The following is a 56,220-nucleotide window of genomic DNA, read 5'->3' as shown; positions in this document are numbered from 1 at the left end:
GCTGAAGCGGCTGGCCTGGCGCTGGGAGAACCCGGGGGCGGCTTTTGGCACCGTGTATGACCCGCCGGTGCTGGAATTGCATGGGAGTACGGGGGCGGCGTGAAGGGCGCAACGCGAGCCTCCCCCACGAAGCTGGGGGAGGTGGCATTGCGAAGCAATGACGGAGGGGGTGTGGGCGGAAAGAGGCACTGGAAACGATATCCAGATCAATGATTCCCGCGCCTTATCCTGGCCACACCCCCTCCGACCTCACTTCGTTCGGCCACCTCCCCCAGCTTCGTGGGGGAGGCTCGCGTCGCGGCCTTCAGCCTACGCCCCCGCCAGCTGCGCGCCTGCGGCCGCCTCCTCCGCTGTCAGCCTAGTCTCCGGCGTGCCCGAGACGATCAGCTCGAGCACTTCCTTCTCGCTGGTGTTCCTGATGTAGCGATCCCCGACATTCTGGCCGCGCTTCAGCACCATGATGCGGTCGCCCACCTCGAAGATATCGGTCATGCGGTGGGAGATGATGATCTGCGCCACGCCCTGGCGCTTCAATTCGGCCATGGTCTCCAGGAGCCGCTCCGTCGCCATCACCGAGAGGTTGGCGGTGGGCTCGTCCAGCACCACCAGCTTGGGATTGAAGGAAATGGCGCGCGCGATCGCCACCGATTGCTGGCGCCCGCCCGATAGGCTCTCGACCTTCTGGTAGACCGAATTCACGTCCACCTTCAGGCGCTTCAGCACCTCGCTGGCATTGGCGTACATCTTCTCGCGATTGACGAAGAGCCCCATCTTCTTGGGCCAGCGCCCGAGGAAGATGTTCTGGCCGATGTCCATGTTCCCGCACAGCGCGAAGTCCTGGTAGATCATCTCGACGCCGAGCGCCCGGCTGTCATGCGGTCCCTTGAAATGGGTCTCCTGGCCGTTGATCAGCACCTCGCCGCTGTCGCGGATATAAGCGCCGGTCATCACCTTCATCAGCGTGGACTTGCCGGCGGAATTGTCGCCGACCAGGCCGAGGATCTCGCCGGGCATCAGATGCAGGTTGACGTCCTTCAGCGCCTGCACGGCACCGAAGCTCTTGTTGATGTTGCGCATTTCGATCAGGGGCGTGGCGCCGGGGGTCGTCATGAGCGTTTCCCGTCTGTTGATCCAGTTAGAGCAAAATGCATTCGGGCAGGAGCGGATTCACAGATGAACTCGTCGGTATTGAATGCATTTTGCGGTTCCTGGCGATTCGATCTGAAGGTAAAACGCTCTAGTCCGCGGCCGCCGGGTCGGCGACCGGCGGGACCGATGAGGAGGGGCGCTTGCGTCGCAGGGCCTTGAGCCAGACGCCAACTATGCCCTGCTGGCGGATCCAGATGTCGCCCAGCACGGCGATGATCAGGATGAGGCCGATGAAGACGTTGACCCAATGCTGCGGCATCACGAAGGAGGATCCATCCGGCAGGAAGATCTGCAGCGAGAGCAGGCCGCGGATCAGCGTGATCACCGCCGCGCCGGCCAGCGAGCCGATGATGGTGCCGTAGCCGCCGAACACCGAGCCGCCGCCGATGATCACCGAGGCGATGCCGTCGAGTTCGCGGCCCATGCCGGCCGACGGGTTGAAGCTGCGGTAATAGGCGACATAGATCACGCCGGCGAGCGCCGAGCAGAAGGCCGAGAAGGTCAGGCTCAGGAAGCGCACCCGGTTGACGTTGATGCCCGAATATTGCGCCGCCCTGAGGTTGCCGCCGGTGGCGTAGACCATCTCGCCGATGGTGGTCTTGCCGAGGATGATGCCGGCGATGGTGGCGATCACCGCCATGATCACCGTCTGCACGGAAACGGCTCCGGCGAGGTTGTGCAGGAAGCCTGGGCCGGGCTCCATGTGCAGATAGATCAGCAGTTCGATGACCTTGCGGCCGAGCAGCGTGTAGCTTTCCGGAAAGCCTGAGAGCTGGCGCCCCGCCGAGAACCAGGCGCCGATGCCGCGGGCGATGTAGAACATGCCGAGCGTCGCCACGAAGGCCGGCATGCCGAAGCGCACGGTCAGCGCCCCGTTCAGGACGCCGGCCAGCGTGCCCACCACGAGAGCCGCGAGCACCGCGTACAGGGGATCGCTGCCATATTCGTGCATCAGGAAGGCGGCCGTGGAGGCCGAGAGGGCCAGCACCGAGCCGACGGAGAGGTCGATATCGGCGTTGGCGATCACGAAGGTGAGGCCGATGGCGAGCAGGGCGATTTCGGTGAAGGCCAGCGCCAGGTTGAAGGTGTTGTCGAGCGAGCCCCAGAAATCCGGCCGGAGATAGAGGCCCGCCAGCCACAGGGCCAGGGCCAGCATGATGGCGGCGGCGTCGCGGCGGTAGAAGAAGGCGCGCCAACCCTTGACGCCCACGCCACGCGATTGCGATTTGGTGCCCTTGGTCGCCGGCTGGGAGATGGCGATGCCGCCGCTGTCGAAGGAGATCGGCATTGGTCGGCCGGTCAGTCGGGCGATCAGGCGAGCCAGCACGCGCTTTTGCATGACATAGGGCTCGATCAGCACCGCCATCAGCAGCATCAGGCCGAGAAAGGCCGGCACGGCGCCGGGCGGCAGCTGGGCCAGCTGCTGCACCTTCATGTCGATGCCGGCGACCTGAACGACCCGGGTGATCGGGATGCCCTGGCGCAGCACCACGTCGATGAGCTCGACCAGTATGGCGCCGAGGCAGGCGCCGAGCACGCGCCCGCGCCCGCCGGCGATCGAGGCGCCGCCGACGATGGTCGCGGCGATGACGATCAGCTCGGCACCGGCGCCGAAGCTCGAATCCATGCCCTTGTTCTGCGCGCAATTCATCAGCCCGGCCAGCGTGGCTGCCAGCGCCGAGAAGACATAGGCGCGCACGCGCACCCAGCGCGAGGAAATGCCGGCATAGACGGCCGCCTGCTCATTGCCGCCGACGGCATAGGTCTCGTAGCCGATGCGCGTCTTGGCCAGTACGATGGCGGCCAGGATGGCAACGACCAGGAAGATCACGATCTGGTTGTTGAAGGCAAAGCCATGCGCCTCGCCCCAGCTGTTGGTCTCGCCCCAGTGGAAGAACCAGGAATCGCCGCGGGCCTTGGTGTCGTAGGCGATGGTCTTGCCGCCGGTGAAGCCCAGCACGAAGCCGCGCCCGATGAACAGCATGGTCAGCGTGGCGATGAAGGAGGGCACCTGCATCACGGTGACCAGCCAGCCATTCAGGAAGCCGATGAACACGCCGACGGCGATGGCGACGAGAATGGCGGTGGTGACATTGGAATCGAAGAAGGCCTGGGCGTAGGAGATCGAGAAGATGGTGGCGACCAGGCCGAGGGTGGAGCCGACGGAGAGGTCGAGATCCTTGTCGACGATGACGAAGGTCATGCCGCAGGCCATCACGCCGTAGCGGGCGGCATCGCGCAGCACGGACCCGAAAGCGCTGCCCGAAGCAAAGAAAGTGGGGTTGGTGTAGACGCCGACCAGGTAGATCAGCAGCATGAACAGCAGAAGGCCGGCCTCCCAGCCGCCTGCGAGCTGCGCCGAGGGACGGCCTGAGCGGTGGGTCGAGCCGATGGCCTGGTCTGGCGCGGATATGCTCATGGCGGCGGTACTCCGGCACGAAGGGAAGGCTAACGCGGTTGGGCGAGATGAAACAGTCGAATAAGATGCGCGCCGGTCGTGTTCCCCTCGCCCCGCCGATATTGCAAAGCGCAAATCCGGTGGCGCGCCCCCTCTTTCGAAGCGCGCCGCCGTTCAGGCCTCGCGATCAATTCTCGAACCGCTTGCCGACGTTGCCGAGACTGTCCTTGGTCACGAGCTGGGCCCGCGTGTCCAGATTGGCGGCGGCGATGCCGCGGTCGATCTGCAGGTAGAGCTGCATCACGGGCCAGAAGCCCTGCAGGAAGGGCTGTTGCCCGAGCGAACCGGTGAGGGCGCCCGTCTTGATCTGCTCCTGCTGCTTGGGGCCGAGGTCGAAGCCGAAGGCGCAGATCTTGTTGTTGAGCTGCTTCTGGGAGATGGCGTCGCCGAGGCCCGGTGTGACGAAGCCGTTGGCCCCGAAGGCGCCGACGACGTCGCCGCGGCTTTCGATCAGCGAGACGATCGAACCGGTGACATTATCCTTGTCCACGTCGATGCCGATATTCTTGGGCCCGGCGTCGACCTTGAAATTGGCAAGCACGCCGGCTGCGTTCAGCGCCTTCACCGTCGCCTCGAAAGCCGCGGTGACGCGGCGGTTGACTTCCTCGTTGCCGAGCGTCGTCGTCGAGGGGAAGATCACCGATCCACCGGAAACCTTCTTGTCGATCAGGCACTTGGCGAGGGCCGCGCCACCGATGGCGGCGGCCGAGGAATCCTGGCCGGTATGCGAGATGTTCAGGCGGTCATAGAGGTTGGGGTCGTAGGAATTGGTGGTGGCCACCGGCACGCCATTGGCCTCGAGCTTCTTGACGAGATCGTCATAGGCGCCCGACTGCGGCGTCGTCATGATCACGCCGTCGATGGTGGGATCCTGCACCACCTGGTTGAGGATCTCGATCTCGCGCGGGATGTCGTCGACCGGGGCTTCGGAACCCAGCATCACCAGGTTGATGCCGAAGGCGTCGGCCGCCACCTTGGCGCCGACATAGGTCGGGTCGAAGAAGCCGTTGCCGGCGGTGTGGGTGATGATGGCAAAGGTGAGCTTGCCCTTCTTGGAGTGGAAGTTCTTGGTGTTGGGCGATTCCTTGGCCGCATCCTCGAAAGTGTAGCCGCCGACGGCCTTGGAGAGCACGCCGGTTTCGGCGGCATGGCCCGCCTGGAGAGGCGCCCAGAGCAGGGCACCCGAGAGCAGCGCGAGCGCGCATTTTCCGTATTTCATGGTTTCCTCCGTCTGTGTCTTTATGCTTTCCGGCCGGCCGCCACTTATCCCGTGTGCTGACCGCCTCGCGCCGCTCTTTGCCTGCAGCGATGGGCAATCATTTTGTATTGTATGATTGACGCAGATGTCAATGAAACGACTTCCATATGTCTGAACAAATTGAGTCGTGCAGTGGCGATTGATTGGGTTAGGGGCGTGACCCCAGCGCACACAAGTTGTGTGCGCGGCCTCCCCCAGCTTCGTGGGGGAGGCTTTCGCGGCGCGCCTCTCAAATAGCCAGGGTTCTCAATCCAAAGCGCTTTGAGTGCAGATTAAATTCGCCCAGCCGATTGACACCCCGCCGAATTCAGTCGGATGATACCTCAACCGCGTCGATGGTCCCCGAGACCCGAATGCATGCGGAGGGCGGAGCGAATGCCGGGAAAGGGTAACGCGGGCCGCGCGCATCATGCGGACCACGTCTATGCGATCCTCAACGATGGAAGCGCCAGTGCTCATTCGGCGGTGGCGGCCTCGTGGTCGCGCTCGCTCACCCATTACGGCCTCGATCCCGACAATGCGCCTCCGCCGCGAGGCCTGACGCATTCCGAGTTCCGCTCCGCCTACGACCGCATGGAACTGCTGGTGCGCCTGGCGCAGGGCACGCTCGACCGCCTCTTCCAGTCGGTGGGCGATGCCGGCTGCTGCGTGCTGCTCACCGATGGCGCTGGCGTGCCGCTCGACCGGCGCGGCATGGTGGGGGACGATGCCGATTTCCGCGCCGTCGGCCTGTGGACCGGCATGGTGTGGAGCGAAAAGAGCGAGGGCACCAACGGCGTCGGCACCTGCATCGCCGAGGGGCGGGCACTCACCATTCATCGCGACGAGCATTTCCTCACCCGCAACATCGGGCTGAGCTGCACGGTGGCGCCGATCTGGGATGCGCAGGGACGGCTCATGGGCGCCCTCGACGTCTCCACCTGTCGGGCCGATCTGACACCGGCGATCCTGAAGCTGGTGGCCTCGGCCACGCGCGAGGCGGCGCATCGCATCGAGACCCACCATTTCCGCGAGACCTTTCGCGACGCCCGCATCCTGATCGGGCCGGACATTGGCAGCGGCCCCGCGGGGCTGCTCGCTGTCGACCGCGAAGACCTCGTCATCGGCGCCAGCCGCGCAGCCCGCCTCGCCTACGGCCTGACGGACGAGCGCCTGCGTAACCCCTTCCCCGCGGGCGATCTGCTCGACGGCGAGGGCGCCCGGCCGCAGGAGGCGCTGGCCAGCGCGGAGCGGGCGGCTGTGCGCCAGGCGCTGTCGCGGGCGAAGGGCAATGTGTCGGCGGCCGCAAGGTCGCTCGGCATCAGTCGCGCAACGATGCACAGGAAGCTGGATAGGTTGGGCGTGGGGCGGGAAACATAAGGAAAAGGGCGCGCCGCGAAGCCTCCCCCACGAAGCTGGGGGAGGTGGGCCGGCGAAGCCGGCTCGGAGGGGGTGTGGTCAGGACAGGGCACGCGAAGCGGAAATTTAGTCTCGTTTCCCGCGCCTATCCTGACCACACCCCCTCCGTCATTGCTTCGCAATGCCACCTCCCCCAGCTTCGTGGGGGAGGCTTATGTCGCGCCCTTTTTTCCAAACAACCTGTCTCAGCCCTGAGACACTTCCCCGCACCGATCGCCCCGCCCCACCCTGACAGCCCGCCCCTTCCGTCCCATCCTCCCCACGGACGACGCCGCATCATGGCGCGCATCAAGGAGGAGACTTCGCATGAACAAGCCTGAAACCGTCCGCTCGCCCGGAACGCTGTTCAAGAAGCGTTACGGCAATTTCATCGGCGGCCAATGGATCGAGCCCGTCGGCGGCCAGTATTTCGAGAATACCTCGCCCATCAATGGCCGCGTGCTTTGCGAGATCGCGCGCTCGGACGCCAAGGACGTCGAGCTCGCGCTCGACGCTGCCCACAAGGCCAAGGACGCCTGGGGCCGCACCAGCGCCGCCGAGCGCTCGCTGCTCCTCCTGCGCATCGCCCAGGTGATCGAGGACAACCTGCCCACCCTCGCCCTCGCCGAAACCTGGGACAATGGCAAGCCGATCCGCGAAAGCACGGCCGCCGACTTGCCGCTCGGCGTCGATCATTTCCGCTATTTCGCTGGCGTCCTCCGCGCCCAGGAAGGCGGCATCTCCGAGATCGACCACGACACCATCGCCTATCATTTCCATGAGCCGCTCGGCGTGGTCGGCCAGATCATTCCCTGGAACTTCCCGCTGCTGATGGCGATCTGGAAGCTCGCGCCTGCGCTCGCCGCCGGCAATTGCGTCGTCATCAAACCGGCCGAGCAGACTCCGGCCTCCATCCTCGTTCTCGCCGAACTGATCGCCGACATCCTGCCGCCCGGCGTGCTCAACATCGTCAACGGCTTCGGCCTGGAAGCCGGCAAGCCGCTCGCCTCCTCCAACCGCATCGCCAAGATCGCCTTCACCGGCGAGACCACGACAGGCCGGCTGATCATGCAATATGCCAGCCAGAACCTCATCCCCGTCACGCTGGAGCTCGGCGGCAAGTCGCCCAACATCTTCTTCAAGGATGTCGCCAGCGAGGATGACGATTTCCTCGACAAGGCCATCGAAGGCTTCGTCATGTTCGCGCTCAACCAGGGCGAGGTCTGCACCTGCCCCAGCCGCGCCCTCATCCACGAGAGCATCTATGACCGCTTCATGGAGAAGGCGCTGAAGCGCGTACACGCCATCACGCAGGGCGACCCGCTCGATCCCGCCACCATGATCGGCGCGCAGGCCTCTTCCGAGCAGCTCGAAAAGATTCTCAGCTATTTCGACATCGGCCGCCAGGAAGGCGCCGAAGTGCTGACGGGCGGCGAGCGCAACAACCTGCCCGGAGACCTCGCCGGCGGCTACTACGTCAAGCCGACCGTGTTCAAGGGCAACAACAAGATGCGCATCTTCCAGGAGGAGATCTTCGGGCCCGTCGTCTCGGTGACCACCTTCAAGGACGACGAGGAGGCACTCTCCATCGCCAATGACACGCTCTATGGCCTCGGCGCCGGCATCTGGACCCGCGACGGCACAAGAGCCTACCGCTTCGGCCGCGCCATCCAGGCCGGGCGCGTTTGGACCAACTGCTACCACGCCTATCCGGCCCATGCGGCCTTCGGCGGCTACAAGCAGTCCGGCATCGGCCGCGAGAACCACAAGAAGATGCTCGACCACTACCAGCAGACCAAGAACCTGCTGGTCAGCTACTCGCCCAAGAGGCTCGGCTTCTTCTGAGGGGGACGCTGTCCCGGTGTGCCGGTCTTCGGACCGGCACCTACCCCTTACCAAGAAGAGCTTGATCAGGAATCACGATGGGCAGTCCATATCCGTCATTGCGAGCGGAGCGAAGCAATCCAGGGACGGTAGACACCCCTTTGGCCCCTGGATTGCTTCGCTCCGCTCGCAATGACGACGTTTCCCATGCCTCTTACTGAAGACCCGTGCACTGTAATCCACCAGGAGAGCTCCATGGACGACACCATCCCGGAACGCGTGATGGCGACGCCGGCGGCGCTGGCGCTGATCGAGACGCTGCAGGCCAAATATGGCCCGGTGCTTTTCCACCAGTCGGGCGGCTGCTGCGACGGCTCCTCCCCGATGTGCTACCCGCGGAACGATTTCATCGTCGGCGACCGGGACGTGATGCTCGGCATCATCGGCAAGGCGCCAGTCTATATCGGCCAGTCGCAATTCGCCGGCTGGGCCCACACGCAGCTGATCATCGACGTGGTGCCCGGCCGGGGCGGCATGTTCTCGCTCGACAACGGCACGGAGAAGCGCTTCATCACCCGCTCCCGTGCCTTCTCGGGCGAGGAGATGTGCGTGTTGAAGCCCGCCGTGCTGGGAGCCGACATGGGGCATTGACGAGGCGCGCACCAGTCCCGAAGGCCTTCAGGTGCGGCGGTCTCCGTCCGGCCAGCCTCCGTTCGGGAAAGCATCGCATAGAAACTGGATGAAGCTCGTGACCTTGCTGCTGGCGAGCCGGCGGGAGGCATGAAGGATCCAGGCCTCGACGCCCCTGTGCGACACTCTTCCCCAGGAAACCAGGACCCCGGCCGCAAGATCGTCTGCGATCATCGAGAGGGGCAGCAATCCCGCCCCTGCGCCTGCTCGAACCGCATCGCGCACCATGAGGATCGACGACAGGCGAAGAACGGGGTCGGGAATCAGGGTGAGACCTTCCAGTTCATCGGCCATCTGCCATACGCTTCCTTCCGCCATGGTTGTCAAAACGGCGGCTGGAACACGCGTGGCGGTTCCGACTGCCGCGACCAGCGCGGGCCGAGCCAGGGTTGGCGAGCCGACCACGAGCATCTGGTCGCGCAGGAAGCATCGTCCCACCAGATCGCTGCTAGGGCGGGGATTGATGCGGATCACCAGGTCATAGCCGTCCTCGACGAGATCGACGAACCTGTCCTCGGCGGTGATCTCGAGCCGAACATCCGGAAAAGCGTGCCGGTAGTCCGCGGCAAGGCGGCCCAGAGCGACATGGGAGAACAGAAGCGGCGCGCTGATACGCAGTAGACCGCTCGGCCGTGCAATCCCCGCTCCGACTTCCCTTCCGATCTCCGTGATTTCACTCAGCGGCCCAGCGGTGCGCCGGAACAAGGCAGCCCCTTCTTCCGTGAGACGCAGGGAATGCGAGCCCCGTTCCAGCAGGCGGACGCCGAGGCTCTCCTCCAGTTCCATCACCTGCCGCGACAGGGTCGCCTTCGAGCGCCCGCTGGCTCGGCTGGCTTTGCCGAAGCCGCCATGGAGGGCCACGAGATTGAAATTGCTGAGGGCCTCGAGGTTCATGTCGATCCAATTTTGAGACAGTTTATCTCAGATTTAGCGCCTGTGTTTCCAAATCGCAACGATCTATGTCTTGCTCAACGACGAGCCGAACCGTCGCTTTGAGGAGAATGATCATGCAAGACAATCGCGCGCACCGGATTCACGCGTATGGCGGCCCGGAGGTTATGTCTTTCGATACGGTACCCGTCCCGGCGCCTGGAGCCGGTCAGGTTCTTGTCCAGGTGCAAGCGGCTGGCGTGAACGGACTTGACTGGAAAGTCCGGGAAGGCTTCGTTCGCGACGCCTTCCCGCTCGCCCTGCCGGCAACGCTGGGCATCGAACTCGCCGGCATCGTTACGGCAACGGGTGCTGGCGCCACCTGCTTCAAGCTTGGGGATCGGGTCATGGGACCGCTGGCCGGTCTTGGAGCCTACGCTGATTTTGTCGCCGTGGACGAAGGGAAGCTTTGCCTGACGCCCGCTGAACTATCGGACGTTCAGGCGGCCGCTTTGCCGGTCGCGGCCCTGACCGCCTGGCAGGCTCTGCGGGCCGAGGGCGACTTGCGGCCCGGCCAGGCCGTTCTGATCCACGGTGCATCGGGCGGCGTCGGCAGTTTTGCCGTGCAATTTGCCAAGGCAGCGGGTGCAACCGTCTTGGCCACGGCCTCAGGCTCCAGCCGCGACTATCTTATCGACCTCGGAGCCGATAGGGTCTTCGACCGGCATGCGGAACGCTTCGAGGATCACACTGGGGATATCGATCTCGTTCTCGACCTCGTCGGCGGGGACGCGGTGGACCGCTCCTGGTCTGTGCTTTCCGATGGAGGTGCCATCGTCTCGACGGCGGCCTTCGATATTGCAGGGCGTATTTCCTCCGGGCGCAAGGGACAGTTTTTCATGATGAAGCCTGATGCCATACAGTTGAGCGCCATTGCCGGCATGGTCGCATCGGGTCGGCTGCAATCCGCCATCGCCGAGGTGGTCGATCATGCAGGCCTGGCGGCGGCGCTGGAGCGCAACCGGACAGGGCACGCGCCAGGCAAGATCGCCCTCGATCTCACCCTTTGAATGGAGCTCAGGATGACCGAAAGTCCAGACACGAGCGCGCATGAAGGCGTGGCAATCCCGGCGGACGATCTCAGGCGGTCTCTCACCATCGCCAATCCGGTAGCGCCCGAGCTGTCTCACATCTCGGTTGCCGGCGACACCTACACGATCCTGGTGAGTGGCGCGCAGACGGGCAGCCGCTATTGCCTCATCGACATGCATGTGCCGCCCGGTGGCGGGCCGCCGCCCCACCGGCATGATTTCGAGGAACTATTCACGCTGCTGGAGGGCGAGCTCTCGTTCACATTCCGGGGCGAGACCGTCACCATTGCCGCAGGATCGAGCGTCAACATACCGGCGAACGCCCCGCATTCCTTCAGAAACATCTCGGACAAGGCGGCCCGCATGCTCTGCATGTGCACGCCGTCGGGGCTGGACGAGTTCTTCATGGCGATCGGCGATCCGGTTGATAGCCGCACCGCGCCTCCGCCACCGCTCAGCCCGGCGGACATCGCCGAACGGCAGGCGAAAGCGGGAGCGCTGGCTGGCCGATACCGCACGGAACTCCTGACGCATTGAGGGTAGGGGGCACGATTTGATGGGTCGAAGGCCCGACTGGCCGGAAGCTTTGCGTGCTCGGATTGGCTTAATGCGGCGGGCCGTGTAGATCCTGCAGGCATCGGCGTCAGTGTGTTATCGAGCCGGTGGCGGAATTGCGTGAGAAAAAGCGGGCATGGATCATTTCGACCTCGGCACTTACAGCCGTCCCATCTCCACCCGGTCGGCGGAAGGCCAGCGCTGGTTCGATATCGGGCTCAACTGGTGCTACGGCTTCAACCATGACGAGGGCATCAAGTGCTTCGAGAAGGCGCTGGTATCAGACCCGGATTGCGCCATGGCGCATTGGGGCATCGCCTATGCCAGCGGGCCCTTCTACAACCTGACCTGGAAGGAGCATGGCGAAGCCGAGCTGAACCGGGCGACCAGGCGCTGCTTCGATCACGTCCAGCTTGCCCGCGCCAAGGCCGCCGGGGCCAGCGAGGTGGAGAGGCAATTGATCGAGGCGCTGGCGTGCCGGTTTCAGGGGCCGTACGGGGCTTCTGCGCCTGAACTCCAGCAATGGGACGATGACTACGCCGCCGCGATGCGGCGCGTCTACGCGGCCTTCCCCGACGATGCCGATGTGATGGCTCTCCTGGTGGAAGCCCTGATGATGCGCACGGTGCGGCGTCTGTGGGATCTCAAGACGGGCGAGCCGGCGCCGAATTCGGATGTGCTGGAGGCGCTGGAGGTGTGCGAACGCGCGATTGCCCTCGCCGATGCGGCCGGCACGGTGCAGCATCCGGCGATCCTGCATCTGCACATCCATCTCCTGGAGATGTCGACCATGCCGGAACGCGGCATGCGCTCGGCCGACCGGCTCGGCACGATGTGCCCGGATGCCGGGCACATGAACCATATGCCCGGGCATATCTATGTGCTGTGCGGCGAGTACGAGAAAGCCAAGTTTGCCAGCGAAAAGGCGGTGCGCGCCAACGACAAATATCTTAGCTATGCCGATGACCCGACCTATTACCTGCTCGGCTGCTGCCACGACCTCCATCTCATGATGTTCACCTGCATGTTCCTGGGTCAGCAGGAGCCGGCCCTGTGGGCTGCCGACAAGGTGCGCAGCCTGGTGACGCGGGATGTCGTTGCCCTTCCAGACCGGCCCAAATTCACGCAGACCGTGGAGGGCTACCATGCCATGAAATCGCATGTGCTGGTGCGCTTCGGCCGCTGGCACGACATCATCGACGAACCGATGATCGGCGCGCCCGAGCTTTACGTCGTCACGACCGCCATGCAGCATTACGCGAAAGGCGTCGCCTATGCGACCTTGCGCGACTTCGCCAACGCAGAGCGCCAGCACGAGCAGTTTCAGCGGCACGTCACCGGCATCCCGCCTGAAAGGCGCTTCCTCAGCAACCCGACGCAGGCCTCCCTGGCCGTCGGCGCTGCGCTGCTCGCTGGTGAACTCGCTTTTCACAAGGGCCATCACGAGGAAGCCTATGTGCATTTGCGGCGGGCAGTCGAGCTTGACGACAACCTGTCCTACACCGAGCCCTGGGCCTGGATGCACCCGCCCCGCCATGCGCTGGCCGCGCTGCTTTTGGACCAGGGCCATCATGCCGAGGCCGAGCAGGTCTATCGCGACGATCTCGGCTTGAGCCCGGCGGTGCAGCGCTGCGCGCGGCATCCCGACAATGTCTGGGCCTTGCACGGGCTGGTGGAATGCCTGCAGCAGCGCGGGGAGAGCGAAGAGCTACCGGCGCTGCAGGCCAAGCTCGCCGCAGCATTGGCGAAGGCGGATGTGCCGATCACCTCGTCATGCCTGTGCAGGACGAGGGCGCAACCGGCTCAATGCTGCTGTCATTGATTGGAGGCCTGTGCGGTTCGCGTGAGGCGCGTAATCCTTCCCCGCAGTCGGGGATGGCTTCCCGTGCCTCTTCCTGCTGCGCCGAGGCGTCTCACGCCATGTCGCTCTCAGCCCCGCCCGACCAGCGGCATCTTCGTCGCCATCACCGTCATGAACTGCACATTGGCTTCCAGCGGCAGGCCGGCCATGTAGAGCACGGCGTCGGCGACATGCTTCACGTCGAAGGTGGGCTCGGGCTTGATCGAGCCGTCGGCCTGGGGCACGCCACCCGGCATCCTCGAGGCCATCGGGGTCAGCGTGTTGCCGATGTCGATCTGTCCGCAGGCGATGTCATATTTGCGCCCGTCCAGCGAGGACGATTTGGTCAGGCCGGTCACGGCGTGCTTGGAGGCGGTGTAGGGCGCTGAATTGGGGCGCGGGGCGGTCGCCGAGATCGAGCCGTTGTTGATGATGCGCCCGCCGCGCGGCGTCTGGCCCTTCATTACGCGGAAGGCTTCCTTGATGCACAGGAACACGCCGGTGATATTGGTGTCGACAACGGCCTTCCACTGCTCGAAGGGCAGGTCCTCGATCGGCAGGCCCTGCGCGTTGGTGCCTGCATTGTTAAAGACGAGATCGACGCGGCCGAGTTGCGCCACGGTGGCGTCGAACAGGGCGGCCACGGAGGCGGGATCCGTGACGTCGGAAGGAATGGCGCGGCCGGCCGAGGCCTTCGGGCTCTCGGCAATGGCCGCTTCGAGCACCTCCTTGCGCCGCCCGGTGAACACCACCGACCAGCCATTCTCCAGAAGCGCCAGGGCGACTGCCTTGCCGATTCCCGTCGCCGCGCCCGTGACGATGGCGACCTTACCTTGACCCGACATGCGCTTCTCCCTGATTCCCAACGCTTTCAAGCAATGAAGCATTTTGCCGATAGGTCAGACAAGATGCGAAGGGGCTGGACGCCGCAAAAAGGGGCGCGGGAAGCCTCCCCCACGAAGTTGGGGGAGGTGGGCCGGCGCAGCCGGCTCGGAGGGGGTGTGGGCGGAACGAGGCGTAGGAACCATAGATGAGGGGGCTATTTCATGCGCCCTATCCTGGCCACACCCCCTCCGTCATTGCTCCGCAATGCCACCTCCCCCAGCTTCGTGGGGGAGGCTTGCGTCGCGCCCTTACACCGCCCCACCCAGGCAGGAGACGATCGTCTCGATCACCCGCTTGGTCTCCTCCGGATCGCGCACGCGGATCGAGTCGACGCCGGCTTCCTTGGCCGCATAGTCGTTGCCGCCCGGGAAGAGCGCGTCGCCGGCGAAGATCATCTCGTCGATGGCAATGCCGAGGCGGTCGCGCAGCTTATGGATGCCATAGGCCTTGTCGATGCCCTGGCGGGTGACGTCGATCGAGGTGGCGCCGCCCATGCGCACCGAGAAGTCGGGCAGGGACTTGTCGAGATAGCCCTTGAGGATGGTGCGCTTCTTGAAGTCGGGATCCCAGGCATGCTTGGCGTCGAGGGGGGCCTCCTGGCCAAGGGCCGACATGGTGATCTGGCTGCCGCGATCCTCGATGCGCTGGCCCCAGATGCGCTCCGGCTTGAAGCCCGATTCTTCAAAGGCCGCGTCGAGTGCCGCGATGATGCGCTGCCGGTCCTCGGGTGAGAGATCCTCGCGGTAGACGGGTTTCCACTGGCCCGTGTCGTAGCTGAAAAATTTGGTGCCGCAGGTCGGCAGCAGATACAGGCGGTCGAACTGGTCGCCCTGCGCGAGGTTCGAGAGGAACTGCTTCTCGAATTGCGGCCAGTCGCCGCCCGAGATCACGGCCACCTGAGCGACAGCGAGCAGCTTGCCGAGCAAGGTGGACATCTCCGCATCGATGGCGGACTTGCTCAGCGCCAGCGTGCCGTCGAGATCGAAAATGACGAGTTTCTTCATGAGGGCTCCCGATATTCCGAGCCTGTTTTACCGATTGCAGCGCGATTGTCAGGTACCAAATTTGCGCGGCGGGTCATGAAATGGATTCAGGAGGCGAGCACCGCGATCCTGGAAATCCTTGATGTTACGGGTAACGATCGTGAAATCATGGACCTTGGCGGTCGCTACCAGCGCAAGGTCCCAGCGATCCTTGGCCGAGCCGGCCAGCAATCTCGTCCATTCAGCGACGATGGCGGCGTCGATCGGCACGACGCGGCTCGCATAGCTCTTCTCCAGTGCTTCTATGCCGGTGAGAATGCGCGAAGCACGATCCGGATCCCGACGCCTGAGGCTTTCGGCACCGCGACGCTGCTCGTAGAGCGTGGCGGCGCTCAAGCGCAGGTCCGCGTCGGGGACGGTCGAGATCCAGCGACGGACATTGGCATGGCCCTGGCTGTGGGAGTTCACGCAGGACATTCGCGTCCAACAAATAGGCCGTCACGGGATCTCGCGCGGCATGGTGTCGACGGGGGTGTCGCTCTCATCGAACGCGCCAATCTCGGCAAGATCGACCAGCATGCGCTTCAGGCTGCGGGCAGGATAAGGCCGTCCCCGTTTTGGATAGGCCTTGGCATATTCGACCGCAGCCTCGACCTGCTCCTCCTTCAAGGCCGGATAATCCTCGACTATTTCGGCGATGGATTGCCCGCGCGCCAGTGCCGCGATGAGGTGAGCCGGAATATCCGTTCCGGTAACGACCGCTTCGACCTGGCCTTGGGGGTGCTCCACCCATTTGCGGATGTTATCCAGCCGCTGCAGGCGCTGTTCGAGATCCCTGTCGATCGGACCAAGATCCAGGACAAGTTTTCCAAGGGTGATGCGATGCGTATCCATCGGGATCCTGCGGATCGCTTCATAGAGGCGGCGCCGGCCTGCCGGGGTCAGGTCCTTCTCAAGCTCGTCGGAGAGGCGCAGGAAGCGCAGTTCTGCCGGGCCGAACAGCCGCTGAACAGCCTTGCCGACCTTGCGCTGCCGCGCCCGGATGATACCGGAGTCCACGGCCTTGTTGATGGTTACGGTCGAGCGATCGAGCACGTAGCCCGCCTCTCGAAGCGTCAGTGTCTGCGCGAGCGTCATAACAGCAATCCTAATTCATCCCAATATAGGGATGAATTGATTCTCCCGCAATGACTTCCATGATGATAACTCCCTTAGTGATCCATCCCCGTGATCACCCGCTCCACCTCTTCCACGCTCGTCTTCTTCGGATCGATGTCATCGGCCACCACGCGGCCGCGGCGCATCACCACGATGCGGTCGACGACCTGGAAGACGTGGTGGATGTTGTGGGCGATGAAGATGCAGGAATGGCCGGAATTGCGGGCGTTGCGCACGAAGTTCAGCACGCCCTGCGTCTCGGCCACGCCGAGATTGTTGGTGGGCTCGTCCAGGATGATGAGGTCGCTGTCGAAATGCATGGCTCTGGCGATCGCCACCGCCTGGCGCTCGCCGCCCGAAAGGGAACTGATCGGCGTCGTCGGCGCGATGTTCTTGGTGATGCCGACCTGCCGGAGCAGGGTGCGGGCCACCTCGTCCATCTTGTCCTTGTCCATGCGATTGAGGAAGCGTGGGCCTCGGAGCGGCTCGCGGCCGAGGAAGAGGTTGCGCGCGATCGAGAGCTGCGGCACCAGGGCCGAGTCCTGGTAGATCGTCTCGATGCCGTTAGCGATGGCGTCGACGGTGGAGCGTATATTCACCTTCTGGCCGCGAATGAAGATGTCGCCGGAGGTGGCAGGCACCGCGCCCGAGAGGATCTTGATCAAGGTCGATTTGCCGGCGCCGTTGTCGCCAAGCAGGCCGACGATCTCGCTCGTGGCCACTGTCAGCGTCACGTCCTCGATGGCGCGAATGCGACCATAGGACTTGGCGATGTTCTGCATGCGGATGAGTTCGTCGGCGGAGTTTGTGGTCATGGGCTTATGTCCCCTCCTGATGCCGGCGGTCCAGCCATGAATGCAGGGCCATCATGCCAAGGATGATGGCGCCGATGAAGATGTTGTAGGCGAGGCCCGGCACGCCGATCAGCACGATGCCGTTGCGCATCACGCGCAGGATGAAGATGCCGAGCACGGTGCCGATGATGGTGCCGCGCCCGCCCGTCAGCGCCGTGCCGCCGATCACCACCATGGCGATCACCTCGAGCTCATAGCCGGTGCCGGAATTGGGATTGGCCGAAGAGGTGCGGATCGAGGAGATGATGCCGGCCAGCGTCGCCAGCACGGCGCACAGCATGAACAGATAGATCTTGGTTCTGTTGACATTGACGCCGCGCGCCCGCGCCGCATTGGGGTTGCCTCCGGAGGCCTGGATCCAGTTGCCGGCCTTGGTCTGGGTCAGGACATAGCCGAGCACGATCGCCACGGCGGCGAACCAGAGCAGGGACATGTAGACCCTGAAACTTCCGACATAGAAGGTGCCGACCAGGATATTGGCCAGCGGCAGGTCGCCGGCGTTCCAGGTGCGCTGGGGGAAGCCGTTGGTGACGAAGAGGGCGGTGCCGCGCACCACCAGCAGCATGCCCAGGGTCACGAGGAAGGAGGGGATCTTTAACTGGGTGACGAACAGCCCGTTGACGAGGCCGATCAGGGCTGCAACCGCCAGGGCGATCACGAAGGCGACGCCAAACGAGGTGGCGCCGCTGTTGTACAATGTCCACATCAGCACCGGCGAGAAGCCGAACAGCGAGCCGACGGACAGATCGAATTCACCCGAGGTCATCAGCAGAGTCATGGCCAGGGCAATCAGGCCGAGCTCGACGGTAAAAGCCAGGATGTTGCTGATATTGTCGGCCGACAGGAAGTCGTGATTGATGGAAGTGAAAACGATAAGTTCGAGAATGAGGAGCACGAAGGGCCCGAATTCGGGGCGAGCTATCGCTCGCTGGAGCAATGAACGCTGTTCCACGTGATATCCTAGGCCAAGGGACGAGACAAAAGACACAATATCAATGAAAAGGGCGCTCCCCTTTGCGAGGAGCGCCCCTCAGGAGATTATTTCTTGCCGCTGAGGATGTCGTCATAGATCTGGGCGGCATCCTTCTCGTAGAGCGCGCCGGTGATGACGTTGAAACCGGGGCGGATGCCGCTCGCGGCCATGGACGCCATGGAGAGGGCGATGTAGCTCGTCGCCTGCGGATCCTGCCATTGGGCGGCGTTCACGTAGCCCTTGAGAACTTCCTGGGTAGTATCGAGCGAATTGCCCCAGCCGACTACCGGAATCTCGCCCGGCTTGACGCCGACCTGGTCGAACACCCGCTTGATGCTGCCATCGGCCAGGTCGCCCAGGCAGATGATGGCCTTGATCTTTGCCTTGTTGGCGGTGAGGTAGTCCGCCATGCGGCTGATCACTTCAGCCTGGTCGAGCGTGGTTTCGGTGATTTCCCAGGTGATGTTCAGCGGCTTGAAGACGCTGGAAATGCCCTGTTCTTCCTGCACGCCATAGGTGGCGCCCGGCACTTCCACCGGCATCCAGACGAAGTCCCCCGATTTCACCAGCTTTTTGTCGACGAGATATTGGGCCCAGGCGGCGCCGAACTTCACATTGTCGCCGCCGACATAGGCGTCGAAGCCGGCCGCCGGATCGGGCGTGTTGAAGTTGATCACCGGGATCTTCTTGGCGTGGGCTTCCGCGACGATCTTGCCCAGGCTCCCGGGATCCGGGCTGGTGGTGACGATGCCGTCAGCCCCGGCTGCGATGGCGGCACGCACGGCCTCCTGCTGCGAGGCGACGTCGTTGGAGTGGAAGGAGGTGTTGACGGTGTTGCCCGTGTCGGCCGCCCATTGCTTGGCGCCGGCGAGGAAGTAGGTCCAGACCGGGTCGGCCGGTCCGCCATGCGAGATCCAATAATAGGTCTTGGGCGCGGCCTGCGCTACCGAGAGCGTCGCCGCCAGCGCCATCACGGCGCCAGTGAATAGCAGGACGAGTTTCCTGATCATGGGATTGCCTTGCTCGTGTTCCGATCACCATGTGACCAACGAGGCGGACTATCGCAATCCTCAGACAAGTTTTCAATTGGTACTTTCGAGTGAAAGGAGTACCAGACTCGTAACCTCCAAATATTGTGACTGTCTTATTGGTCGCTGGTATCTAGTGCAGTGCACAATTAAGTTTTGCGTTGCATTATGATTAGGTCAGTCGCATTGTCCCATGTTGACCTATTCTTGATCATATTGATCATTTGGATAGCAAAAAGCCCTTTCCGGTGGCCGGAAAGGGCTTTCATTGTCGGATCGAGCGTCGTCTGTCGCCTTCGATAATGTCTTACACGCCCAGCTTGCGCTTGCGGCTGCCCAGGGTGCGCAAGCGGAGCGCATTGAGCTTGATGAAGCCGGCGGCGTCGCGGTGGTCGTAGGCGACGGCGCCTTCCTCAAAGGTGACGAGGTCCTGGCTGTAGAGCGAATAGGGGCTCTCGCGGCCGATCACATGCACGCCGCCCTTGTAGAGCTTGAGGCGCACCGAACCCGTCACCGCTTCCTGGCTCTTGTCGATCAGGGCCTGCAGCATCTCGCGCTCGGGCGAGAACCAGAAGCCGTTATAGATGAGCTCGGCATATTTGGGCATCAGCTCATCCTTGAGATGAGCCGCGCCGCGGTCGAGCGTGATGCTCTCGATGGCACGATGGGCCGGCAGCAGGATGGTGCCGCCTGGCGTCTCATACATGCCACGCGACTTCATGCCGACATAACGGTTCTCGACGAGATCGAGGCGGCCGACGCCGTTGATGCGGCCGAGCTCGTTGAGCTTGGCCAGCAGGGTGGCCGGGCTCATCTTCACGCCGTCGATCGCGACGGCATCTCCCTTCTCGAAATCGATGGTGATGACGGTGGGGGTATCTGGCGCCTTCTCGGGGTCGACGGTGCGCGAATAGACATAATCGGGCACTTCGACCGCCGGATCCTCCAGCACCTTGCCCTCGGAGGAGCAGTGCAGCAAATTGGCGTCGACGGAGAAGGGCGCCTCGCCGCGCTTGTCCTTGGCGATCGGGATCTGGTTCTCCTCGGCGAACTTGATCAGGGCCTCGCGCGAGCGCAGGTCCCATTCGCGCCAGGGGGCTATGATGGTGACGTCTGGTTTCAGGGCATAATAGCCGAGCTCGAAGCGCACCTGGTCGTTGCCCTTGCCGGTGGCGCCATGGCAGACGGCGTCGGCGCCGGTCTTCTCGGCGATCTCGATCTGCTTCTTGGCGATCAGCGGGCGAGCGATCGAGGTGCCAAGCAGGTAGACGCCTTCATATTGGGCATTGGCGCGGAACATCGGGAAGACGTAGTCGCGCACGAATTCCTCGCGCAGGTCCTCGATGAAGATATTTTCCGGCTTGATGCCGAGCAGCAGCGCCTTCTGGCGGGCCGGCTCCAGCTCCTCGCCCTGGCCGAGATCGGCCGTGAAGGTGACGACTTCGCACTTGTAGGTGGTCTGCAGCCATTTCAGGATGATCGAGGTGTCGAGGCCGCCGGAATAGGCAAGCACCACCTTCTTGACAGATTTGGACATCGAGGGGCCTTAGCGTAGGGGAAAATCGCGCGCGACTATAGCCAGAAGGCGCGGCAAGACAAGGGTTGGCGGGGGAAATATGCCTCGCAGAACAAGGCGTGGGGGAGCCTCCCCGTGCCTCGTTCTGACAATTCCAAGGCGTCAGCGCCCGTAAACACCGGCGTGGTCGTCGGCCCGCTCCCAGCCGATCACTGTGACGCTGCCGAGCGTCGGCGAGAAGGCCGGCTTGCCGAGGGCGAGATGGGCGGAGCGCACCAGCCAGTGCGGCTGGTGCCGCAGCCAGGGCAGTTGCGCGTGCAGGCGGAAGGCGAGCAGCCTGATGTCCTGTTCCAGCACGCCTTCGCAGCCATAGCGCCAGCGCTGGCTGTGGAACAGCGTCGTCAGCGCGCAAGCGACGAACTGCGTCAGCAGGGCCGCGAAGACGATGTCGGAGAGGAAATGTCCGCCAAAGGCGAGGCGCAGATAGGCGACGATCAGTGTGAGGATGACGCCCAGCACCAAGGCCGCCCCCGCATAGGCGGACGGTATCAGAGTGACCACGCCGACGGCGGCGGTGGCGGCGGCAACTTCGCCGGAAGCGAACGAGCAATTGAGCTGGCAGGCGCCCGAGGTATCCCACCAGGGCTTGAACGAGCTGGCGCCGCCGAATTCGCTCACCTGGATCGGACGAGGGCGGTGCCAATGGTCCTTGAGCCCCACATTGATGAGGAGGCCGGGCCCGAGCGTGAAGGTGAGGAGGATGGCAGCGAGATTTCGGGCGTCGAAGCCGTTGCGCCAGCGCGGATTGGCAAGAGGCCCGAGCAGGGCGGCGAGGCAGGCGAGGAAGACGATCAACGGCAGCCACTGGCCGGTCTGGCGCAGTGCTATGGCCAGCGTGTTCGCCTTGAGCGGGAAGCCGGTGGCGCCGAAGCGCTGGGAGATGTCGAGGTCGAGCGAGGGGAAGAGGCCGAAGAGCAGGCCGGTGCCAACCAGGAGGCCGGCGATCGGCAAGAGACAACGCGAACTCTTCATTCCGGTACCTTCCAACCTGCGTGGCGTACCGGAGAGTGGACCGGCGCTGGCGTTCAAGTGTCTGCGCTATATGGCGGCGGTGTTACGGTTTTGTGCCGTTTTGATGTGAATCACAGGTCGCGTGCCGCTCAGAGCTTCCTGAGCGACACCTGCTCAATCCCATGGCTGTTGCCCTTGCGCAGGATCAGGTCGGCGCGCGGGCGGGTGGGCAGGATGTTCTCGATCAGATTGGGCTGGTTGATGCGGCCCCACAGGCCGAGCGCCGTTTCAAGGGCTTCCGCCTCGGTGAGGTCGGCATATTTGCGGAAGAAGGACAGGGGGTTGCGGAAGGCCGTTTCGCGCAGCGTCATGAAGCGCTCGACATACCAGCGCCTGAGCAGCGCCTCCTCGGCGTCGAGATAGATGGCGAAGTCGAAGAAGTCGGAGACGAAGGGGATGGCCTTGCCGTCGCGCGGCAGGCGGGCGGGTTGCAGCACGTTGAGGCCCTCGACGATGAGAATGTCGGGCAGGTCCACCGTGACGATCTCGCCGGGCACCACGTCATAGACGAGATGGGAGTAGACAGGCGCGGTCACCTTGGCCTGGCCGGCCTTGATGTCGGCGAGGAAACGCAGGAGGCGCTGGGTGTCGTAGCTCTCCGGAAAGCCCTTGCGCTCCATCAGCCCGTTCTCGCGCAGGAAGGCATTGGGGAAAAGGAAGCCGTCGGTGGTGATGAGGTCGACCTTGGGCGTGTTCGGCCAGCGCGTCAGCAATTGCCGGAGCACGCGGGCGGTGGTCGATTTGCCGACCGCCACCGAGCCGGCGACGCCGATGAGATAGGGCACCTTGCTCTCATGCGTGCCGAGGAAGTTCCGGGTGGCGCGGTGCAGGCCCTGCGTCGCTGCGACATAGAGCGAGAGCAGGCGCGACAGCGGCAGGTAGATTTCCTCGACCTCTACCAGCGAGACCGGGTCGTTGAGGGCGCGCAGGCGGTCGAGCTCGGCGCCGGTAAGTGTCATCGGCGTGTCGGCGCGCAGCTTGGCCCATTCGCCGCGCGAGAAGACGGAATAGGGGGACACGGTCGACTTCACGAGCTGATCCATTGTGAATGCTTGTCCCTGACTGAACGCCACCGTCACTTGCTCACCGCTGTCATCTGGGCCTTGCCGCCTTTTCGGCAAGGCCTGAAAGCCCGGTGCGCCGTTCGAGCTCCAGCATGACCTCGTCGAGGGTGACGTCGCGTGAACGAAGCCCCACCAGCAGGTGGTAGAGCACGTCGGCGGCCTCGGCGACGATAGGTTCCTTCTCACCCTCGGCGAGGGCGATCACCAGCTCCACCGCCTCCTCGCCGAACTTCTTGGCGGCGCGGGACGGCCCGCCCGCCAGAAGCCTGGCGGTCCACGATTGTTCGGGCGGGGCCTTGGCCCGCTCGGCGACGCGCGCTTCGAGATCGGCCAGGGAAAAGCTCATGCCGCCAGTCCCGGTTCGAGGCCGTCGAGCCGCATCGGCAGGCCGGCATGGGCCATGTAGGTCTTGGCCTCGCGGATGGAGAAGGTGCCGAAATGGAAGATCGAGGCCGCCAGCACGGCGCTGGCATGGCCGTCACGCACACCCTCGACCAGATGTTCGAGCGTACCGACGCCCCCAGAGGCGATCACGGGCACGCTGACATGGTCGGCGATGGTGCGGGTGAGGGCGAGGTCGAAGCCGGCCTTGGTGCCGTCGCGGTCCATCGAGGTGAGCAGCAATTCACCGGCGCCCAGCACCACGACCTCGCGGGCGAACTGAACGGCATCGATGCCGGTCTCCTTGCGCCCGCCATGGGTGAAGATCTCCCAGCGGTCGTCCATCCCTGGGGGCGAGACCTTCTTGGCATCGATGGCGACGACGATGCATTGCTGGCCGAACTTCTCGGCAGCGCGGGCGACGAATTGCCGGTCGGCCACGGCGGCGGAATTGATCGAGACCTTGTCGGCTCCGGCGAGCAACAACTGGCGGATGTCGTCGACCGTGCGCACGCCCCCACCCACCGTCAGCGGCATGAAGCAGGCCTCGGCCGTGCGCTGCACGACATCGAGCAGGATGCCGCGCTTTTCATGGGTGGCGGCGATGTCGAGGAAGCAGAGCTCATCGGCGCCGGCCGCGTCATAGGCGCGGGCGCTTTCGACGGGATCGCCGGCATCACGCAGGTCGACAAAATTCACGCCCTTGACGACACGGCCGTCCTTGACGTCGAGACAGGGAATTACACGCGCTTTGAGCATGACTTGAACCGAACGCGGGGCCGCCGGAGGCTGTTGCGCCGCACCATGACAGAATTGTTGCGGAAAATCACGAGGGGATGTCATCCCGGACGCGATGCGGCACGTAGTGACGCGCCGCAGATCCGGGACCTTAAGATGAGAGGAGCGCCCTATTCTGACAGCGGTCCCGTGTCTGCACCGCACCGCTTCGCGATGCGATGCGCACGGGATGACATCCCGTCCCCATCACGCCGCCCTTTTCAGCAGCGCCAGCGCCTCATGCGGATCGAGGCGGTGGTCGTAGAGGGCACGCCCGGCGATGGCGCCTTCGAGCAGGGCGGCGTCGGGCTGGGTCATGCGCTCGATGTCGGCGATGGAGGCAAGGCCGCCGGAGGCGATCACCGGGATCGAAATGGCCCGGGCCAGCGCCAGCGTGCCCTCCCAGTCGATGCCCTTGAGCATGCCATCGCGGGCGATGTTGGTATAGATGATCGCGGCGACACCGGCGTCCTCGAAGCGTTTGGCGATCTCCTCGGCCGTGACGGTGGAGACCTCGGCCCAGCCCTCGACGGCGACGAGGCCGTCACGGGCGTCGAGGCCGACGGCGATCTTGCCGGGGAATGCCTTGGCCGCCGCCTTCACGAAGGCGGGATCGCGCACCGCCGCGGTGCCGATGATCACCCGCGCAATGCCCTTGTCGAGCCAGCCGGAGACCGTGGCCATGTCGCGAATGCCGCCACCGAGCTGGGTGCGCATGGCGGAGGCGGCAAGGATGCGCTCGACGGCGGCCGAATTCATCGGCTTGCCGGCAAAGGCCCCGTCGAGATCGACGACATGGAGATCGGTGAAGCCCATATCCTCGAAGGCGATGGCCTGCTCGGCCGGGTCGTCGTTGAAGACGGTGGCCTGCGCCATGTCGCCCTGGATCAGGCGCACGCAGCGCCCCTCCTTCAGATCGATTGCGGGAAAGAGAATCACGGGCGCCACCGGAGAAAATTGGCGATCAAAGCGAGGCCAAGCGCCTGGCTCTTCTCGGGATGAAACTGGGTACCCACCATATTGGCGCGGCCGACCATGGCGGTGACCGGGCCGCCATAATCGGCTTGGGCGATCACGCTGCCGGGATCGCGAGCCGCGAGGTGGTAGGAATGGACGAAATAGGCATGCAGGCCCGAAGGGCCAGTTGGGATACCCCGCAACAGCAGGTGGTCACGCGAGAGGGCCAGCGTGTTCCAGCCCATATGCGGCACCTTGAAGGCGGCATCCTCGGGTTCGATCGCCTTGACGTCGCCCGCAATCCAGCCGAGCCCCTCGGTCACCTCGAATTCGAGGCCGCGCTCGGCCATCAACTGCATGCCGACGCAGATGCCGAGGAAAGGGCGGCCCTTGCCGATCACCGCCTCGTTGAGGGCGTCGATCATGCCGGTAACCGAGGAGAGGCCGCGCTTGCAGTCGGCATAGGCGCCCACACCGGGCAGGACGATGTGATCGGCCCTGGCGACCAGCGCCGGATCGTCGGTGACGTGGATCGTCGCGGCGAGGCCGGCGTCGGCAGCGGCGCGCTCGAAGGCCTTCTGGGCCGAGTGGAGATTACCCGACCCGTAGTCGATGATAGCAGCGATCACGGCCGGCTTCCCTGTGCGTCCGGGAAAACGCCGAGCACGCCGTTGTGCCCCTCATGCGGCCGCGTCGGACCGGGATGCTGGGGCCTTGCCGGCGGCACCGGCTTGGGCGGCTCGACGAGGGTGCGCTCGGCGAAATGGCGCTGCTCGGCTTCCACGAGGCTGTGGCCGACGGCCAGCCCCAGGAAACGCCAGCCCTTGCGGCGCAGGGTCCAGGCCCTCAGCGCATTGGCCTCCAGCGAGACGCAGAGGCTGAACAGCAGCGAGACGAGGCTGGCCAAGCGCTCGTCGAAATGGAGCGCCCGCGCGATCAGCAGCAGCGCGATTTCCGCCACCAGCCAGAACAGGAAGACCAGCCACATCCGCCGCCACAGCAACCAGAACGGGCCGAGCAGGAGGGCGCCGATGCTGAAGCCGTCCTTGATGAAGAGCGCCTTGCCGGCGGCCTCCATTGTGTCGGGGAGGGTCTCCGGCGGCTCGAAAACATACCAACTGGCCACGGCCCTAGCCTCCCAACTTACCCTTGGTGGTGGGCAGTTCGCCCGCCATGCGCGGATCGATCGCGATAGCGCCGCGCAGCGCACGGGCCAGCGCCTTGAAGCAGCTTTCGGCGATATGGTGGGCATTGGCGCCGTAGAGATTCTCGATATGCAGGGTGATGCCGGCATTCATGGCGAAGGCCTGGAACCACTCGCGCACCAGCTCGGTGTCGAAAGTGCCGATCTTCTCGCGCGGGAACTCGACCTTGAACACCAGGAAGGGGCGGCCGGAGATATCGATGGCGCAGCGTGACAGCGTCTCGTCCATTGGCAGATAAGCATCGGCATAGCGCGTCACGCCCTTTAGATCACCGAGCGCCTTGCGGATGGCCTGGCCGAGCGCGATGCCGGTGTCTTCAACGGCATGATGGTCGTCGATGTGCAGATCGCCCTTGGTGCGCACGGTGATGTCGATCAGCGAATGGCGCGCCAACTGGTCCAGCATATGGTCGAAGAAGCCGACACCGGTGGCGACATCGTGCTTGCCCGTGCCGTCGAGGGCGACGGAAACGGAGACGGAGGTTTCGTTGGTGACGCGCTCGATCGACGCGCTGCGCATGGCTGACCTCAACAGGCGAGTGAAGGGGGCCTTATAGCGAGGCGGACGGGCTGGGGAAAGGTGATTGTGCACCGCCGCAAGGCTGCGAACTCAGGTTAAGAAGGTCTTGTCCGGGTGCACGGGCATCTTGCCGTTCTTTCCTTTCCTAAAGGCTTGGCGGGTCAAGAACGGGCAAGATGCCCTGCACCCGGGAAAAGCCCGCGCCGTAGAATTGTGCTCCACGGTACAGCGCGTTCATGGCATGATCGCTATCAGGGGTGGCAGAGGGGCCGGTGTGCCCGCCGAGGAGAACAGGTATGGGCTGGCTTGCAGGGCAACGGGTGTCCAGACGGGCAGTGGTGACGTTGAGTTTGCTGGCGTTGCTGCCATGGGGGCTGCAGAAGGCCGAGGCCGCCTCCAAGGCCAAGCCGGCGCCGATCGCGCCGATTGCCACCGCTGCGCAGGCCTCGGCGCGCCTCGGCTTCGACTTGCTCAGCCAGCTCGGCAAGGGCAAGGGGAACGACCCCAATCCGGTGGTTTCGCCGGCCAGCCTGACCGCCGCCCTCGCCGTGCTCGATCTCGGCGCCAGCCCGAAATTCCATGCCGCCTTGGTCAAGACCCTGCGTCTCGACACCGTTGGCGATAGCGGTGATCTCAAGTCGCTGCGTGCCTCCCTCGTGCCGTTGATCGACGGCAGCAAGGCCGATGGCCCGCTCACCGGCATCAGCGCGGTCTATTTCGATCCGCGCGGCGGCCCGAAGCCGGCGGCTCTGGATGAGCTCAAGCAGGCAGGCGTGCAGGCCGATGTTCGCGATCTCAGCGATGCCAAGACGATTGATGACATCAATGCGCTGGTGAAGGATCGCACCAAGGGTCTCATTCCGACGCTGATCGACGAGCCGCTGCGCAAGGGCGGGCTCGTCGTGCTTAACGCCCTGCACTTCAAGGACGACTGGCGCACGGCCTTCGATCCCGCCCAGACCACCCAGATGGATTTCCATCGCATCAAGGGCGGTGATGCCAAGGTGGCGATGATGCAGAGCGGCTCGGGCCACTGGCTTGCCCGCCAGGACGATCGCTTCATCGCCGTCGCCTTGCCCTACCAGACCAAGGGCTACGACCTCCTGCTCCTCACCACCAAGGACAAGCCGGCGGCGCTTGCCGACTTCGCGCCCGCTGCCTCCTGGCTGACGGGCGAGGGTTTTGCCGAGAGCGAGGGCACGGTGTCGCTGCCCCGCCTGTCGATCAAGGCAGGCGCGGACCTGCGCGGCAGCCTCGACAAGCTCGGCCTCGATCCGGCCGTGCGCGCACCCGATGCGCTCAGCGGCTTCCTGACCACGCCGCAGAAGATCGACAAGATCATCCAGAAAGTGGTCATCACGGTCGACGAGAAAGGCACGGAGGCCGCCGCCGCCACAGCGGTCACGTCGCGCAGCCTGGCGATGCCAGCCACCTTCAGCTTCGTCGCCGACAAGCCTTTCCTGTTCGCCCTCAGGGACGAGACCAGCGGGCAGGTACTGATGGCCGGCTATATCGGGGATGCCGCCAAGGCGCAGTAGGCGCGTCACCAAACAGGGCGCGGGCAGCCTCCCCCACGAAGCTGGGGGAGGCTTTCGCGTCGCGCTATTCACCTTCCCCAGCGTGCATCTATGCCGTATGAAACCCGTCCCCTCCCGATGCGGTTTCCCGGATGCTGCGCCCCAATACCTTCGCCCTGACGGCGCTGCTGGCCTTGATGACGGCACTCGGCCCGCTCTCCACCGACATGTACCTGCCCTCGCTGCCGGCCATCGGCCTCTCCCTCGGGGCCGATATGGCGCGGGTTCAGCTCACCCTTTCAGCCTTCCTGCTCGGCTTTGCCATGGGGCAGATCTTCTACGGCCCGTTCTCCGACAAATATGGCCGCAAGCCGCTGCTGCTCGGAGGGCTGTGCCTGTTCATCGTCGCCAGCCTGCTGTGCATGATCGCACCCAGCATCGAACTGCTGATCACGGCCCGCTTCCTGCAGGCGCTCGGTGCGGCCGGGCCCATCGTGCTCGCGCGCGCGGTCGTACGCGACCTCTATGAGGGACCGAAGGCGGCGCGGGAACTGGCTCTGATGGGCACGATCATGGGCTTGGTGCCTGCCGCGGCCCCGGTCCTAGGCGGCTATGTGCAGCGCTTCCTCGGCTGGCCCGCCCATTTCGCCATTGCGGCGGCCTGCGGCATTTTCGGCGGCATCGTGATTTCGCAGAAGCTCCCGGAGACCGCAAAGACGCGCAATCCAGCACCGATCTCGCTTTGGAGCATCTTCAAGGGCTTTGCCGCCCTGACCGACAACCGCGGCTTCCTCGCTTATCTCGCCATGATGGCCCTAGCCTATGGGGGCCTGTTTGCCTACATCTCCGGCTCGAGCTTCGTACTGCAGGGCATCTACCATCTCAGCGAGGTTGCTTTCGGCCTCGCCTTCGCCATCGGCGTGGTCGGCTATATCGCCGGCACGCTCACCGCTCAGCGCCTGGTGCCGCGCGTCGGCATCGACAGGACCATCGCGGCGGGCGTCGTCTGTCTTGCCGCCGGCGGCCTGGTCATGCTGGCCTGCGTTCTCCTCGGCAGTGGCCATCCGGCCGAGATCGTGGTGCCGATGATGCTCTATCTCTTCGGGGTCGGTCTGGTGATGCCGCAGGCGATGGCCGGGGCGCTGATGCCCTTCCCGAACAGAGCGGGCAGCGCCTCCTCCTTCTGCGGCTTCACCCAGATGCTGGGTGGCGCTCTGATCGGCGCCGCCGTCGGCCATTTCCTCGGCACCAGCGCCCTGCCTTTGCCCATCGCCGTCGCCGCGACGGGCCTATGCGCGCTCATGGTCTTTCTTTTTTCCGGCCCGGCGCGCCGGGCGTCTGTTCCAGCCCGCTCCTGACCGCTATCTACGCTCAGTTCTTCCCCTCCCAGCATTCAAGGAAATTGCCCGATGAAGCTCAATGTTGCCGTGCAGATGGATCCGATCGAGCGCATCAATATCAGGGGCGATTCCACCTTTGCCCTCATGCTGGAGGCGCAGGCGCGCGGCTTCTCCCTGTCCGTCTATACGCCCGATACGCTGTCGCAGAAGGACGGCGCCATCTCCGCCTTGGTGAAGCCAGTGAGCGTGCAGGACGTCGAGGGCGATCATGTCAAGTCGGGCGAGGCTGCGCGCACCGATCTCACCAGCTTCGACGTGGTGCTCCTGCGCCAGGACCCGCCCTTCGACATGGCCTATGTCACCACCACCCATATGCTGGAGCGCATCCACCCCAGGACGCTGGTGGTGAACGACCCCTTCCATGTGCGCAACGCGCCGGAGAAGATCCTCGTCACCGAATTCCCGGACCTGATGCCGGCAACCCTGATCACCCGCGACAGGGCCGAGATCGAGGCCTTCCGCGCCGAGCATGGCGACATCGTCATGAAGCCGCTTTACGGCAACGGCGGCGTGGCGGTGTTCAAGGTCTCCCGGGAGGATCCCAATTTCGGCTCGCTCTTCGATCTCTTCGCCTCGCTCTCGCGCGAGCCCTGGGTGGTGCAGCATTTCCTGCCGAAGGTGATGGAGGGCGACAAGCGCATCATCCTGGTCGACGGCGTGGCCGCCGGCGCCGTCAACCGCGTGCCCCAGCCCGGCGACATTCGCTCCAACATGGTGCGGGGCGGTGCGGCCAGGCCAACGGATCTGTCGAAGCGCGAGCTCGAGATCTGTGAGCGAATCGGTCCCACCTTGCGTGAAAAGGGCCTGCTCTTCACCGGAATCGACGTGATTGACGGTCATCTTACCGAAATCAACGTTACATCTCCGACAGGCCTTCGCATCATCAAGCGGCTCGGCGGTCCCGACCTTGCGGCGCAGATCTGGGATGCGATCGAATCCAAACGCCCATGAGCAATTTTGCAACGCCGGAGAGCAACTTTACGTAAGGAAAGTTGCAGATAGCGGTAGCGCAGGCCCGGATTTCATGTCCTTATATTCATTGCTTGTTTCGATCTTCGAACAACTGCGTCTGATGGATTGTGATTTGGGAGGATTGTAAGCCGATGGCTGACCTGGCAACCTATGTGGCCGATATCAAGAAATACACGTCCAGCGTAAACGAAGCTGCCGCCGCCGGCATTGTGAAACATCTGGGTATTGCCCTGCGCAACCGCGATTCCTCGCTCGTCGCCGGTTCGGATGCGGCCGAGCTCGCCCGTGTGCGCGACAATTTCCTCAAGAAGAAGCTCGCTCTTACCGACGCCGACAGCAAGCTTGACGCAGCTGTTTCAGCCGTCGTCGAGAAGATGAAGGCAGACCATTCCAAGTCCCGCGTTACTGTCTACTATCTGCTTGCCGAGCATTACAAGAAGCTCGATCTTTTCGTGAAGCCCGCTTGATGGTGAAGGCCGCCGGGGTCTCCTGAGTGCGGCACCATGATACTTTATTGCTTACAAAAACCCTGCGGTGATGCCGTGGGGTTTTTTGTCTTCAATTTTTGGTACAAAAATTACAAACGCCACCAATTCGTCAGATTCCCATTGCCGATCGCGCATAAAAAGGCTTCCATGAGCCGAACAGGGCGCAACCGCCCGTTTGGCGCCGGCTGACGCCTCGAAGCGGACAGCACGCCGCATATGAAGTGGGGAACAGATGTCAAAACTGCTGAAGACTGGCCTTCTCGCCGCTGGCTTTGCCGCGCTTTTAGGCTCGACGGCCATGGCCGCTCCCAAGACGCTCGTTTATTGCTCGGAAGGCAGCCCGGAGAATTTTACCCCGGCGCTGAATACCACCGGCACCTCCTTTGACGCGGCGCGCCCCGTCTACAATCAGCTGGTGGAATTCGAGCCCGGCACCACCAAGCTACGTCCCGGCCTCGCCGAGAAATGGGATGTCTCCGCGGACGGCACGGAAATCACCTTCCATCTGCGCAAGGGCGTGAAGTGGCAATCCTGGAAGGGCTTCAAGCCGACGCGCGACTTCAATGCCGACGACGTGCTGTTCTCGTTCAACCGCCAGTGGAAGGACGACAACCCCTATCACAAGGTTTCCGGCGGCTCCTACGACTACTTCAGCGACATGGGCATGCCCGATTTCCTGAAGTCGATCGACAAGGTCGACGACTATACGGTGAAGTTCACGCTGAGCAAGCCGAACGCGCCGATGCTGGCCAATCTCGGCATGGATTTCGCGACCATCCAGTCGGCTGAATATGCCGATTATCTCCTGAAGGCCGGCACACCCGAGAAATTCGACCAGGAGCCGGTTGGTACGGGCCCCTTCCAGTTCGTGGCCTATCAGAAGGACGCGGTCATCCGCTACAAGGCCTTCCCGGATTATTGGGGCGGCAAGGTCAAGCTTGATAATCTGGTCTTCGCGATCACGCCCGATGCCTCCACGCGCTATGCCAAGCTGCAGAAGAACGAATGCCAGGTCGGCAACTATCTGAACCCGTCCGACATCAAGGCGATCAAGGACGACAAGGACCTGGATCTTCTGACGCTGGAAGGCATGAACGACATGTACTGGTCGTTCAACAATGCCAAGCCTCCCTTCGACAAGAAGGACGTTCGCCTGGCAGTGGCCATGGCCATCAACCAGAAGGCGCTCGTCGATGGCGTCTATGAAGGCAGCGGAACGCCGGCCACCACGCTGATCCCCAGCTTCATGCTCGGCTACAACGACAAGATTCAAGCCTATCCCTACGATCCGGAAAAGGCCAAGAAGATGCTGGCGGACGCCGGTGTGAAGACGCCGATCGATGTGGACCTGTGGTATATGCCGGTCTCCCGCCCCTACAACCCCAATGGCAAGCGCATGGGCGAGTTGATGCAGGCGGACCTGGCCAAGGTCGGCATCAATGCCAAGCTCGTCACCTATGAGTGGGGCGATTACCGCAAGCGTCTCCAGAATGGCGAGGCGACCCTGCCGCAGATGGGCTGGACCGGCGACAATGGCGATCCGGACAACTTCTTCTTCCTGTTCGCTTGCGACAGTTCCGGCAAACCCGTGAGCCAGAACTATCCGCGCTGGTGCAACAAGGACTATAACGACCTCCTCGAGAAGGGCCGCGCCAGCTTCGACAACGCCGAGCGCGTCAAGATCTATCAGCAGATGCAGCAGATCACCCATGACGAGGTGCCCTACCTGAACGTCGCGCATTCCTTGGTCTTCAATGTCACGCGCAGCAATGTCGTAGGCTACAAGGTGTCGCCGCTCGGCCGCGCCGAGTTCCACGAGACCGACCTGAAGTAATCCTCCGCTCAAGGCTGCCGGGCTTTTGCAAGCTCGGCAGCCTTTTTGTATTTTTTGTTCTGATCCGCGAGCGCCCATGCTGACCTTCCTGCTCAAGCGCGTCGCTATGACCATTCCCACCTTCATCGCATTGATCGCCCTGGCGTTCTTTGCCATCCGGATGGTCCCCGGCGATCCAGTCGAAGTCCGCGTCGGCGAACGAGGCATTTCACCCGAACGCCTGGCGGAGTTTCGGCACCAGCTTGGCCTCGACCAGCCTGTCATCGTCCAGTTCGGCCATTACATCTGGCAATTGCTGCACGGCAATTTCGGCACGTCGATCGTGACGCAGAGGCCGGTACTGAGCGAGTTCTTCACCCTTTTCCCGGCGACCTTCGAATTGTCGGTCGCGGCAATGATCTTTGCCGTGGGCATCGGTATTCCGCTTGGCATTCTGGCAGCGCTGCAGCGCGGCAAGGTCCCCGATTACCTTGCCACGACCCTCGCGGTGTTCGGCAATTCCATGCCGATCTTCTGGTGGGGCATCCTGCTCATCCTGGTCGTCTCGCTCAAGCTGAACCTGACGCCGGTCGGCGGGCGCATCGATGACATCAGCTACTTCTTCGATCCCGACAGCAGCACCAATTTCATGCTCTGGGACAGTTTCTGGTCTGGCCAGGACGGGGCCTTCCAGTCGGCTCTGTCGCATCTCATCCTGCCCGCCATCGTGCTCGGCACCATCCCGCTCGCGGTGATCACCCGCATCACGCGCTCCGCCATGCTGGAAGTGCTCAATGAGGACTATGTGCGCACGGCGCGCGCCAAAGGCCTGTCGCCCGCCCGGGTCATCGGCCTGCACGCGCTGCGCAATGCCATGATCCCCATCATCACGGTGATCGGTCTGATGATCGGCTCGCTGTTCGCCGGCGCGGTGCAGACCGAGACCGTGTTCTCCTGGCCCGGCGTCGGCAAGTGGCTGATCGATTCCTTCTCCCGCCGCGACTATCCGGCGCTGCAGGGCGGCATTCTGATCATCGCGATCATGGTCACCTTCATCAATCTGGGCGTCGACCTGCTCTATGGCGTCATCAATCCGAGGATTCGCCATGGCCGCTGATACGCAAGTCACGGCGGTGGTCGTCACCGGCCAGCCTCTCTCCGGTCCTGGCGAGATCTGGCACGCCCTCAAGCAGAACAAGGGCGCCGTGGCCGGCCTTGTGGTCCTCGTCCTGATCGTGCTGGTCGCCATCTTCGCCGATGTCCTGGCGCCCTACGCCCCCTACAATGCAGCCGGCTGGCCCGATGCCGGCCATCCCGGCCATATCGGCCAACCGCCCGCCTGGGTGGAGGGCGGCAGCTGGGACTTCATCCTCGGCACCGACAAGACCGGCGGCCGCGACGTGCTCTCACGCCTGATCTATGGCGCCCGCTACTCGCTCGGCATCGGCCTCACGGTGATGATGGTCTCGATGGTGATCGGTTCCGTGCTGGGGCTGCTTGCGGCCTATCTCGGCGGGTGGTTCGATTTCGCCCTGATGCGGCTGATGGACATGATCATGTCCATCCCCGACCTCGTGCTGTCCATGGTGGTCGTCGCCATCCTCGAGCCGGGGCTGGGCCCGACCGTGGCCGCCATCACCATCGTCTTCCTGCCCCGTTATGTCCGCATCGTCAGGGCCGCCGCGCTGGCGGAATTGTCGAAGGACTATGTCATGGCGGCCAAGGTCGTCGGCGTCAGGCCGCTGCGGCTGCTGTTCCGCACCGTCCTGCCCAATTGCATGGCGCCGCTGATCGTGCAGGCCACGCTCGGCGTGTCCGACGCCATCCTGCAAGCGGCGGCCCTGGGCTTCCTCGGCATGGGCGCGCAGCCGCCGACTCCGGAATGGGGCGCCATGCTCTCCGATGTGCGCCAGGAGATCCAGAGCGCGCCCTGGCTCGCCATCTCGCCCGGTGTCTGCATCCTCGTCACCGTGGTGGCGATCAATCTGTTCGGCGACGGGCTGCGTGATGCCCTCGATCCCAAGCTGAAGAGGTCCTGACATGGCTTTGCTGGAGATCAGCAACCTCGTGGTCGAGTTCTCGACCTCTTCGGGCCCTTTCCGGGCCGTCGATGGCATCTCGCTCACCGTGGATACGCGCCAGGTCCTGGCCATCGTCGGCGAATCCGGGTCCGGCAAATCGGTTGCGATGATGGCGGTGATGGGGCTCCTGCCTTTCAACGCCAAGGTCACCGCCGACAAGATGCTGTTCGAGGGCCGCAACATCCTGGCCCTCACGCCTGCCCAGCGGCGCGAGATCGTCGGCAAGGATATTGCCATGATCTTCCAGGAGCCGGTTGCCAGCCTCAACCCCTGCTTCACCGTCGGCTTCCAGATCGAGGAAGTGCTGCGCGTCCATATGGGCATGAACAGGCGCCAGCGGCGCGCACGGGCGGTGGAACTGCTGCAACTGGTCGGCATCGCCGAGCCGGAACGGCGGCTTTCGGCCTTCCCGCATCAGATGTCCGGCGGCCAGTGCCAGCGCGTGATGATCGCCATTGGCGTTGCCTGCAATCCCAAGCTCCTGATCGCGGACGAGCCGACCACCGCGCTCGACGTCACCATCCAGAAGCAGATCCTCGACCTGCTCATGCGCCTGCAGCAAGAGCATGGCATGGCGCTGATCATGATCACCCACAATATGGGCGTGGTAGCCGAGACCGCGGACCGGGTGATCGTGCAGTACAAGGGCCGGAAGATGGAAGAGGCCGATGTGCTCAGCCTCTTCGAGTCGCCCAGGAGCAACTACACCAAGGCGCTGCTCTCGGCCCTGCCCGACAACGCTACCGGCGACCGCCTGCCGACCATAGCAAGCTATCTTGGCCCCGACGGTACCTTTACGGAGGCCGTGTAATGGCCGATATTGTCGTCCGCGCCGAGAATATCGTGCGCGACTATCACGTGGCCGCCACCCTGACGCGCAAGGCGCAGACCGTGCATGCCGTCAAGGGCGTGAGCTTTACGGTGGAGAAGGGCAAGACGCTCGCCATCGTCGGCGAAAGCGGCTGCGGCAAGTCCACGCTCGCCCGTATCCTCACCTTGATCGACCGGCAGACAGCGGGCGAATTGTTCATCGATGATGCGTCGATCGACATCCGCCGCGACGGCGTGTCCAGCGCCATGCGGCGCAAGGTGCAGATGGTGTTCCAGAACCCCTATGGCTCGCTCAATCCCCGCCAGAAGATTGGCGAGGTCCTGATGGAGCCGCTGCTGGTCAACACCAAAATGCCGGCGGCCGAACGGCGCGAGCGGGCCATGGCCATGCTGGTCAAGGTCGGCCTCGAAGAAAGGCATTTCAGCCGCTATCCGCACATGTTCTCCGGCGGGCAGCGCCAGCGTATCGCCATCGCACGCGCCCTGATGCTCAATCCGAGCCTGCTGGTGCTGGACGAACCGGTCTCGGCTCTCGATCTCTCCGTGCAGGCGCAGGTGCTCAATCTGCTGGCCGATCTGCAGGATGAGCTGAACCTCACCTATGTCTTCATCAGCCACGACCTGTCGGTGGTGCGCTACATCGCCGATGATGTGATGGTGATGTATTTCGGCGAGGCGGTCGAATATGGCACGCGCGACAGGCTCTTCGCCGACCCGCAGCACGACTATACCAAGAAGCTCTTCGCCGCGACCCCGCGCGCCGACGTCGACAGCATCAAGGCACGCCTGGCACGCAAGCGGGCGTAGCTTCCGGGTGCACGGGCATCCTGCCCGTTCTTCCTTTGTGGTGGAGCGCATCGTTTCCAGCAACGGGCAGGACACCCCCTTGAAACGGCCGCCGGATTATTTCGCCGGATTGAAGATGAAGTCTTCGCCGGGCAGGGAGCCATAGGTGAAGGGCTCCTGTTGGCCGTTGGTGGCCTTGACCACGTCGTCGCGCACCAGGCGGAACAGCTTGCCAATCTCGACATTCGGCCTGAGCAGGTCGTTGCTGAGCGCCGTGACGAAGGGCGAGTTGCCGCCATCGCCGTCCTGCGCCACCTGTCCTGCCTTTGCGGCATAGACCACCAGGGTGCCGCTGTCCGGTTCCACGCGGCTGAGGCCACGCGAGACGGAGCGTGTGGCGGTCTTGCGCGCCATGTTGGCGGCAAAGGGATTGTCGCGGCAGGCATCGAGAATGACGAGGCGCATCTCCTTGGCCCCTTCGATCGCTGCCATGACGCGATCGAGCGGGACGGTTTCGAAGGCCACGTCGCGGTCGGAGGCGAGCTTGGCGTCGACCGGGATGAGGTAGTTGGTATTCGAAACCTCCATGCCGTGGCCGGCATAGTAGATCACCGCCCAGTCGGCCCCATCCGCCTTGTCGGCGAAATCATGCAGCGCCGTGTTGAATTGCTGGTTGGTGACGTCGTCGACCAGCGTGACATCGGAAAAGCCGATCTTGCGCAGGGTTTCGGCGATTTTGGCCGCATCGTTCTTCGGGTTGGGCAACGCGCCGAACTTCGCGTAGTCGCCATTTCCGATGACCAGGGCCACGCGCTTGCCGAGGGCGACCGGCGCCGGTACGGAAGTTTGAGTCTGGGCGGCGGCAGGAGGCGGGAGATTCGCCAGGGGCGTGCCTGCGCCAGCCATCTGCCTGGCGGCCAGGGCCTGGTTGGCCTTTTCAAGACCCGCCATGGCAAGTGTGTCGCCTGGCGCAAGCTTCAGCATCGCCTGGTAGTCGGCGAGGGCGAGATCGGGCAGGCCGGCGGCAAGATAGGTGTCGCCACGCTCGCGCAGGATAAAGCTGGTCCGCCCGAGACTGATCGCCTGCGAATAATCGGCGATCGCGCGCGTGTAGTCCTTCTTGCCGGCGTAGGCGATCGCCCTTGCGTGGTAGCCGCTGGTATCCGTCGGATTGAGCGCGATATATTTGTCGGCATCCGCGAGCGCGCCGTCGGAATCGCCGGCATATGCGCGGGCGAGCGCACGATAACCAAGATCCACAGTCTGTTTGCCGCCGCTGGCTTCGATCTTGGCCGTTGCCATGGCCTCTGCCTTCCGGAAGTCGTCAGGCGCCTCGCTGCCTCGCCCCAGCGCGGTGAGAGCGACGCCGTGATTGATATAGTCAGCGGCAACGATGGACGATCCCCCTTTGGACAGGACGAAATCGAGATCGGCCAGGGCGTCGGCGGCGCGCGCCAGCCGCATCGCCGCCGCGCCACGATAGGCATGCAGATCGGCATTGTTGGGGTCGGCGCGCAATGCCATCGTGTAGTCGGCAAGGGCCTGCTCATTGTTGCCCTTGTAGAAAAACGCATTGGCGCGATAGCCGATGACCTTGGCGTCATCCGGCTTCAACTCGATGGCCTTGCTGTAATCGCCGATGGCCTGATCGTATTTCTGCTTGGCGTAATAGGCATTGCCGCGCTGGGTGTAATAATCGGCGTGATCCGGAGCCAGGCTGATAGCCTGGTCGAAGTCGGCAATCGCGAGATCGATCTGGCTGGTTTCGATGTAGCCCACCGCGCGGTTGAACAGGACCGTGGGACGGTTCGACGGCAGAAGTGCGTCCCCTGCCGCCAGGGCGTTCGAACAGGCCTTGACGACGTCGGCGCCGTTCTGTGCCGTTGCACAGGTATCCAGGAAGGCATTGATCTCGGCAATCGTGGGCGACGACGCGCGTCCGGGAGACGCCTGCGAACTCGTCGTCGCCGTGCCGCTCATGGCCCCGCCCTTCGGCTGGAGCGAGAGCGCCATGGCGACGGCCATGTTGATGAAGGAGGGGCGTTGCTTGGGGTTCCAACTCGCGAAGAAGCCAACGATCGACGTGCCTTTCTGGATGAAGCTGGCATAGAGCGTCTCGGTGGGCGTGCCGCCAAGAACGACGAAACGCGCCGGACCGCCGTCATCGCCATTGCTGAGCATCACGGCCGTTTTCGTCCCCTTGCCGCTTGTCTTCTTCATGAGGTCGAAGATGCTCTCGAAGGCGCTCTTGTCCCCGGTCCGGCTGACGAACTGGACGACGACATCCCGCTTGGCGGACGAATATTCCAGCCCGCTCGCGCCCTTCTTGCTCTTCGTCAGGATCTGGCCCGGATAGAGGAGCGCGATCTCATCGGTCCCGAGATTCTGCAAATTCGCGGCAGCGCGAAGAGACCCGAAGCGGCTGTGCAATTCCTGGATCAGGGCGGCGCTTATCATGCCGGTGTCCGGCTGCCCATTGCGGCGTTCGTAGCCGCGGATTGCCTCGAAGGTGGTCTGGTCGAAAGTCCCCAGGGCAGGAGGCTTGCCTGTGTCGGAAAAGAAGCCGCCCCATGCCAGATCGGCCTGGAGATCGGCGATCTGCTGTTGACTGAAATGCGTCGCCGCAGTCTGGGCCGATGGCAGGGAGGCGGATGTCTGCGCCATTGCAGGCAGCGACAAAGCAAGGACCACGCCGAAAGAGGCGACGATTATCCTCAGCCTGGGCATTTCACGGTCTCCTAAAGTTCACTGTGCAGATCGGCCGCACCCAAGTTCTAGATACCGTGCGGTATGGCTTGCCATCGAACTTCCTACCATTTGCCAAATTCGATTGGAATTGAAAGGTACAAGAATTCCGGCACCCGATGCACCAGGACAATAATTCCTCAAGGGCAGGCTCGGCGTCTTCCGGATCGACTGCTTTCAATCGCGGCTTCGATGCTGGGGTGTGATCCGGCGCAACCGAAGGTGATTATTCGGGCCTCAGGGCTTCCGCGGGTCGCAAGTCAAAACGGCCGACGCCTTGGTGGGATCGCCGCCCTGGCTGGGGGGCGTTGCACCATTGGCGCGCAGGAAGGCTGTGACGAAGAGGCCCTTGAGGGCGCTGGGACTGCCGTCGGCTGCTGGCAGGCCCGCGAGGGCTCCATCTTTGTCGATCAGGGCGCCTGCGGTGCCGGCAGCGAGCGTCACCCGGCGGGTATCGCCATTGGCGCCGGCGAGGGCGCTGACCGTGGTGGCGACCGGCGCGGCGCCCGAGAGCAGCGAGACGGCCTCGTTCTCGCCGAGCGCCGGCAGCCGCCAGGCGAGCGGCTGCGCCCCGGCCGGCAGGGCGCCGCGCACCAGGGCGATGTCGTTGTTGGGATCCCCGCCGATCACCTTGGCCTTGCCGCCGCCCTGCAGGGTGACGGTCTCACAGCCGGCGATCACGCCGGCATAGGTGAGGATGTCGCCCTCGCTTGAGACAAAGGTGCCGATGCCGGTCTTCGGTGTCGTGGGCGCGCTGGCCGCCAGCGGCACCGGCGGTCCGACCGGCTTGGGCGGTTCGGGCGGTTCGGGCGGTGGCGCCGGCTTGGGCGTAGCGGACTGACCGCCCGCATCGGCCAGCTTCAGCGACGAAGCCATGGCGATGGCGACGCGGTCGAAGCGGGGCGAGAGGGCCGGATCCCAGCCCAGCACGAAGCCACGCGATTCCGCGTCCGTCCTGATGAAGCGGATATAGAAGGTCATGCCTTCATTGGTGCCGCTGACAACGAAGAAATCCGGCCGTAGCAGGGAATAGGTCACCTTGCGCTTGGGATTTTCAGTCTTCAAACGGGCGAACAGGGCCTCGAAGCTCTCCTTGGCCGTGGGCAGGTTGAGAATGTCGACGGTGGCCTGGTTCTTGGCGGCCTTGGGCGTGCTGAAATGCGGGCCGTTGCGGCCTTCGCTGCGCTCTGTGGTCACCTTGGCCGGATAGCCGATGGTGATGCCGTGCTCGGTGAGGGTGTCGAAGCCGAAAGCCGTGGTGAACTTCGCCGCATGCTGGGCGAGCACATCGCGCTGCTGCGGCGTGAAGATGCCGGTATCCTTGACGCCGATGCGTTTCTGGAAGGCGCGGATGGCGTCATAGCTGCGCTTGCCCATCTCGCCGGAGGGCAGGGTGTTGAGGTCGCCGGTCCAGATCAGGTCCTGCTGGATGGACGCGAAGGCGTCGGCACCCATCGCCACCGCCGCGGCCTTGGCGGCATCGAAGGCGGGATCGCTGGCGGGCTTGGGATTGTCGGTATCGGGTGCGGCTGGCGCTGTCTGGGCTAAGGCGGGCAGGGATAACAGCGCGACGCCGATCAACATCGAGGCCCCGATCGTCCGACTTGCCAGCATTTCCGCCCCCTTCGCGTGGAACCGCCTCGCCCACCACTCTTGTATAGCGATGTTGTGTGGCGGCAAGCGTTCTTCAGGAAACACGGCTGTTCAGGCTGCGCAACGCGGATGGCCACCTCATGCCGGATCTATTTGCCTCGCCGCCTCGACTGCACTGCCGAGCAAGTGAACCAGGAGGTGTTTGCGCGCCGTCTCGGCGATCTCCACCCTTTGCATCGAGAGCCAGACGGGGAAATCCGTCAGCGCCTGAACGAGCTGGAGGGCGGGTTCGGGCAGACTCTCCAATGCGAACGCCTCGCGAATGAGATCGGCCACGCCGGCTTCCACCGCCCGCAGAAAGCCATCGAGTTCGGCGATATGCGGCCGATCGGCGCTCGCGCGCTCCAGGCGAAGTGCGCCGCGCCGATAGAACCGGTCCAATTCTTCGACCAGACGCTCCAGCCGTTCCTGCCGTGTTGTCAGTCCCTCGAACAGGGCAATGGCCTGCCCGGGCACGGGTGGCTTCATCTCCTCCCAGACATGGGCACCACAGGCCGAAACCAGGGCCCCAAGGTTCGGAAAATGCCTGTGAACGGTCGCAGCCCCGACCCCGGCGGATTTGGCGATATCGGCGAAGGAGGTGGCCGCCACGCCTTGTTCGTCATGCAGCAGCATGGTCGCCCGGACGATGCGCTCGCGCGTCGCGTCCTGCGCGTTTGCCCGCTGCCTCATCTGATAGCTGCGTCGCGTCATCCGGAATCTCAATTGACGAAATCCAAATTTCATGAAATATAAATTTCGTCAAATACATTTTGCGATGAGTGGACCGGCGAGAGCCCGTTGAATTCCGTGCTACCCTGTTTGTTTTGACGCCGTTCCTACCCAAAAAGCCTGTCACCTATCCAAGAGATGCTCTTGAGACCCGAGCGGGAGATAGTCCTATGCATGGTACAGCCGAGGCGAACCAGACCACCCATGGCGACGGGGAGGTCCTCTTTCTGGGTCTGCCGACCTGGATCAAGGCCGACCGCCAGCGCACCGGCGGCAGGCTGAGCCTGATCGAGCAGATCATCCCGGCCGGCTTCGAGTCGCCCTGGCATATTCATCATTCCGAGGACGAATCCTTCTATGTGATCGAGGGGGCCATGTCGGTCATTGTCGGCGACAACAGGGTCTCGCTGGGCCAGGGGGGCTACGCCTTCGGCCCGCGCGGCATCGCGCATGGCTTTCGCATCGAGGGCGATGCGCCGGCTCGCATTCTCCTGATCACGACGGGCGGCGACTTCGCTGACTTCATCGCCGAGACCAGCGTGCCGCGCAACGCGCCGCCCTCGCCCCCCGACATGGAGAAGCTGATGGCAGCGGCGGCCCGCCATCACCTCGAAATTCTCGGGCCCCTGCCGCGGTGAAGCGTCTCGCGATCTGACAGGATCGCCAGGAATCGCAAAGACGCGTCGGCACAAGGAGTGAGGGTGAAGCAGGTTTGCGCTTGAACGTGCGTTGCTCCGGACGTCCTCAGCTCTCGTCACGTCCCGGCGCCGCCAGCTTCTCGCGCAAGCGCGTCCAGCGCTTGCGACCCATGGCATCCTCGGCCGCCATGCGCAGCGCGCGGCGTTCGGCCACCACCACGACCAGGCGCTTGCCGCGCGTGATGGCGGTGTAGAGCAGGTTGCGCGCCAGCATGGGATAGTGGGCGTTGGAGATCACCACCACCACGGCCGGATATTCCGAGCCCTGCGCCTTGTGGATGGTCGTGGCATAGGCCGGCACCAGGCTGTCGAGCTGGGCGGTGGTGTAGTTCACGTCGCGTCCGTCGAAGCTCACGGTGAGCTGGCCGGCCTTGGGGTCGGTGCGGGTGATGAAGCCGATATCGCCGTTGAAGATTTCGCGGTCGTAGTCGTTGTCGATCTGCATGACCTTGTCGCGTGGGGCAAAGGTGCCGGATTCGCGCACGATGGCGCCCTCGCGGCCAGGGTTGAGCACCTCGCGCAGGGCCTGTGTCAGCGTCTGCGAGCCGAGCGGCCCCTTGTTCATCGGCGTCAGCACATGGATGTCGCGCACCGGGTCGAGGCCGAAGCGGCGCGGCAGGCGGGTGGTGACGATGTCGATGACCTTGTTGGCGCCATCGTCGGGCGAGGCCATGTCGACGACGAAGAAATCGCCCTCCTCCGGGCTCTTCGCCCCCTCCGGCACCTCGCCGTGATTGACGGCGTGGGCGGCGGCGATGATGCGGCTCGTCTCAGCCTGGCGGAACACTTCCGTCAACCGCACCACCGGGATGACATCGGAGGCGATGATGTCGGCCAGCACCTGGCCGGGGCCGACGGAGGGCAGCTGGTCGGCGTCCCCCACCAGGACGAGGGCGGCGCGCGGGGAGAGGGCGTCGAGCAGCGCCGTCATCAGCTCGATGTCGATCATGCTCGCCTCGTCGGCGATGACGAGATCGGCATCGAGCGGGTAGGCCTTTTGGCGGCGGAAAGTGCCGGAGACGGGATCGATTTCAAGCAGGCGGTGTATGGTGCGGGCGTCCTGGCCGGTGCTCTCCGACATGCGCTTGGCGGCGCGGCCGGTGGGGGCGCAGAGCGAGATCGTCACATCGCGGCGGTCGAGCGCCTTGATGATGGTATCGATGATGGTGGTCTTGCCGACACCGGGGCCGCCGGTGATAACGAGGAGCTTGGAGGCGAGCGCCGTCTCCACCGCCAGGGCCTGCGCCGGGGCGAGGCGCTTGTGGGTGCGCGCCTCCGTGGCGATCACCGCCTGGTGAAGGCCCTCCTGACGCCAGGGCGGGGTGCCGCCAGCCATCTTCTTCAGCCGCGCGGCCACCGCCTCTTCCGCCTTCCAGAGCGTAGGCAGGAAAAAGGAGGGCGCGCCATCGATGGTGTCGCCGATGATGAGCTTGTCTTCCAGCAGTTTGGTGGCGGCGGCGTTGAGGAGATATTCCTCGACTTCCAGCACGCGCGCCGCCCGCTCGAACAGGGCCTCGCGCGGCACGCCGCAATGGCCGTTGGCGGCCGCTTCGCCGAGCGCCCAGAGCAGGCCGGCGGTCAGGCGCGAGATGTCCTCGCGGTCATGGCCAAGGCTCAGGGCGAACTGGTCGGCGGTGCGGAAATCGAAGCCCTTCACCTCGCGCGACAGGCGGTAGGGATCGGCCTTGATCAGCTCGACGGCATTGGCGCCGAGCGTCTTCTGCACCGTGGCGGCGCGGGTGGGGCCGAGGCCATGCTCGGTGAGGAAGACCAACACGTCGCGAAAGCCCTGCTGTGCGCTCCAGCCCTCGCGGATCAGCTTGATGCGCTGCAGCGTCAGGCCGGGCACTTCGCCGAGGCGCTCGGGCTCGCTGTCGAGCACCTTGAGCGTATCCTTGCCGAAAGTGGCCACCAGCTTCTTGGCGGTTTCCTGGCCTATGCCGCGCACGAAGCCGGAGGCAAGGTAGCGCTCGATGCCGGAGGCCGAACCGGGCGGCGTGGTGGTGACGGTCTCGGCCTTGAACTGCAGGCCGCGCTCGGGATCGCTGCTCCAGCGCCCGCTCGCTTCCAGCTTCTCGCCCGGCGCGATGGCGGCGGTGCGCGCCAGCACCGTGGCAAGATCCCGCCGCCCCTTCACCTTGACCTTGAGGACGGCAAAGCCGTTTTCCTTGTTGTGATAGGTGACGCGGTCGACGATGCCGGAGATGGTCAGGTCATCCGGCACATCCTCGGGAGAAACCGGCGTCGAATCGCGTTTGAAGGAAGGGCTGCGCATGGCCGCACCATGGGCAGGCACGCGGTGCTTGTCGAGATGGTTTCACAATGTGGAAGCGGCCTGTCGCGATGTCGTTCGATGTCGCAATACAGGATTTGAGCGACATTGCGACAGCGGCGGTTTTCTATCGTTCGGCTCGAGCCGCCCTCTTGCGAGGCTCGAAGCTGATGCGAAGGCGCATGCCAGTGGCCTTGGCGAAGCGCTGGAGCGTGCGCGTCGAGGGCTTCGACCGGCCGCTTTCGAGACGTGCGATGGCCTCCTGGGATGTGCCCATGGCCTGAGCCACCTCTTCCTGGGTCATGTGCGCGGCGTCCCGGGCCTTGATCAACGCCGTGGCGAGCGTGAACTCTTCTTCCAGGGACTCGTACTCGGCCCGAAAAGCGGGGTCCTTGTCCCACTCCTGAAAGGCTTCCTGGACGGGAATGTTGCGGCGGCTCATTGAACCTCCCTCGCCCTTCTCAGGGCGGTTTCGATCTCGCGGCGGGGCGTCTTCTGGGTCTTCTTGGCAAAGACATGAACGATGACCATGCGCTGTCCCCTGGCCGTGACATAGGCAGCGCGGGCTATCCCATCCTTGCCCTTCATGCGCATTTCCCAGATGGGACCTTCAAGGTGCTTGATATAAGGTTCCCGCACCCGTTCGAGTCCAACCGTGCCGATCAGCTCGATGATTCGGCGAAAGCTGGCGCGGATATCGACGGGCATTGCCGAGAGCGCTGCCTGCACATCCTCATCCAGGAATTCCACCACCCAAGGCATAAATGCTTATAACATTTTTGATATAAATATCCAGTCGATATCGAGCGATACGAGCCGAGACGTTACGCGCTCCGCTCCGGAAATCTGTCCGCATCGCGCAGGGGCTTGAACAGCTGCGACCACGCCAGCGCCACCAGGATGGTGCCTACGCCGCCGAGCACCACGGCCGGCACGGTGCCGAACAGGCTCGCGGTCATACCGGATTCGAATTCGCCGAGCTGGTTTGAGGTGCCGATGAACATGGAATTGACGGCGCTGACCCGGCCGCGCATGGCGTCGGGCGTGCCGAGCTGCACCAGGGTCGAACGCACGACGACGCTGACCACGTCGGCCGATCCCATTATGATCAGCGCGGCCATCGAGAGCGGGAACCAGGTCGACAGCCCGAAGATCACCGTACCCGCGCCGAAGACCATCACGGCGCCGAACATCTTGTGGCCGACTCGGCTCTTCATCGGCCAGCGCGTCAGCACGAGCGACATCAGGAGCGCGCCGATCGCCGGCGAGGCGCGCAGGGCACCGAGGCCGAGCGAATTGGTGTGCAGGATGTCGCGAGCATAGACCGGCAGCAGGGCGGTGGCGCCACCGAGCAGCACCGCGACCATGTCGAGCGAGATGGCGCCGAGGATGATCGGCCGGCTCTTGATGAAGCCGAAGCCGGAGAACAGCGAGCGCAAGGTCGCCGGCTCCCGCTTGGCGGGCGGCACCACGATCTGCAACAGGGAGATCAGCGTGCCAGCGATGAGGTAGAACACCGCGACGAAGAGATACGCGTGCCCCGCGCCGGCGATATAGAGCACGCCCCCGAGAGCGGGGCCGATAATGGTGGCGGTCTGGATGGCTGAGGCAGAGAGGGCGAGCGCCTTGGGCAGGATGGCGGGGCTCACCACCATCGGCAGCAGGGCAGCCGTGGTTGGCGCCTCGAAGGTGCGGCAGGCGCCGATCAGGGCGGCCGCGGCGAAGATCACATGCGGGCTGATCACGCCATACCAGGAGGCGAGGGCTAGCCCCAGGGCCGTGAGGCCCTCGACGAACTGGCAGGTGCGCACGATGACGCGCCGGTCGAAGCGGTCGGCGACATGGCCGGCCAGGATAGTCAGAAGAAGCATCGGCAGGAACTGGCACAAGCCCACCAGGCCGAGATTGAAGGTGGAACTGGTGAGCGCATACATCTGCCAGCCGATGACGACCGCAACGATCTGGAAGCAACTCGTCGACAGGACGCGGGCCGACCAGAACAGCACGAAACCGGTCTGGCGGATGAGGGAGGGTTCGTCCTCGACGAGGGAAGACATGCAATGGCTTTCGGGCAAAGGGATTGCGGGTGAATAGGGGGCAAAGAAAGCAGCAATTTGTCCTGGACCGGGGGGCTGACGCAAGGCGATGCAGCCGATCACGCCAAAGAAAAAGGGCCCGGCGAATGCCAGGCCCTTGCCTCTTGCAATCCTGATCCCCCGCGGATCAGAACTTGTAGCTGACACCGAGGTTCAGGTCGGTGCCATCGAACTTGACCTTGTGGCGGGTGCCGCCCAGGGAGACGTTCTTCGAGCCGAGGTCGATGTAGCGGGCCTCGCCGCGGACGATCCAGTTCTGGTCGACGGCGTATTCGACACCAGCGCCAGCTGTCCAGCCAACGCGGGTGTCGGAATTGGAGCCGACGCCGGTGACGCTGACCTTCTCGTCACCATAGGCAACGCCGCCGGTGACGTAGGGCAGGATGTTGTCGAAGGCATAGCCGACGCGGGCGCGGGTAGAACCATCCCACTCATTCTTGAACTTGGCGTGGAAAGCCGCCCCCGTGGTGTCCGTGATGGTCTCGGACTTGTTGAAGCTCGAGTAGTCGATGTCGGTTTCGAGGCCGACGACAAAGCCGCCATCGAACTGGGCGTTGTAGCCAGCGTGCACGCCGCCGATGAAGCCCGTGCTGTTGAAGTCGGCGGCGTCGAGCTTGCCCTGTCCAATCAGGGCGCCAGCGTGGAGGCCGGCGTAGAAACCGGTCCAGTTATAGACGGGGGCGGCAACCGGAGCAGCCGGCTCGACCGTCTGGGGGGCGAGGTCGGCAGCGAAAGCCGGAACCGAAGTGAGCAGGACAGCCGCGAGAGCCAGGCGCAGTTTCATAATAAGGGTTCCCAAAGAGGAGGGTTACGATGTCGCTATATAGACAGAGATGGTGGTTCGAGTCTGTAGCTTTCTTGCAACATTACATAAGAATCGAGCGTTGATTCCACCTATTTTTGCTCCCGCCATCGATGCGAGTGAAGCAACATTCATGGTAAATATCTTATTAATTTCCAAATTACTAATTTAATACTTAGTATATTATTCTTAATAACACGTTAACAGGTAATTATGTGGCAACATTCGCCCTGGTAGCCAATAAGTAGATTTTCGATAACTGGTTTGACCGGCATACAGTAGGCAAGGGCCGAGTGCCGAAAGGCGGCCTCACATTTTGCGAAGCGGCCAGTGAAATGCCTGCTCCGGTGTCGTGTCGCCGCGAGTCGGGGGTCTCCCGCGCAGGGATACTTGGGCAGGGATACTTGGGTAGGGATACTTGGCGACCGCCGCCTGATTTTTCGAAGGCCCGTCACATCGAGGCGGCGGTAGATGCCACGGGACAATGGAGCATGAGATCTCGTCGCCCGAACAACCCATCAGCGTGAGGTCTTCCGGCAGCGCACAACGAAAAAGCCCGGCTTTCGCCGGGCTCTTCCCACGCAAATGATCCAGATACGCGGATCAGAACTTGTAGCTGACGCCGAGGTTCAGGTCGGCGCCGTCGAACTTGACCTTGTGGCGGGTGCCAGCCAGGCTGATGTTCTTCGAACCGAGGTCGATGTAGCGGGCCTCGCCACGGACGATCCAGTTCTGGTCGATGGCGTATTCGACGCCAGCGCCAGCCGTCCAGCCAACGCGGGTGTCGGTATTGGAGCCGGCGCCAGCGACGCTGACCTTCTCGTCACCGTAAGCAACACCACCGGTGATGTAGGGCAGGATGTTGTCGAAGGCATAACCGACGCGAGCGCGGGTCGAACCGTCCCACTCATTCTTGAACTTGGCGCGGGCCGTGACAGCGCCATTCGTCACCGTCTCGGACTTGTTGAAGCTCGAGTAGTCGAAGTCGGTTTCGAGGCCGACGACCCAGCCGCCGTCGAACTGGGCATTGTAGCCGGCGTGCACGCCGCCGATGAAGCCCGTGCCGTTGAACTTGGCGTGGTCAAGCTTGCCCTGTCCAATCAGAGCGCCAGCGTGGAGACCAGCATAGAAGCCGGTCCAGTTATACACAGGAACGACGGCCGGGGCGGCCGGCTCGACCGGCTGCGGTGCCAGGTCGGCAGCGAAAGCCGAGGTCGAGGTGAGCAGCAGAGCCGCGAGGGCCAAACGCATTTTCATAGAACTAAACTCCAAAACCGGAAAATCACAGTGGCTGTATATAACCCGAAAGCGTTGACAGAGTCTGTAGCGTTTCCGCCACACCAGCCCTCTGTCTGGTGACGGTCTCGCGCAGATTCCAAGGCGAAATTAAGACAGGGTTTGTGACAGTTCGTAGTTAATGGCCGATTAATATCGACTTTAATTCCCATAAAGACTTATATGAAATTCAATATTTAAAGAAAGATTGTAAATTTCCTAAATCTATACGTTAAATACGAATCGCGTCGTGCGAGTTTTGTTATTAGTTTCCCTAACAATGAACGCCTCAGCGAGGGAGTTTTATGCTTCCAGAGGGGAAAATGCTGCTCTGCAACATGAGACTCAGCCAGTAGAATCGCCCAGCAATTGTGCAAAGAACCTGCCCCAATCGTGCCACATTAGGGGGTGGAATGTGACTCTAGATTGCTTTGCTGCAATGTGGCAACTGCCCTGCGTTTAGTGCATGGCTATCCACTAAACCGCCTCGGGCGCCAGGGCCGGGCCCTTTCCATGGCCGATGTGAAGGCTCGCGCCGGCGATCAGCCGCCCCCTCAGCCATGATTTGGCGCTGGCGACGGCCCTATCGAGGGGATGGCCGAGCGCGAGGCCCGCCGCCAGGGCCGCGGATAGTGCGCAGCCGGTCCCGTGCAGATTGGTGGTCTCCACCCAGGGAGCGGCGAAGCGCGTAGTGCCTTGCGCCGTCGCCAGCATGTCGACGGCTTCGTCAAGCAAGCCATGGCCGCCCTTGAGCAGCACCGCCCGGGGGCCGAAAGCGAGAAGCGCCGAGGCCTGGCTGCGCATGGCCTTTTCGTCGACGGCCTCCTCCAGCGCCAGCAGCGCCGCCGCTTCCGGCAGGTTCGGCGTCAGGCAGGTCACGATGGGCAGGAGATGCTCGCGCAAGGCTTCGAGGGTGCCGCCGCGGCCGAGCGTACGGCCGGTGCTGGCCGAAAGCACGGGATCGAGCACGACAGGCAGGCGCGTGCCGGCCAGGGTTCCGGCGATGATGCGGACATGGTCGGGGCCGGGCACCATGCCGATCTTGACGGCCTTCACCTCGAAATCAGCGAGCACGGCCTCGATCTGCGCCGCCAGCATGGCGGGCGGCACCTCATGGATGGCCGAGATGCCGAGGGTATTCTGCGCTGTGATCGCCGTGATGGCGCTGGTGCCATGCACGCCAAAGGCGCGAAAGGCGGCGAGATCGGCCTGGATGCCGGCTCCCCCGCCCGAGTCCGAGCCGGCGATGGTGAGAACCGTCGGTGTCATGTCGCCAGATGCCGCGTCGCCGCCAGCCAGTCGCGGATACGGGCGGGCGGATCGGGATGCCTGGTGACGTCGCTCACCATGGCGACGACATCGGCGCCGGCATCGAGGCAGCCTTGTGCCCGCTCCAGCGAAATGCCGCCGATGGCGACGAGGGGGCGACTCCCGATCAGCCGCTTCCATTCGCCGATGCGCGCGAGCCCCTGCGGCGCAAAGGGCATCGCCTTGAGCGTGGTCGGATAGATCGGGCCCAGGGCGACATAGTCGGGATCGAGGCTGAGCGCCCGCCCAAGCTCGGCATGATCATGCGTGCTGATGCCGAGCCGCAACCCCGCGGCGCGTATGGCCGGCACATCCGCGCCGTCGAGATCGCCCTGGCCGAGATGCAGGAAGCTTGCACCGGCGTCGATCGCGGCTCGCCAGTAGTCGTTGACCACGAGTTCCGCGCCGGCGGCCCGGCACAGCGCCAGCGCGGCCTTGATGTCGGGCAGCACGGCCTCGTCGCTGCGCTCCTTGATGCGCAGCTGGATGAGCCTGGCGCCTTCCTTCACCAGGAGGGCGACCCAGTCGACGCTGCCGACCACCGGGTAGAAGGGGTCGAGTCTCATCATGCGAACACCGCCTGGCCGAGTACGGGGGTGGAGGGCGCCGCCATGTCGCGCGGCGTCATGGGATCGGCGAGGAAGGCGAGGCGCCCGGCCTCGATGGCGAGAGCGAAGGCGCGCGCCATGCCTGCGGGATTGCCCGCCTTCGCCACGGCCGTGTTGAGCAGGATGGCGTCATAGCCGAGTTCCATTGCCTGCGCCGCATGCGAGGGCGTGCCGATGCCGGCGTCGACCACCAGGGGGATGCCGGGGAAATGCGCACGCAAGGCCCTCAGGCCGTAGACATTGTTCAGCCCGCGGCCCGAGCCGATCGGCGCGCCCCAGGGCATCAGCACCCGGCAGCCGGCCTCGACCAGCCGGTCGGCGACCACGAGATCCTCGGTCGTATAGGGAAAGACCTCGAAACCGTCCTTGGCGAGGATGCGCGTAGCCTCGACCAGGCCGAAGATATCGGGCTGCAGCGTATCGGCTTCGCCGATGACTTCGAGCTTGATCCAGTTGGTGCCGAACACCTCCCGCGCCATCTCGGCGGTGGTGACGGCCTCCTGCACCGTATGGCAGCCGGCGGTGTTGGGCAGCACGCGGACGCCGAGGTCGCGGATCAGGTGCCAGAAGGTCTGGCCGCTGCGCTGCGAGCCCGCTTCCCGCCGCAGCGACACGGTGACGATACCGGCCCCGGAGGCGCGCACGGCCTCGGTGAGGATAGCGGGCGAGGGATATTGCGCCGTGCCGAGAAGGAGGCGGGAGGAGAGGGGGATGCCGTAGAAGGTGAGGGGATCGGTCATAAAGTGGCTCCTTTTGGGAGAGGGCGTGGGTTCCCGGGTGCGCGGACGTCTCGTCCGCATCTTGGAACCGTGGCGCTGGAAGGAGAGGAAGAGGCGGACGAGACGTCCGCGCACCCGGGAAGCTCACCCCCCCTGCATCGGCGCCAAGATCTCCACCGCGTCGCCGTCCTTGAGTGCCGTCTTCCCGCGGTCCGCGGCGCGCACGAAGCGCCCGTTTAAGGCCGTGGCCACCACGGCCTCGCCGAGTTCCAGCGTTTCGAGCAGCCGCGCCAGCGTTTCGGCGGCGGCTTCCTGCGTCTCACCATTGATGGTCAAGGTCATAGCGTACCTCCTTGCGCGGCAGGACCAGATCGGCCGCTTCCCGGGCCAGGGCAGGCGAGAGCAGGAAGCCATGGCGGAAGAGGCCGTTGAGGGAGAGCACCCGGCCCTGGCGCGTCAGGCGCGGCAGATTGTCGGGGAAGGCCGGGCGCAGATCGGCGTCGAGTTCGACGATTTCGGCCTCACCGAAGGCAGGATGCAGGGTGAAGGCGGCGTTGAGCAGTTCCATGGCCGATCGCACCGTCGGCGGCCCGCGATGCTCGCTCTCGATCATGGTGGCGCCGATCATGAAATGAGCATTGGCGCGCGGCACGATATAGAGCGGGAAGCGCGGATGCAGGAAGCGCACCGGCCGCGACAGCGTCACGCCGGGCGCCCTGACGATCACCATCTCGCCGCGCACGCCGCGCAGGCCGGGCAGGGTCTCACGGGCCGCAAAGCCGCGGCAGTCGAGCACGGTATCGGCGTCCAGCGCCTGCGGATCGGCCTCGACGCCGAAGCGAAAGACGACGCCAAGATCCTCCAACTCGCCGGCCAAAGCCTCCAGGGCGCGGCGCGGGTCGAGGTGGGCCTCGCGCGGGAAGAACAGGCCTCGCCGGAAGCGCCCGGCGAGGTCGGGTTCGAGCCCGGCAATGCCGAGAGCGTCGACCGCAACATGGGCCTGCGTGCGGCGGGCAAAGCGGTCGATCTCGCTCTCGTCGCGCGGCGGGGCCACCACCAGCGTACCGCGCTGGACCGTGTCCGGGAAATGGCGTGGCCACCAGTCGAGCGCGAACTGACCGCGCTCCATCACGGCGGGCTCGGCGCTCTCTCGCTCGCACCAGGGCGCCAGCATGCCGCCGGCGAGCCAGGAGCAGGCTCGTGCGCCGAGAATGGGCGCGCGTTCCAGCACCTCGACCTCGGCGCCGCGCATGGCGCATTCCAGCGCCGCGACGAGGCCGGCGACACCGGCCCCGACCACGGCGATGCGCTCGCGCTTACCCGGCCGGAACATAGAGCGCTCCGCCCTGTTCGAGGAATTCGCGCGACTTGGCCGCCATGCCTTCGGCTGCCGTCTTCTCCATGGCCAGCACCTCCTCGCGGAGGTCTTGCGTGATCTTCATCGAGCAGAATTTCGGCCCGCACATCGAGCAGAAATGCGCGACCTTGTGCACGTCCTTCGGCAGGGTCTCGTCATGGAAGGCGCGCGCCGTATCGGGATCCAGCGAGAGGTTGAACTGGTCCTCCCAGCGGAAATCGAAACGCGCCTGGGAGAGCGCATCGTCGCGGATGCGGGCGGCCGGATGACCCTTGGCGAGGTCGGCGGCATGGGCGGCGATGCGATAGGTGATGACGCCGGTCTTCACATCGTCGCGGTTGGGCAGGCCGAGATGCTCCTTCGGCGTGACATAGCAGAGCATCGCCGTGCCGAACCAGCCGATCATCGCCGCGCCGATGCCTGAGGTGATGTGGTCATAGCCCGGCGCAATATCGGTGGTCAGCGGCCCGAGCGTGTAGAAGGGCGCCTCGCCACAGGTTGCGAGCTGCTTGTCCATGTTCTGCTTGATCTTGTGCATGGGCACATGTCCCGGCCCCTCAATCATCACCTGGCAGCCCCTGTCCCAGGCGATCTTCGTCAATTCGCCCAGGGTTTCGAGTTCGGCGAACTGGGCGGCATCGTTGGCATCGGCGATCGAGCCCGGGCGCAGGCCGTCGCCGAGCGAGAAGGAGACGTCATAGCGGCGCATGATGTCGCAGATATCGCCGAAATGCTCATAGAGGAAGCTCTCGCGATGGCCGGCCAGGCACCAGCGCGCCATGATCGAGCCGCCGCGCGAGACGATGCCGGTCACGCGCCGGGCCGTCAGCGGCACATGGGCGAGGCGCACGCCGGCATGGATGGTGAAATAGTCGATGCCCTGCTCGGCCTGCTCGATCAGCGTGTCCTTGAACACCTCCCAGTCGAGCTTGAGCGGATCACCGTCGACCTTCTCCAGCGCCTGGTAGATCGGCACGGTGCCGATCGGCACGGGGGAGTTGCGGATGATCCAGGAGCGGATGTTGTGAATATTGCGCCCGGTGGAGAGGTCCATCACCGTGTCGGCGCCCCAGCGCGTGGCCCAGACGAGCTTCTCCACTTCCTCGGCAGCGCCTGAGGTCACGGCGGAATTGCCGATATTGGCGTTGACCTTAACCAGGAAATTGCGGCCGATCACCATCGGCTCGAGCTCGGGATGGTTGATGTTGGCGGGCAGGATGGCCCGTCCCAGCGCGATCTCGTCGCGCACGAATTCGGGCGTGACGAAATCGGGAATGGCGGCGCCGAAATCCTCGCCGTCGGCCCGCCGCCCGCCAGCGCCCTCCAGCGCCTTTTCGCGGGCGAGGTTCTCACGGAAGGCGGCATAGACCATCTCTTCCGTGATCAGGCCGGCGCGGGCGAACTCATATTGGGTGACGCGCTGGCCGTCGGCGCCGCGGCGCAGGACGCGTTCGGCCGGGCAGGGCCGCACCAGGCGTTCGGCCGAGACATGGCCATTGTCCTCGGGCTTGACGGTGCGGCCCTCGATGGCGGCAAAGCCGCGGGCGGCGATCCAGGCGTCGCGCACGGCGGGCAGGCCCTGCTGCAGGTCGATCGCCGCGCTATCCTCCGTATAGGGGCCGGAAGGATCGTACACGCGCACGGGCTCGAGCGTGGGATCGCCGAGGCGGATTTCGCGGAAGGGCACGCGCATCCCGGGATGCGAGGCGGGCGCGGCATAGACCTTGCGCGACCCTTGGATCGGCCCGGTGGTGACGCTTTGCGGCGCGGCGGTTTTGTCTTTGGGGGCTTGGTAGTTCATGGATCTCCTCCTCGAAGCGAGTGTTGGAGATCCGGGGCGACGATTGTCTGGGCGGACCCTGGTATTGCAACCTGGTCCTCGGGCCTGATGCCAGACCCACAGTTCCCGTCCCTTCGCCGGCATGACCCGGATCAGGTTCGAAGGGTTCGGCTCTAGGCCATCTCAGCCCCACTTGCGCGGGACACCCCTCGGAACGGCTGTCAGCCTAGACCCGGAATCGCCTGGCGTCCAGAGGGGGACGGGCGCGAGATTGGAGTGTCGATCACCGATCGACATCTTCCCTCCTTGCAAGCGCGACGCTTCCAAGATTGTCGATCGGTGATCGGCACTCCGATTCTCACTCCGTCTTGGAAGTGCGCCCCTTCTTGATTACTTTACCCCTTCCATCGCGTGAGTCCCTTCCATGTCCCACTCCGTCGAACGCGTCCGTCAGGCCTTGCTGGTGGACGGTCACCCCGACACCATCGCCCGGTTCGCCGAGGGTACCCATACCGTGGCCGAGGCGGCGGCGTCGGTCGGATGCAGCGAGGCCGAGATCGCCAAGTCGATCATCTTCCGGGCGGGCGATACGCCGGTTCTGGTGGTGGCTTCGGGCGTCAACCGCATCGACCGGGCCAAGGTGGGCGCGGCGCTTGGGCGCAAGATCGAGCGCGCCGATCCGGCCTGGGTCGAGCAAGTCACCGGCTTTGCCGTCGGCGGCGTGGCGCCGGTCGGGCACCTGGCGCCGGCGCTGATCCTCATCGATCAGGATCTGATGGCACTCGACCCGATCTGGGCCGCCGCTGGCTCGCCGACCCATGCCTTCCGTACTTCGGCGGCCGAGCTGGTGCGTATCACCGGTGGCGTGGTGGCCGATGTAAAGGCGTAGAAAGGCAGCTTCCAGTTGACGTAGACTGGTATGACCTGCCGTAGCGGCTGATTGCGTCCAACCTATGCCGTTGCGAAGGATTGTCATCGCCCGCGGATGAGAACGCCATCCGACCAAAAGCTCTTGACGGGCCGGGCCATTACATATCAAACTCTATCAAAATGTCGCGAAAACGCGCAAATGCCCTGAAATCGGGGCGCCCTTCTGCTGACATCGACTGGCCGACTGCGGCGGTTTGCTTTTACCGACCCCGCGCTGAAATGCTCGAGCTCGTAGTATGGTAGTGTCCCACATTTAAGTTTCTGGCGCGGAGCAACCCATTGGGGGTAGTGCGTATAACCAGGGGTAAGCCGTCGCGCTCAGAATTCAATCAAGATTCCTACATGCTGCCAGGCATATCGGCCACAGAAGCCGAGTGCCGGTAAAGCAATGCCAGAGCTAACCTTACTCTGCACCAGAACATATGGAGGAAACGCTGATGAACAAAACCAAGGTCTACGGCACCGCTTTGGGTGCTGTCATGGCTCTCGCCGCGGGCGCGCTCGCCGCTCAAGCCGATGGCATCTGCAAGAACACCGTGCGCGTGCTGGCTCAGCCGCAGGACAGTCTCGCTCTCAACGAGAAAAACAAGGATGAATTCGAGAAGCTGAGCGGCGCCAGCTTCCAGATCGACTACCTCAACGAGAACGACCGGCGCGCCAAGTCCCGCGCGGATGCCTCCACCATCGGAAAATACAATGTCTATTATATCGACGAGGCGAACGTCGCGCTCTTCGCGGCCTCGAAATGGATCTATCCGGTTCTCGACTACTATCCCAAGGACTATGATTTCTCCGATTTCGATCCCGGCCGCCAGAAAGTCGCGACCTTCGAGGGCAAGCCCTATTTCGCGCCGGTCACCGGCGGCGGCGACCTCATGGTCTACCGCAAGGACCT

Annotated in this window: 55 protein-coding genes and 1 riboswitch (2 of these 56 only partly in view); of the genes, 19 read left to right on the top strand and 36 right to left on the bottom strand. The window is 64.1% G+C overall.

All coding sequences use genetic code 11. The features are described from left to right. Positions 1-103, top strand: partial view of a GntR family transcriptional regulator gene (locus tag QQL24_RS31450; protein WP_284316243.1) — the 3' end only. The gene continues 986 nt to the left of window position 1, outside the view; 103 of the gene's 1,089 nt are visible here — the last part of the coding sequence; the start codon falls outside the window, past its left edge; the stop codon is at positions 101-103. A 206-nt stretch (positions 104-309) separates the two neighbouring features. On the opposite strand, the gene QQL24_RS31445 is transcribed toward QQL24_RS31450, so the two are convergent. The 3 genes from QQL24_RS31445 to QQL24_RS31435 form a co-directional block, all read right to left on the bottom strand. After that, the gene (locus QQL24_RS31445) at positions 310-1,110 is read right to left on the bottom strand and encodes an ATP-binding cassette domain-containing protein (protein WP_284316242.1); all 801 of its coding nucleotides are present in this window, start codon (positions 1,108-1,110) and stop codon (positions 310-312) included. 127 nt (positions 1,111-1,237) lie between these two features. Next, complete coding sequence (locus QQL24_RS31440; RefSeq protein ID WP_284316241.1) at positions 1,238-3,568, bottom strand: ABC transporter permease; 2,331 nt, start codon at positions 3,566-3,568, stop codon at positions 1,238-1,240. Between the two features lie 166 nt (positions 3,569-3,734). Then, positions 3,735-4,826, bottom strand: a complete 1,092-nt coding sequence (locus QQL24_RS31435) for a substrate-binding domain-containing protein (protein WP_284316240.1) — start codon at positions 4,824-4,826, stop codon at positions 3,735-3,737. Between the two features lie 414 nt (positions 4,827-5,240). Between QQL24_RS31435 and QQL24_RS31430 the strand changes: the two genes are divergently transcribed. From QQL24_RS31430 to QQL24_RS31420, 3 genes are all read left to right on the top strand, one after another. Continuing rightward, complete coding sequence (locus QQL24_RS31430) at positions 5,241-6,224, top strand: GAF domain-containing protein (protein ID WP_284316239.1); 984 nt, start codon at positions 5,241-5,243, stop codon at positions 6,222-6,224. A 345-nt stretch (positions 6,225-6,569) separates the two neighbouring features. Beyond that, entirely contained in the window at positions 6,570-8,087 is a 1,518-nt protein-coding gene (adh, locus tag QQL24_RS31425) for an aldehyde dehydrogenase (protein ID WP_284316238.1), read from the top strand. A gap of 234 nt (positions 8,088-8,321) precedes the next feature. Next, positions 8,322-8,717, top strand: a complete 396-nt coding sequence (locus QQL24_RS31420) for a DUF779 domain-containing protein (protein ID WP_284316237.1) — start codon at positions 8,322-8,324, stop codon at positions 8,715-8,717. 27 nt (positions 8,718-8,744) lie between these two features. Here QQL24_RS31420 and QQL24_RS31415 read toward each other — a convergent pair whose 3' ends face one another. Continuing rightward, positions 8,745-9,650 carry a LysR family transcriptional regulator gene (locus tag QQL24_RS31415; protein WP_284316236.1) on the bottom strand — a complete coding sequence of 302 codons (906 nt, stop codon included), beginning with the start codon at positions 9,648-9,650 and terminating at the stop codon, positions 8,745-8,747. A 113-nt stretch (positions 9,651-9,763) separates the two neighbouring features. On the opposite strand from QQL24_RS31415, the gene QQL24_RS31410 reads away from it, so the two are divergent. The 3 genes from QQL24_RS31410 (at position 9,764) to QQL24_RS31400 (ending at position 13,094) form a co-directional block, all read left to right on the top strand. Further along, the gene (locus QQL24_RS31410; RefSeq protein ID WP_284316235.1) at positions 9,764-10,696 is read left to right on the top strand and encodes an NADP-dependent oxidoreductase; all 933 of its coding nucleotides are present in this window, start codon (positions 9,764-9,766) and stop codon (positions 10,694-10,696) included. 12 nt (positions 10,697-10,708) lie between these two features. Further along, positions 10,709-11,254 carry a cupin domain-containing protein gene (locus tag QQL24_RS31405; RefSeq protein ID WP_284316234.1) on the top strand — a complete coding sequence of 182 codons (546 nt, stop codon included), beginning with the start codon at positions 10,709-10,711 and terminating at the stop codon, positions 11,252-11,254. Between the two features lie 154 nt (positions 11,255-11,408). After that, positions 11,409-13,094 (top strand): tetratricopeptide repeat protein, encoded by a 1,686-nt coding sequence (locus tag QQL24_RS31400; RefSeq protein ID WP_284316233.1) that lies wholly within the window; start codon positions 11,409-11,411, stop codon positions 13,092-13,094. 107 nt (positions 13,095-13,201) lie between these two features. On the opposite strand, the gene QQL24_RS31395 is transcribed toward QQL24_RS31400, so the two are convergent. The 16 genes from QQL24_RS31395 to hisB all read right to left on the bottom strand — a co-directional run bounded on the left by QQL24_RS31395 (position 13,202) and on the right by hisB (position 26,483). Then, positions 13,202-13,957 (bottom strand): SDR family oxidoreductase, encoded by a 756-nt coding sequence (locus QQL24_RS31395; RefSeq protein WP_284316232.1) that lies wholly within the window; start codon positions 13,955-13,957, stop codon positions 13,202-13,204. A 288-nt stretch (positions 13,958-14,245) separates the two neighbouring features. Further along, entirely contained in the window at positions 14,246-15,001 is a 756-nt protein-coding gene (locus tag QQL24_RS31390) for an HAD-IIB family hydrolase (protein WP_284316231.1), read from the bottom strand. 48 nt (positions 15,002-15,049) lie between these two features. Next, positions 15,050-15,448: a type II toxin-antitoxin system VapC family toxin gene (locus tag QQL24_RS31385; protein ID WP_284316230.1), complete on the bottom strand. Its 399-nt coding sequence runs from the start codon at positions 15,446-15,448 to the stop codon at positions 15,050-15,052. A gap of 30 nt (positions 15,449-15,478) precedes the next feature. Further along, complete coding sequence (locus QQL24_RS31380; protein ID WP_284316229.1) at positions 15,479-16,117, bottom strand: DUF433 domain-containing protein; 639 nt, start codon at positions 16,115-16,117, stop codon at positions 15,479-15,481. A gap of 74 nt (positions 16,118-16,191) precedes the next feature. Beyond that, complete coding sequence (locus QQL24_RS31375; protein ID WP_284316228.1) at positions 16,192-16,953, bottom strand: ATP-binding cassette domain-containing protein; 762 nt, start codon at positions 16,951-16,953, stop codon at positions 16,192-16,194. Between the two features lie 4 nt (positions 16,954-16,957). Next, positions 16,958-17,944: an ABC transporter permease gene (locus tag QQL24_RS31370; RefSeq protein WP_284316227.1), complete on the bottom strand. Its 987-nt coding sequence runs from the start codon at positions 17,942-17,944 to the stop codon at positions 16,958-16,960. Positions 17,945-18,030: 86 nt separating this feature from the next. After that, on the bottom strand, positions 18,031-18,936 hold the full coding sequence (locus tag QQL24_RS31365; RefSeq protein WP_431310782.1) for a substrate-binding domain-containing protein: 906 nt from the start codon (positions 18,934-18,936) through the stop codon (positions 18,031-18,033). Between the two features lie 364 nt (positions 18,937-19,300). Continuing rightward, positions 19,301-20,530: an argininosuccinate synthase gene (locus QQL24_RS31360; RefSeq protein WP_284316225.1), complete on the bottom strand. Its 1,230-nt coding sequence runs from the start codon at positions 20,528-20,530 to the stop codon at positions 19,301-19,303. 141 nt (positions 20,531-20,671) lie between these two features. Beyond that, the gene (locus QQL24_RS31355; protein ID WP_284316224.1) at positions 20,672-21,541 is read right to left on the bottom strand and encodes a phosphatase PAP2 family protein; all 870 of its coding nucleotides are present in this window, start codon (positions 21,539-21,541) and stop codon (positions 20,672-20,674) included. A gap of 128 nt (positions 21,542-21,669) precedes the next feature. Further along, positions 21,670-22,623 carry a type I pantothenate kinase gene (coaA, locus tag QQL24_RS31350; protein WP_284316223.1) on the bottom strand — a complete coding sequence of 318 codons (954 nt, stop codon included), beginning with the start codon at positions 22,621-22,623 and terminating at the stop codon, positions 21,670-21,672. A gap of 49 nt (positions 22,624-22,672) precedes the next feature. Beyond that, positions 22,673-22,990 carry a phosphoribosyl-ATP diphosphatase gene (locus QQL24_RS31345; RefSeq protein WP_284316222.1) on the bottom strand — a complete coding sequence of 106 codons (318 nt, stop codon included), beginning with the start codon at positions 22,988-22,990 and terminating at the stop codon, positions 22,673-22,675. Then, positions 22,987-23,784, bottom strand: a complete 798-nt coding sequence (hisF, locus tag QQL24_RS31340; RefSeq protein ID WP_284316221.1) for an imidazole glycerol phosphate synthase subunit HisF — start codon at positions 23,782-23,784, stop codon at positions 22,987-22,989. The genes QQL24_RS31345 and hisF overlap by 4 nt, the downstream gene beginning before the upstream one ends. 225 nt (positions 23,785-24,009) lie before the next feature. Then, the gene (gene hisA, locus QQL24_RS31335) at positions 24,010-24,750 is read right to left on the bottom strand and encodes a 1-(5-phosphoribosyl)-5-[(5-phosphoribosylamino)methylideneamino]imidazole-4-carboxamide isomerase (protein ID WP_284316220.1); all 741 of its coding nucleotides are present in this window, start codon (positions 24,748-24,750) and stop codon (positions 24,010-24,012) included. Next, a complete protein-coding gene (gene hisH / locus QQL24_RS31330; RefSeq protein WP_284316219.1) occupies positions 24,738-25,388 on the bottom strand; it encodes an imidazole glycerol phosphate synthase subunit HisH in 651 nt (216 codons plus the stop codon). Before hisH ends, hisA begins: the two co-directional genes overlap by 13 nt. Then, a complete protein-coding gene (locus tag QQL24_RS31325) occupies positions 25,385-25,885 on the bottom strand; it encodes a DUF2628 domain-containing protein (protein ID WP_284316218.1) in 501 nt (166 codons plus the stop codon). Before QQL24_RS31325 ends, hisH begins: the two co-directional genes overlap by 4 nt. 4 nt (positions 25,886-25,889) lie before the next feature. Then, on the bottom strand, positions 25,890-26,483 hold the full coding sequence (gene hisB, locus QQL24_RS31320; RefSeq protein ID WP_284316217.1) for an imidazoleglycerol-phosphate dehydratase HisB: 594 nt from the start codon (positions 26,481-26,483) through the stop codon (positions 25,890-25,892). A gap of 296 nt (positions 26,484-26,779) precedes the next feature. Here hisB and QQL24_RS31315 point away from each other — a divergent pair, with 296 nt between their 5' ends. From QQL24_RS31315 to QQL24_RS31300, 4 genes are all read left to right on the top strand, one after another. Further along, the gene (locus QQL24_RS31315; protein WP_284316216.1) at positions 26,780-28,021 is read left to right on the top strand and encodes a serpin family protein; all 1,242 of its coding nucleotides are present in this window, start codon (positions 26,780-26,782) and stop codon (positions 28,019-28,021) included. Between the two features lie 131 nt (positions 28,022-28,152). Next, positions 28,153-29,358, top strand: coding sequence for a multidrug effflux MFS transporter (locus QQL24_RS31310; protein WP_284316215.1), 1,206 nt, complete (start codon positions 28,153-28,155; stop codon positions 29,356-29,358). 51 nt (positions 29,359-29,409) lie between these two features. After that, the gene (gene gshB / locus QQL24_RS31305) at positions 29,410-30,351 is read left to right on the top strand and encodes a glutathione synthase (RefSeq protein ID WP_284316214.1); all 942 of its coding nucleotides are present in this window, start codon (positions 29,410-29,412) and stop codon (positions 30,349-30,351) included. 161 nt (positions 30,352-30,512) lie between these two features. Next, positions 30,513-30,839: a DUF2853 family protein gene (locus QQL24_RS31300; RefSeq protein ID WP_284316302.1), complete on the top strand. Its 327-nt coding sequence runs from the start codon at positions 30,513-30,515 to the stop codon at positions 30,837-30,839. 51 nt (positions 30,840-30,890) lie between these two features. Here the strand turns inward: QQL24_RS31300 and QQL24_RS31295 are convergent, their stop codons facing one another. After that, positions 30,891-31,160 (bottom strand): hypothetical protein, encoded by a 270-nt coding sequence (locus QQL24_RS31295; protein ID WP_284316213.1) that lies wholly within the window; start codon positions 31,158-31,160, stop codon positions 30,891-30,893. Here QQL24_RS31295 and QQL24_RS31290 point away from each other — a divergent pair. The 5 genes from QQL24_RS31290 (at position 31,159) to QQL24_RS31270 (ending at position 36,392) form a co-directional block, all read left to right on the top strand. Beyond that, positions 31,159-32,694: an ABC transporter substrate-binding protein gene (locus QQL24_RS31290; RefSeq protein WP_284316212.1), complete on the top strand. Its 1,536-nt coding sequence runs from the start codon at positions 31,159-31,161 to the stop codon at positions 32,692-32,694. The genes QQL24_RS31295 and QQL24_RS31290 overlap by 2 nt on opposite strands. Before the next feature lie 76 nt (positions 32,695-32,770). Continuing rightward, on the top strand, positions 32,771-33,790 hold the full coding sequence (locus QQL24_RS31285) for an ABC transporter permease subunit (protein WP_284316211.1): 1,020 nt from the start codon (positions 32,771-32,773) through the stop codon (positions 33,788-33,790). Beyond that, positions 33,780-34,712, top strand: a complete 933-nt coding sequence (locus QQL24_RS31280) for an ABC transporter permease (RefSeq protein WP_284316210.1) — start codon at positions 33,780-33,782, stop codon at positions 34,710-34,712. Before QQL24_RS31285 ends, QQL24_RS31280 begins: the two co-directional genes overlap by 11 nt. 1 nt (position 34,713) lies before the next feature. Beyond that, a complete protein-coding gene (locus QQL24_RS31275) occupies positions 34,714-35,565 on the top strand; it encodes an ABC transporter ATP-binding protein (RefSeq protein WP_284316209.1) in 852 nt (283 codons plus the stop codon). Next, positions 35,565-36,392, top strand: coding sequence for a dipeptide ABC transporter ATP-binding protein (locus tag QQL24_RS31270; protein ID WP_284316208.1), 828 nt, complete (start codon positions 35,565-35,567; stop codon positions 36,390-36,392). The genes QQL24_RS31275 and QQL24_RS31270 overlap by 1 nt, the downstream gene beginning before the upstream one ends. Positions 36,393-36,488: 96 nt before the next feature. Here QQL24_RS31270 and QQL24_RS31265 read toward each other — a convergent pair whose 3' ends face one another. From QQL24_RS31265 to QQL24_RS31255, 3 genes are all read right to left on the bottom strand, one after another. After that, entirely contained in the window at positions 36,489-39,098 is a 2,610-nt protein-coding gene (locus QQL24_RS31265) for a caspase family protein (protein ID WP_284316207.1), read from the bottom strand. Positions 39,099-39,353: 255 nt separating this feature from the next. Next, complete coding sequence (locus QQL24_RS31260) at positions 39,354-40,730, bottom strand: peptidoglycan-binding protein (RefSeq protein WP_284316206.1); 1,377 nt, start codon at positions 40,728-40,730, stop codon at positions 39,354-39,356. Positions 40,731-40,847: 117 nt separating this feature from the next. Continuing rightward, positions 40,848-41,462: a TetR/AcrR family transcriptional regulator gene (locus tag QQL24_RS31255; protein WP_284316205.1), complete on the bottom strand. Its 615-nt coding sequence runs from the start codon at positions 41,460-41,462 to the stop codon at positions 40,848-40,850. Between the two features lie 188 nt (positions 41,463-41,650). Between QQL24_RS31255 and QQL24_RS31250 the strand changes: the two genes are divergently transcribed. Beyond that, positions 41,651-42,118, top strand: a complete 468-nt coding sequence (locus QQL24_RS31250) for a cupin domain-containing protein (RefSeq protein WP_284316204.1) — start codon at positions 41,651-41,653, stop codon at positions 42,116-42,118. A 106-nt stretch (positions 42,119-42,224) separates the two neighbouring features. On the opposite strand, the gene recD2 is transcribed toward QQL24_RS31250, so the two are convergent. The 12 genes from recD2 to thiC form a co-directional block, all read right to left on the bottom strand. Next, the gene (gene recD2 / locus QQL24_RS31245) at positions 42,225-44,453 is read right to left on the bottom strand and encodes an SF1B family DNA helicase RecD2 (protein WP_284316203.1); all 2,229 of its coding nucleotides are present in this window, start codon (positions 44,451-44,453) and stop codon (positions 42,225-42,227) included. A 124-nt stretch (positions 44,454-44,577) separates the two neighbouring features. Then, positions 44,578-44,892, bottom strand: coding sequence for a helix-turn-helix domain-containing protein (locus QQL24_RS31240; protein WP_284316202.1), 315 nt, complete (start codon positions 44,890-44,892; stop codon positions 44,578-44,580). Next, positions 44,889-45,212, bottom strand: a complete 324-nt coding sequence (locus QQL24_RS31235) for a type II toxin-antitoxin system RelE/ParE family toxin (protein ID WP_284316201.1) — start codon at positions 45,210-45,212, stop codon at positions 44,889-44,891. The genes QQL24_RS31240 and QQL24_RS31235 overlap by 4 nt, the downstream gene beginning before the upstream one ends. A gap of 62 nt (positions 45,213-45,274) precedes the next feature. Further along, positions 45,275-46,507 (bottom strand): MFS transporter, encoded by a 1,233-nt coding sequence (locus QQL24_RS31230; protein ID WP_284316200.1) that lies wholly within the window; start codon positions 46,505-46,507, stop codon positions 45,275-45,277. Positions 46,508-46,673: 166 nt separating this feature from the next. Then, positions 46,674-47,330, bottom strand: a complete 657-nt coding sequence (locus QQL24_RS31225) for an outer membrane protein (RefSeq protein WP_284316199.1) — start codon at positions 47,328-47,330, stop codon at positions 46,674-46,676. A gap of 621 nt (positions 47,331-47,951) precedes the next feature. Further along, positions 47,952-48,605, bottom strand: coding sequence for an outer membrane protein (locus tag QQL24_RS31220; RefSeq protein ID WP_284316198.1), 654 nt, complete (start codon positions 48,603-48,605; stop codon positions 47,952-47,954). A gap of 495 nt (positions 48,606-49,100) precedes the next feature. Next, positions 49,101-49,892, bottom strand: a complete 792-nt coding sequence (thiD, locus tag QQL24_RS31215; protein ID WP_284316197.1) for a bifunctional hydroxymethylpyrimidine kinase/phosphomethylpyrimidine kinase — start codon at positions 49,890-49,892, stop codon at positions 49,101-49,103. Then, positions 49,889-50,500, bottom strand: coding sequence for a thiamine phosphate synthase (locus QQL24_RS31210; RefSeq protein ID WP_284316196.1), 612 nt, complete (start codon positions 50,498-50,500; stop codon positions 49,889-49,891). Before QQL24_RS31210 ends, thiD begins: the two co-directional genes overlap by 4 nt. After that, a complete protein-coding gene (locus QQL24_RS31205; RefSeq protein WP_284316195.1) occupies positions 50,497-51,279 on the bottom strand; it encodes a thiazole synthase in 783 nt (260 codons plus the stop codon). The genes QQL24_RS31210 and QQL24_RS31205 overlap by 4 nt, the downstream gene beginning before the upstream one ends. A 123-nt stretch (positions 51,280-51,402) precedes the next feature. Then, positions 51,403-51,600: a sulfur carrier protein ThiS gene (thiS, locus tag QQL24_RS31200; protein ID WP_284316194.1), complete on the bottom strand. Its 198-nt coding sequence runs from the start codon at positions 51,598-51,600 to the stop codon at positions 51,403-51,405. Beyond that, positions 51,578-52,591: a glycine oxidase ThiO gene (thiO, locus tag QQL24_RS31195; RefSeq protein ID WP_284316193.1), complete on the bottom strand. Its 1,014-nt coding sequence runs from the start codon at positions 52,589-52,591 to the stop codon at positions 51,578-51,580. Before thiO ends, thiS begins: the two co-directional genes overlap by 23 nt. Then, positions 52,575-54,416, bottom strand: a complete 1,842-nt coding sequence (gene thiC, locus QQL24_RS31190; protein ID WP_284316192.1) for a phosphomethylpyrimidine synthase ThiC — start codon at positions 54,414-54,416, stop codon at positions 52,575-52,577. The genes thiO and thiC overlap by 17 nt, the downstream gene beginning before the upstream one ends. Positions 54,417-54,507: 91 nt before the next feature. Further along, a riboswitch (TPP riboswitch) is annotated at positions 54,508-54,615 on the bottom strand. 204 nt (positions 54,616-54,819) lie between these two features. Here thiC and QQL24_RS31185 point away from each other — a divergent pair. Further along, positions 54,820-55,284: a YbaK/EbsC family protein gene (locus QQL24_RS31185; protein WP_284316191.1), complete on the top strand. Its 465-nt coding sequence runs from the start codon at positions 54,820-54,822 to the stop codon at positions 55,282-55,284. A 478-nt stretch (positions 55,285-55,762) separates the two neighbouring features. Next, positions 55,763-56,220: the 5' portion of an ABC transporter substrate-binding protein gene (locus QQL24_RS31180; protein WP_431310778.1), read on the top strand. 820 nt of this gene lie beyond the right edge of the window; only the first 458 of its 1,278 coding nucleotides appear in the window; its start codon is at positions 55,763-55,765; its stop codon lies off the right edge, out of view.

This window comes from Labrys miyagiensis, from assembly GCF_030160835.1.
Taxonomy (GTDB): domain Bacteria; phylum Pseudomonadota; class Alphaproteobacteria; order Rhizobiales; family Labraceae; genus Labrys; species Labrys miyagiensis.
This window is presented reverse-complemented; position numbering and strand designations above follow the sequence as displayed.

Bases quoted from the DNA above. Each gene is read 5' to 3' on its own strand.
- QQL24_RS31445 (WP_284316242.1), bottom strand. From the start codon at position 1,110: ATGACGACCCCCGGCGCCACGCCCCTGATCGAAATGCGCAACATCAAC.
- QQL24_RS31440 (WP_284316241.1), bottom strand. From the start codon at position 3,568: ATGAGCATATCCGCGCCAGACCAGGCCATCGGCTCGACCCACCGCTCA.
- QQL24_RS31435 (WP_284316240.1), bottom strand. From the start codon at position 4,826: ATGAAATACGGAAAATGCGCGCTCGCGCTGCTCTCGGGTGCCCTGCTC.
- QQL24_RS31430 (WP_284316239.1), top strand. From the start codon at position 5,241: ATGCCGGGAAAGGGTAACGCGGGCCGCGCGCATCATGCGGACCACGTC.
- adh (WP_284316238.1), top strand. From the start codon at position 6,570: ATGAACAAGCCTGAAACCGTCCGCTCGCCCGGAACGCTGTTCAAGAAG.
- QQL24_RS31420 (WP_284316237.1), top strand. From the start codon at position 8,322: ATGGACGACACCATCCCGGAACGCGTGATGGCGACGCCGGCGGCGCTG.
- QQL24_RS31415 (WP_284316236.1), bottom strand. From the start codon at position 9,650: ATGAACCTCGAGGCCCTCAGCAATTTCAATCTCGTGGCCCTCCATGGC.
- QQL24_RS31410 (WP_284316235.1), top strand. From the start codon at position 9,764: ATGCAAGACAATCGCGCGCACCGGATTCACGCGTATGGCGGCCCGGAG.
- QQL24_RS31405 (WP_284316234.1), top strand. From the start codon at position 10,709: ATGACCGAAAGTCCAGACACGAGCGCGCATGAAGGCGTGGCAATCCCG.
- QQL24_RS31400 (WP_284316233.1), top strand. From the start codon at position 11,409: ATGGATCATTTCGACCTCGGCACTTACAGCCGTCCCATCTCCACCCGG.
- QQL24_RS31395 (WP_284316232.1), bottom strand. From the start codon at position 13,957: ATGTCGGGTCAAGGTAAGGTCGCCATCGTCACGGGCGCGGCGACGGGA.
- QQL24_RS31390 (WP_284316231.1), bottom strand. From the start codon at position 15,001: ATGAAGAAACTCGTCATTTTCGATCTCGACGGCACGCTGGCGCTGAGC.
- QQL24_RS31380 (WP_284316229.1), bottom strand. From the start codon at position 16,117: ATGACGCTCGCGCAGACACTGACGCTTCGAGAGGCGGGCTACGTGCTC.
- QQL24_RS31375 (WP_284316228.1), bottom strand. From the start codon at position 16,953: ATGACCACAAACTCCGCCGACGAACTCATCCGCATGCAGAACATCGCC.
- QQL24_RS31365 (WP_431310782.1), bottom strand. From the start codon at position 18,936: ATGGCGCTGGCGGCGACGCTCTCGGTAGCGCAGGCCGCGCCCAAGACC.
- QQL24_RS31360 (WP_284316225.1), bottom strand. From the start codon at position 20,530: ATGTCCAAATCTGTCAAGAAGGTGGTGCTTGCCTATTCCGGCGGCCTC.
- QQL24_RS31355 (WP_284316224.1), bottom strand. From the start codon at position 21,541: ATGAAGAGTTCGCGTTGTCTCTTGCCGATCGCCGGCCTCCTGGTTGGC.
- coaA (WP_284316223.1), bottom strand. From the start codon at position 22,623: ATGGATCAGCTCGTGAAGTCGACCGTGTCCCCCTATTCCGTCTTCTCG.
- QQL24_RS31345 (WP_284316222.1), bottom strand. From the start codon at position 22,990: ATGAGCTTTTCCCTGGCCGATCTCGAAGCGCGCGTCGCCGAGCGGGCC.
- hisF (WP_284316221.1), bottom strand. From the start codon at position 23,784: ATGCTCAAAGCGCGTGTAATTCCCTGTCTCGACGTCAAGGACGGCCGT.
- hisB (WP_284316217.1), bottom strand. From the start codon at position 26,483: ATGCGCAGCGCGTCGATCGAGCGCGTCACCAACGAAACCTCCGTCTCC.
- QQL24_RS31315 (WP_284316216.1), top strand. From the start codon at position 26,780: ATGGGCTGGCTTGCAGGGCAACGGGTGTCCAGACGGGCAGTGGTGACG.
- QQL24_RS31310 (WP_284316215.1), top strand. From the start codon at position 28,153: ATGCTGCGCCCCAATACCTTCGCCCTGACGGCGCTGCTGGCCTTGATG.
- gshB (WP_284316214.1), top strand. From the start codon at position 29,410: ATGAAGCTCAATGTTGCCGTGCAGATGGATCCGATCGAGCGCATCAAT.
- QQL24_RS31290 (WP_284316212.1), top strand. From the start codon at position 31,159: ATGGCCGCTCCCAAGACGCTCGTTTATTGCTCGGAAGGCAGCCCGGAG.
- QQL24_RS31295 (WP_284316213.1), bottom strand. From the start codon at position 31,160: ATGGCCGTCGAGCCTAAAAGCGCGGCAAAGCCAGCGGCGAGAAGGCCA.
- QQL24_RS31285 (WP_284316211.1), top strand. From the start codon at position 32,771: ATGCTGACCTTCCTGCTCAAGCGCGTCGCTATGACCATTCCCACCTTC.
- QQL24_RS31280 (WP_284316210.1), top strand. From the start codon at position 33,780: ATGGCCGCTGATACGCAAGTCACGGCGGTGGTCGTCACCGGCCAGCCT.
- QQL24_RS31275 (WP_284316209.1), top strand. From the start codon at position 34,714: ATGGCTTTGCTGGAGATCAGCAACCTCGTGGTCGAGTTCTCGACCTCT.
- QQL24_RS31270 (WP_284316208.1), top strand. From the start codon at position 35,565: ATGGCCGATATTGTCGTCCGCGCCGAGAATATCGTGCGCGACTATCAC.
- QQL24_RS31265 (WP_284316207.1), bottom strand. From the start codon at position 39,098: ATGCCCAGGCTGAGGATAATCGTCGCCTCTTTCGGCGTGGTCCTTGCT.
- QQL24_RS31260 (WP_284316206.1), bottom strand. From the start codon at position 40,730: ATGCTGGCAAGTCGGACGATCGGGGCCTCGATGTTGATCGGCGTCGCG.
- QQL24_RS31255 (WP_284316205.1), bottom strand. From the start codon at position 41,462: ATGACGCGACGCAGCTATCAGATGAGGCAGCGGGCAAACGCGCAGGAC.
- QQL24_RS31250 (WP_284316204.1), top strand. From the start codon at position 41,651: ATGCATGGTACAGCCGAGGCGAACCAGACCACCCATGGCGACGGGGAG.
- recD2 (WP_284316203.1), bottom strand. From the start codon at position 44,453: ATGCGCAGCCCTTCCTTCAAACGCGATTCGACGCCGGTTTCTCCCGAG.
- QQL24_RS31240 (WP_284316202.1), bottom strand. From the start codon at position 44,892: ATGAGCCGCCGCAACATTCCCGTCCAGGAAGCCTTTCAGGAGTGGGAC.
- QQL24_RS31235 (WP_284316201.1), bottom strand. From the start codon at position 45,212: ATGCCTTGGGTGGTGGAATTCCTGGATGAGGATGTGCAGGCAGCGCTC.
- QQL24_RS31230 (WP_284316200.1), bottom strand. From the start codon at position 46,507: ATGTCTTCCCTCGTCGAGGACGAACCCTCCCTCATCCGCCAGACCGGT.
- QQL24_RS31225 (WP_284316199.1), bottom strand. From the start codon at position 47,330: ATGAAACTGCGCCTGGCTCTCGCGGCTGTCCTGCTCACTTCGGTTCCG.
- QQL24_RS31220 (WP_284316198.1), bottom strand. From the start codon at position 48,605: ATGAAAATGCGTTTGGCCCTCGCGGCTCTGCTGCTCACCTCGACCTCG.
- thiD (WP_284316197.1), bottom strand. From the start codon at position 49,892: ATGACACCGACGGTTCTCACCATCGCCGGCTCGGACTCGGGCGGGGGA.
- QQL24_RS31210 (WP_284316196.1), bottom strand. From the start codon at position 50,500: ATGATGAGACTCGACCCCTTCTACCCGGTGGTCGGCAGCGTCGACTGG.
- QQL24_RS31205 (WP_284316195.1), bottom strand. From the start codon at position 51,279: ATGACCGATCCCCTCACCTTCTACGGCATCCCCCTCTCCTCCCGCCTC.
- thiS (WP_284316194.1), bottom strand. From the start codon at position 51,600: ATGACCTTGACCATCAATGGTGAGACGCAGGAAGCCGCCGCCGAAACG.
- thiO (WP_284316193.1), bottom strand. From the start codon at position 52,591: ATGTTCCGGCCGGGTAAGCGCGAGCGCATCGCCGTGGTCGGGGCCGGT.
- thiC (WP_284316192.1), bottom strand. From the start codon at position 54,416: ATGAACTACCAAGCCCCCAAAGACAAAACCGCCGCGCCGCAAAGCGTC.
- QQL24_RS31185 (WP_284316191.1), top strand. From the start codon at position 54,820: ATGTCCCACTCCGTCGAACGCGTCCGTCAGGCCTTGCTGGTGGACGGT.